The sequence below is a fragment of the Clostridium sp. AN503 genome, from assembly GCF_040719375.1.
Classification (GTDB): Bacteria; Bacillota; Clostridia; order Lachnospirales; family Lachnospiraceae; genus Brotaphodocola.
On the sequence record NZ_JBFDTP010000002.1, the window covers coordinates 2,248,551 to 2,306,221 of the forward strand.

General features: G+C 46.2%; 59 protein-coding genes and 1 pseudogene (2 of these 60 cut by a window edge). 4 read left to right on the forward strand and 56 right to left on the reverse strand.

The features are described 5' to 3' along the window. Both AB1I67_RS17770 and AB1I67_RS17775 read left to right on the forward strand, forming a co-directional pair. On the forward strand, positions 1 to 2,907 hold the 3' portion of the coding sequence (locus tag AB1I67_RS17770) for a diguanylate cyclase (protein ID WP_367032641.1). The gene continues 2,091 nt to the left of window position 1, outside the view; 2,907 of the gene's 4,998 nt are visible here — the last part of the coding sequence; its start codon lies off the left edge, out of view; it ends in the stop codon at positions 2,905 to 2,907. Positions 2,908 to 3,156: 249 nt separating this feature from the next. Next, entirely contained in the window at positions 3,157 to 3,435 is a 279-nt protein-coding gene (locus AB1I67_RS17775) for a hypothetical protein (RefSeq protein ID WP_367031349.1), read from the forward strand. Positions 3,436 to 3,969: 534 nt separating this feature from the next. Here the strand turns inward: AB1I67_RS17775 and rhuM are convergent. The 16 genes and pseudogenes from rhuM to AB1I67_RS17855 all read right to left on the reverse strand — a co-directional run bounded on the left by rhuM (position 3,970) and on the right by AB1I67_RS17855 (position 24,354). Next, positions 3,970 to 4,872: pseudogene (gene rhuM / locus AB1I67_RS17780) on the reverse strand (RhuM family protein). Between the two features lie 177 nt (positions 4,873 to 5,049). Continuing rightward, positions 5,050 to 7,269 carry a KAP family NTPase gene (locus AB1I67_RS17785; RefSeq protein ID WP_367031350.1) on the reverse strand — a complete coding sequence of 740 codons (2,220 nt, stop codon included), beginning with the start codon at positions 7,267 to 7,269 and terminating at the stop codon, positions 5,050 to 5,052. A 494-nt stretch (positions 7,270 to 7,763) separates the two neighbouring features. Further along, positions 7,764 to 8,672 carry a retron St85 family RNA-directed DNA polymerase gene (locus AB1I67_RS17790; protein ID WP_367031351.1) on the reverse strand — a complete coding sequence of 303 codons (909 nt, stop codon included), beginning with the start codon at positions 8,670 to 8,672 and terminating at the stop codon, positions 7,764 to 7,766. Next, positions 8,669 to 9,640, reverse strand: a complete 972-nt coding sequence (locus AB1I67_RS17795) for a retron St85 family effector protein (RefSeq protein WP_367031353.1) — start codon at positions 9,638 to 9,640, stop codon at positions 8,669 to 8,671. Before AB1I67_RS17795 ends, AB1I67_RS17790 begins: the two co-directional genes overlap by 4 nt. Before the next feature lie 670 nt (positions 9,641 to 10,310). Further along, positions 10,311 to 12,164, reverse strand: a complete 1,854-nt coding sequence (locus tag AB1I67_RS17800; RefSeq protein WP_367031355.1) for an ATP-dependent helicase — start codon at positions 12,162 to 12,164, stop codon at positions 10,311 to 10,313. After that, the gene (locus AB1I67_RS17805) at positions 12,164 to 14,230 is read right to left on the reverse strand and encodes an AAA family ATPase (RefSeq protein ID WP_367031356.1); all 2,067 of its coding nucleotides are present in this window, start codon (positions 14,228 to 14,230) and stop codon (positions 12,164 to 12,166) included. Before AB1I67_RS17805 ends, AB1I67_RS17800 begins: the two co-directional genes overlap by 1 nt. A gap of 296 nt (positions 14,231 to 14,526) precedes the next feature. Then, positions 14,527 to 15,837: a hypothetical protein gene (locus AB1I67_RS17810; RefSeq protein WP_367031357.1), complete on the reverse strand. Its 1,311-nt coding sequence runs from the start codon at positions 15,835 to 15,837 to the stop codon at positions 14,527 to 14,529. Positions 15,838 to 15,909: 72 nt separating this feature from the next. Further along, complete coding sequence (locus AB1I67_RS17815) at positions 15,910 to 16,245, reverse strand: hypothetical protein (protein WP_367031359.1); 336 nt, start codon at positions 16,243 to 16,245, stop codon at positions 15,910 to 15,912. A 145-nt stretch (positions 16,246 to 16,390) separates the two neighbouring features. Then, complete coding sequence (locus AB1I67_RS17820) at positions 16,391 to 17,485, reverse strand: BsuBI/PstI family type II restriction endonuclease (protein ID WP_367031361.1); 1,095 nt, start codon at positions 17,483 to 17,485, stop codon at positions 16,391 to 16,393. Positions 17,486 to 17,490: 5 nt separating this feature from the next. Next, entirely contained in the window at positions 17,491 to 19,284 is a 1,794-nt protein-coding gene (locus tag AB1I67_RS17825) for an N-6 DNA methylase (RefSeq protein ID WP_367031362.1), read from the reverse strand. A 267-nt stretch (positions 19,285 to 19,551) separates the two neighbouring features. Beyond that, positions 19,552 to 20,442, reverse strand: coding sequence for a phosphoadenosine phosphosulfate reductase family protein (locus AB1I67_RS17830; protein WP_367031363.1), 891 nt, complete (start codon positions 20,440 to 20,442; stop codon positions 19,552 to 19,554). Between the two features lie 182 nt (positions 20,443 to 20,624). Further along, entirely contained in the window at positions 20,625 to 21,047 is a 423-nt protein-coding gene (locus tag AB1I67_RS17835; RefSeq protein WP_367031364.1) for a hypothetical protein, read from the reverse strand. A 52-nt stretch (positions 21,048 to 21,099) separates the two neighbouring features. After that, the gene (gene ltrA, locus AB1I67_RS17840) at positions 21,100 to 22,122 is read right to left on the reverse strand and encodes a group II intron reverse transcriptase/maturase (protein ID WP_367031366.1); all 1,023 of its coding nucleotides are present in this window, start codon (positions 22,120 to 22,122) and stop codon (positions 21,100 to 21,102) included. A gap of 934 nt (positions 22,123 to 23,056) precedes the next feature. Then, the gene (locus AB1I67_RS17845) at positions 23,057 to 23,278 is read right to left on the reverse strand and encodes a hypothetical protein (protein ID WP_367031368.1); all 222 of its coding nucleotides are present in this window, start codon (positions 23,276 to 23,278) and stop codon (positions 23,057 to 23,059) included. Then, positions 23,275 to 24,096, reverse strand: coding sequence for an ORF6N domain-containing protein (locus AB1I67_RS17850; protein ID WP_367031370.1), 822 nt, complete (start codon positions 24,094 to 24,096; stop codon positions 23,275 to 23,277). The genes AB1I67_RS17845 and AB1I67_RS17850 overlap by 4 nt, the downstream gene beginning before the upstream one ends. Positions 24,097 to 24,210: 114 nt before the next feature. Then, positions 24,211 to 24,354, reverse strand: coding sequence for a hypothetical protein (locus AB1I67_RS17855; protein ID WP_367031371.1), 144 nt, complete (start codon positions 24,352 to 24,354; stop codon positions 24,211 to 24,213). Between the two features lie 138 nt (positions 24,355 to 24,492). On the opposite strand from AB1I67_RS17855, the gene AB1I67_RS17860 reads away from it, so the two are divergent. After that, entirely contained in the window at positions 24,493 to 25,047 is a 555-nt protein-coding gene (locus tag AB1I67_RS17860) for a helix-turn-helix transcriptional regulator (RefSeq protein WP_367031373.1), read from the forward strand. Positions 25,048 to 25,561: 514 nt separating this feature from the next. Here the strand turns inward: AB1I67_RS17860 and AB1I67_RS17865 are convergent. The 18 genes from AB1I67_RS17865 to AB1I67_RS17950 all read right to left on the reverse strand — a co-directional run bounded on the left by AB1I67_RS17865 (position 25,562) and on the right by AB1I67_RS17950 (position 40,976). Next, positions 25,562 to 26,290, reverse strand: coding sequence for a M15 family metallopeptidase (locus tag AB1I67_RS17865; RefSeq protein WP_367031375.1), 729 nt, complete (start codon positions 26,288 to 26,290; stop codon positions 25,562 to 25,564). A 128-nt stretch (positions 26,291 to 26,418) separates the two neighbouring features. Then, entirely contained in the window at positions 26,419 to 26,883 is a 465-nt protein-coding gene (locus tag AB1I67_RS17870; RefSeq protein WP_367028318.1) for a phage holin family protein, read from the reverse strand. Between the two features lie 18 nt (positions 26,884 to 26,901). Further along, positions 26,902 to 27,105, reverse strand: coding sequence for a hypothetical protein (locus tag AB1I67_RS17875; protein WP_367028319.1), 204 nt, complete (start codon positions 27,103 to 27,105; stop codon positions 26,902 to 26,904). Positions 27,106 to 27,184: 79 nt separating this feature from the next. Beyond that, on the reverse strand, positions 27,185 to 28,141 hold the full coding sequence (locus AB1I67_RS17880; RefSeq protein ID WP_367031377.1) for a hypothetical protein: 957 nt from the start codon (positions 28,139 to 28,141) through the stop codon (positions 27,185 to 27,187). Between the two features lie 159 nt (positions 28,142 to 28,300). Beyond that, positions 28,301 to 29,692 carry a hypothetical protein gene (locus AB1I67_RS17885; protein WP_367031379.1) on the reverse strand — a complete coding sequence of 464 codons (1,392 nt, stop codon included), beginning with the start codon at positions 29,690 to 29,692 and terminating at the stop codon, positions 28,301 to 28,303. A 145-nt stretch (positions 29,693 to 29,837) separates the two neighbouring features. After that, a complete protein-coding gene (locus AB1I67_RS17890; protein WP_367031380.1) occupies positions 29,838 to 29,987 on the reverse strand; it encodes a hypothetical protein in 150 nt (49 codons plus the stop codon). After that, entirely contained in the window at positions 29,980 to 30,303 is a 324-nt protein-coding gene (locus tag AB1I67_RS17895) for a hypothetical protein (protein ID WP_367028323.1), read from the reverse strand. Before AB1I67_RS17895 ends, AB1I67_RS17890 begins: the two co-directional genes overlap by 8 nt. A gap of 14 nt (positions 30,304 to 30,317) precedes the next feature. After that, on the reverse strand, positions 30,318 to 31,733 hold the full coding sequence (locus AB1I67_RS17900; protein ID WP_367031382.1) for a glycine-rich domain-containing protein: 1,416 nt from the start codon (positions 31,731 to 31,733) through the stop codon (positions 30,318 to 30,320). A gap of 3 nt (positions 31,734 to 31,736) precedes the next feature. Beyond that, the gene (locus tag AB1I67_RS17905; protein ID WP_367031384.1) at positions 31,737 to 32,138 is read right to left on the reverse strand and encodes a hypothetical protein; all 402 of its coding nucleotides are present in this window, start codon (positions 32,136 to 32,138) and stop codon (positions 31,737 to 31,739) included. A 1-nt stretch (position 32,139) separates the two neighbouring features. Continuing rightward, on the reverse strand, positions 32,140 to 32,757 hold the full coding sequence (locus AB1I67_RS17910) for a YmfQ family protein (RefSeq protein ID WP_367031385.1): 618 nt from the start codon (positions 32,755 to 32,757) through the stop codon (positions 32,140 to 32,142). A gap of 2 nt (positions 32,758 to 32,759) precedes the next feature. Continuing rightward, positions 32,760 to 34,220 carry a hypothetical protein gene (locus AB1I67_RS17915; protein WP_367031386.1) on the reverse strand — a complete coding sequence of 487 codons (1,461 nt, stop codon included), beginning with the start codon at positions 34,218 to 34,220 and terminating at the stop codon, positions 32,760 to 32,762. Then, entirely contained in the window at positions 34,159 to 35,001 is an 843-nt protein-coding gene (locus tag AB1I67_RS17920) for a hypothetical protein (protein ID WP_367031387.1), read from the reverse strand. The genes AB1I67_RS17915 and AB1I67_RS17920 overlap by 62 nt, the downstream gene beginning before the upstream one ends. Continuing rightward, the gene (locus tag AB1I67_RS17925) at positions 35,002 to 36,024 is read right to left on the reverse strand and encodes a baseplate J/gp47 family protein (protein ID WP_367031389.1); all 1,023 of its coding nucleotides are present in this window, start codon (positions 36,022 to 36,024) and stop codon (positions 35,002 to 35,004) included. It lies immediately after the preceding gene. Beyond that, positions 36,024 to 36,428, reverse strand: a complete 405-nt coding sequence (locus AB1I67_RS17930) for a DUF2634 domain-containing protein (RefSeq protein ID WP_367031391.1) — start codon at positions 36,426 to 36,428, stop codon at positions 36,024 to 36,026. Before AB1I67_RS17930 ends, AB1I67_RS17925 begins: the two co-directional genes overlap by 1 nt. Position 36,429: 1 nt before the next feature. After that, the gene (locus tag AB1I67_RS17935; protein WP_367031393.1) at positions 36,430 to 36,741 is read right to left on the reverse strand and encodes a DUF2577 domain-containing protein; all 312 of its coding nucleotides are present in this window, start codon (positions 36,739 to 36,741) and stop codon (positions 36,430 to 36,432) included. Continuing rightward, positions 36,734 to 37,690, reverse strand: a complete 957-nt coding sequence (locus AB1I67_RS17940) for a hydrolase (RefSeq protein WP_367031394.1) — start codon at positions 37,688 to 37,690, stop codon at positions 36,734 to 36,736. Before AB1I67_RS17940 ends, AB1I67_RS17935 begins: the two co-directional genes overlap by 8 nt. Before the next feature lie 13 nt (positions 37,691 to 37,703). Further along, positions 37,704 to 38,378 carry a LysM peptidoglycan-binding domain-containing protein gene (locus AB1I67_RS17945; RefSeq protein WP_367031396.1) on the reverse strand — a complete coding sequence of 225 codons (675 nt, stop codon included), beginning with the start codon at positions 38,376 to 38,378 and terminating at the stop codon, positions 37,704 to 37,706. Continuing rightward, positions 38,379 to 40,976, reverse strand: coding sequence for a tape measure protein (locus AB1I67_RS17950; RefSeq protein ID WP_367031398.1), 2,598 nt, complete (start codon positions 40,974 to 40,976; stop codon positions 38,379 to 38,381). 90 nt (positions 40,977 to 41,066) lie between these two features. Between AB1I67_RS17950 and AB1I67_RS17955 the strand changes: the two genes are divergently transcribed. Continuing rightward, positions 41,067 to 41,762 carry a hypothetical protein gene (locus AB1I67_RS17955; protein WP_367031400.1) on the forward strand — a complete coding sequence of 232 codons (696 nt, stop codon included), beginning with the start codon at positions 41,067 to 41,069 and terminating at the stop codon, positions 41,760 to 41,762. A gap of 71 nt (positions 41,763 to 41,833) precedes the next feature. Here the strand turns inward: AB1I67_RS17955 and AB1I67_RS17960 are convergent, their stop codons facing one another. The 22 genes from AB1I67_RS17960 to AB1I67_RS18065 form a co-directional block, all read right to left on the reverse strand. Beyond that, positions 41,834 to 42,241 carry a hypothetical protein gene (locus AB1I67_RS17960; protein ID WP_367031401.1) on the reverse strand — a complete coding sequence of 136 codons (408 nt, stop codon included), beginning with the start codon at positions 42,239 to 42,241 and terminating at the stop codon, positions 41,834 to 41,836. Positions 42,242 to 42,297: 56 nt separating this feature from the next. Continuing rightward, on the reverse strand, positions 42,298 to 42,465 hold the full coding sequence (locus AB1I67_RS17965; RefSeq protein WP_367031403.1) for a hypothetical protein: 168 nt from the start codon (positions 42,463 to 42,465) through the stop codon (positions 42,298 to 42,300). A 14-nt stretch (positions 42,466 to 42,479) separates the two neighbouring features. Continuing rightward, positions 42,480 to 42,890, reverse strand: coding sequence for a hypothetical protein (locus tag AB1I67_RS17970; RefSeq protein WP_367031404.1), 411 nt, complete (start codon positions 42,888 to 42,890; stop codon positions 42,480 to 42,482). A gap of 43 nt (positions 42,891 to 42,933) precedes the next feature. Next, on the reverse strand, positions 42,934 to 43,401 hold the full coding sequence (locus AB1I67_RS17975; protein WP_367031405.1) for a phage tail tube protein: 468 nt from the start codon (positions 43,399 to 43,401) through the stop codon (positions 42,934 to 42,936). A 16-nt stretch (positions 43,402 to 43,417) separates the two neighbouring features. After that, positions 43,418 to 44,650 carry a phage tail sheath family protein gene (locus AB1I67_RS17980; protein ID WP_367031406.1) on the reverse strand — a complete coding sequence of 411 codons (1,233 nt, stop codon included), beginning with the start codon at positions 44,648 to 44,650 and terminating at the stop codon, positions 43,418 to 43,420. A 63-nt stretch (positions 44,651 to 44,713) separates the two neighbouring features. Further along, positions 44,714 to 44,938 (reverse strand): hypothetical protein, encoded by a 225-nt coding sequence (locus AB1I67_RS17985; RefSeq protein WP_367032642.1) that lies wholly within the window; start codon positions 44,936 to 44,938, stop codon positions 44,714 to 44,716. After that, a complete protein-coding gene (locus AB1I67_RS17990) occupies positions 44,922 to 45,374 on the reverse strand; it encodes a DUF6838 family protein (RefSeq protein WP_367031407.1) in 453 nt (150 codons plus the stop codon). The genes AB1I67_RS17985 and AB1I67_RS17990 overlap by 17 nt, the downstream gene beginning before the upstream one ends. Further along, entirely contained in the window at positions 45,364 to 45,927 is a 564-nt protein-coding gene (locus AB1I67_RS17995) for an HK97 gp10 family phage protein (protein WP_367031409.1), read from the reverse strand. The genes AB1I67_RS17990 and AB1I67_RS17995 overlap by 11 nt, the downstream gene beginning before the upstream one ends. Beyond that, positions 45,927 to 46,313, reverse strand: coding sequence for a hypothetical protein (locus AB1I67_RS18000; protein ID WP_367031411.1), 387 nt, complete (start codon positions 46,311 to 46,313; stop codon positions 45,927 to 45,929). Before AB1I67_RS18000 ends, AB1I67_RS17995 begins: the two co-directional genes overlap by 1 nt. Before the next feature lies 1 nt (position 46,314). After that, positions 46,315 to 46,668, reverse strand: coding sequence for a phage head-tail connector protein (locus AB1I67_RS18005; protein WP_367031412.1), 354 nt, complete (start codon positions 46,666 to 46,668; stop codon positions 46,315 to 46,317). Positions 46,669 to 46,683: 15 nt separating this feature from the next. Further along, positions 46,684 to 47,805: a phage coat protein gene (locus AB1I67_RS18010; protein ID WP_367031413.1), complete on the reverse strand. Its 1,122-nt coding sequence runs from the start codon at positions 47,803 to 47,805 to the stop codon at positions 46,684 to 46,686. A 21-nt stretch (positions 47,806 to 47,826) separates the two neighbouring features. After that, the gene (locus tag AB1I67_RS18015) at positions 47,827 to 48,423 is read right to left on the reverse strand and encodes a phage scaffolding protein (protein ID WP_367031414.1); all 597 of its coding nucleotides are present in this window, start codon (positions 48,421 to 48,423) and stop codon (positions 47,827 to 47,829) included. 194 nt (positions 48,424 to 48,617) lie between these two features. Further along, positions 48,618 to 48,758 carry a hypothetical protein gene (locus AB1I67_RS18020; protein WP_367031415.1) on the reverse strand — a complete coding sequence of 47 codons (141 nt, stop codon included), beginning with the start codon at positions 48,756 to 48,758 and terminating at the stop codon, positions 48,618 to 48,620. Then, positions 48,755 to 50,488 carry a minor capsid protein gene (locus tag AB1I67_RS18025; RefSeq protein WP_367031416.1) on the reverse strand — a complete coding sequence of 578 codons (1,734 nt, stop codon included), beginning with the start codon at positions 50,486 to 50,488 and terminating at the stop codon, positions 48,755 to 48,757. The genes AB1I67_RS18020 and AB1I67_RS18025 overlap by 4 nt, the downstream gene beginning before the upstream one ends. After that, on the reverse strand, positions 50,469 to 52,001 hold the full coding sequence (locus AB1I67_RS18030; RefSeq protein WP_367032644.1) for a phage portal protein: 1,533 nt from the start codon (positions 51,999 to 52,001) through the stop codon (positions 50,469 to 50,471). The genes AB1I67_RS18025 and AB1I67_RS18030 overlap by 20 nt, the downstream gene beginning before the upstream one ends. A gap of 19 nt (positions 52,002 to 52,020) precedes the next feature. Then, on the reverse strand, positions 52,021 to 53,415 hold the full coding sequence (terL, locus tag AB1I67_RS18035; RefSeq protein ID WP_367032645.1) for a phage terminase large subunit: 1,395 nt from the start codon (positions 53,413 to 53,415) through the stop codon (positions 52,021 to 52,023). Next, a complete protein-coding gene (locus AB1I67_RS18040; protein WP_367031418.1) occupies positions 53,408 to 53,986 on the reverse strand; it encodes a transposase in 579 nt (192 codons plus the stop codon). Before AB1I67_RS18040 ends, terL begins: the two co-directional genes overlap by 8 nt. 100 nt (positions 53,987 to 54,086) lie before the next feature. Then, positions 54,087 to 54,944, reverse strand: a complete 858-nt coding sequence (locus tag AB1I67_RS18045) for a hypothetical protein (protein ID WP_367031420.1) — start codon at positions 54,942 to 54,944, stop codon at positions 54,087 to 54,089. A 179-nt stretch (positions 54,945 to 55,123) separates the two neighbouring features. Continuing rightward, positions 55,124 to 55,564, reverse strand: coding sequence for a hypothetical protein (locus AB1I67_RS18050; RefSeq protein WP_367031421.1), 441 nt, complete (start codon positions 55,562 to 55,564; stop codon positions 55,124 to 55,126). 12 nt (positions 55,565 to 55,576) lie between these two features. After that, complete coding sequence (locus AB1I67_RS18055) at positions 55,577 to 55,780, reverse strand: hypothetical protein (RefSeq protein WP_367031423.1); 204 nt, start codon at positions 55,778 to 55,780, stop codon at positions 55,577 to 55,579. 10 nt (positions 55,781 to 55,790) lie between these two features. Next, a complete protein-coding gene (locus AB1I67_RS18060) occupies positions 55,791 to 56,210 on the reverse strand; it encodes a hypothetical protein (protein ID WP_367031424.1) in 420 nt (139 codons plus the stop codon). An 11-nt stretch (positions 56,211 to 56,221) separates the two neighbouring features. Continuing rightward, positions 56,222 to 57,671, reverse strand: the 3' portion of a protein-coding gene (locus tag AB1I67_RS18065) for a DnaB-like helicase C-terminal domain-containing protein (RefSeq protein WP_367031425.1). The gene runs 596 nt beyond the window's last position; 1,450 of the gene's 2,046 nt are visible here — the last part of the coding sequence; its start codon lies beyond the right edge, outside the window; the stop codon is at positions 56,222 to 56,224.

The window sequence follows — 57,671 nt, forward strand, 5'->3', positions numbered from 1 at the left end:
ACCGCAGGCGTTCTGGACGAACGGGCGTTTGAGATCGCGGACCACTACGCAATGGGGCTTGGGGAGGCGGAGGATCCGGAAGAACGGCGCCGGATTCAGGATTTCCTGCTGGGTACGGCGCACCGGTGCGGGCTGGTATCCGCCTTCGACACGGCGGAACGGTACCTTAACCTCCTGCTCTCCCAGCCGGAGCTGAAGCGACCGGAAAACCGTCCCTTCCTCACCAAAGTCTACAGGGAATATCATACGGCCCTATGCAATCTGGTTAAAGAGGAAGAATGCGACCGGATCTACAGGATGCTCTGCGATCTGGTGACGGAGCCTACTGAGCTGGTAGATAACTGCCGCCTACAGATATCGAGTTTCTCCAACCGGGGCCGGTATGAGGAGGCCTTTGAGATTGGGCGCACCCTGCTTGGACAGCTGGGAGTCACCTTCCCCGGCGAAAATATGCAGCTGACCCTGGAACAGGAGATCGCATCCTTTTATCAGGAGCGGGAGGCCCTTGGATCGGAAGATATCCTGAATCTCAAAGAAGCTGAAGACCCGGTGGAGGCCGGGATCAGCAAATTGCTCTGCCGACTGTGCGGCCCGACCTTTTTCTTCCGGCCCGATTATTCCTACTGGACGGTATTTACGGCTGTGCGGCGCATGTTCCGGCATGGCTATACTCCTCATGCCCTGCAGATGTATTCCAATCTGATGATGCCTCTGGGGGAACTGCGCAGGGATTACCGGACGTCCTACGCGGCTGGCAGGTCTGCTATGCGCCTGGCCGAAAAGCACCAGTACAGGGAAGTAATCCACTCCATCTACTGTATGTTTGCGCTCCATTCCGGCCATTGGTTCGAAGACGTGGTCAATGAGATTCCCTATGCAAAGGAATCCATCAAGGGCAACGCCCAGATGGGCGACTTTGAGTACGCCTGCTATGGATATTATGGGCTCATGATGGCGGTCATGGAAAGCGCGGCCCATGTGGAGGAACTGTGGAACGAGGTGCAGGCCGGAGTAAAGTTTGCGGAGAAGACCGGCAGCGACCATGCTTTGGGCAGCTTTTTGAGCTTTCAGCAGCTGTGCAGGAGTATCCGCGGGGAGCTCTCCCTCACCGGAAGTTTTGATGGGGACGGATTTTCCGAACAGGTCCATCTGGAGCAATTTTCCCATAACCTGCAGGCAATCAGCTATTACCATGTCATTCGGGCCCTGTCGGCTGTGATCTACCGGGATTATTCCACGGCCTGCCGGCTGTGCAGGGACGCTGTGCCCCTGCTCCCGTATGTCTCCAGCTTTTACAACGTGGCGCTCCACAATTTCCTGTATTCCCTGTCCATTTGCCAGGTACTGGAGACGGGGGACTGTGAGCCGGAGGCAAGGCCGGAGCTTCTGCGTGTCCTGGAGGAAAACCAGGGTTGGCTGAAGGAACGCAGCCGCGACGCATTCTGCAATTATGGACATCTTTATCTTGTAATCGAGGCTGAGCGGAAAGCGGCGGAAGGCTGTACGGAAAAGGCCCTGCGGCTTTACGAAGAGGCTCTAAAGGCCGCGAAAAAGCACGACCGCAGCCTTCATCATGCCATCCTCTGCGATGTGGCCGCACTGCGCTATGAGAGGCTGGGGATCAAGTCGGCGGCCAGGCATTTCCTGACGGATACCTACCAGTTGTATGGCCATTGGGGAGCGGAGGGAAAGTGCGCCCGCATGCGGCAGGACTACCCGGAACTGGCGGGCCTGTGGAAGAACGATAACCGGCAGAACACCCTGTCTGAAGATTCCATCCGAACCACCGCATCACTGGATATGCGATCTGTGCTGAAAGCGTCCCAGGCCATTTCGGAGGAACTTGAACTGGAAGGCATCCTGGAAAAGCTGATCCACAGTCTCCTGGAATGTGCGGGAGCACAGCATATCTACTATCTGAGCCAGACGGATTCCGGGTATGAGATCCAGGCGGAGGGCCATTCCGGGGCCAAGGATGTATGCATCGTATCAAAGCGGCCGGCTGAGGACCGGGATATTCCGCTGAGCATCGTATCGTATGTGGAAAGAACACTGGAAGCCGTGATCCTGGAAGACGGTGAGAACTCCAGAGTCTTCGGGAAGGACATCCATATCAAAGAGAACCACTGCAAGTCGGTCCTGTGCATGCCCATCCTCAGTAAGGGAGAGCTAAAGGGTATCCTCTACCTGGAAAACAACCTGGCCGCGGGTGTCTTTGACCAGCGGAGAAAAGAAAACCTCATGCCCATTGCAGCACAGCTGGCCATATCTCTTGAAAACGCCTATTTATATGAGCATCTGCGCTTTCTGGTAGACGAGCGGACGAAGGCACTTCTGGAGGAGATCAAGGTGCGCAAGCGGGCGGAGGAAAAGTTGGCCCATATGGCTAACTACGACGCACTCACCGGACTTCCCAACCGCAGGCTGTTTCACAAGATCCTGTCCCGGCTGCTCCTGGAGGCGGAAGCCAGCGGTCAGCTGCTTGCTGTCCTCTACATGGATCTGGATGGATTCAAAGAGGTCAACGACACCTATGGCCATGAAAAGGGTGACCTGGTATTGGAGGAGACAGCCAGACGGCTGATCCGTGCCGTGCGCGGCAGTGATATCGTATCCCGTATGGGCGGCGACGAGTTTGTTCTGCTGCTGAGCCGGATCATGGCGGATGAAGATATCCGGCACGTCTGCGAGCGGATTCTCTCTGAGATCAGGCAGCCTTTCTGGCTCTCAGAGGATCTGTTTGTTGAAATGACCGCAAGTATCGGAGTCAGTGTCTATCCAAGGGATGGTCTGAACGAGAAGGAACTTCTCTCCTGCGCCGACCAGGCCATGTACAAGATCAAAAAAAGTGACAAAAACTTTTACTCGTTTACAGAGCCTCTTTCTGAAACGCAGGAAAAGTCTTAAGAGATTACCTGATCCGGTGGTAAACGTCCTGGCGGCTGCGCACCCTGTGGTTTTCCGAGCCCAGCAGCAGCCAACGGGGCGAAGAGAATTGTCCCCGCACCCTGGTGATGGAGCATGTCGCCAGACAGAGGCCGGAGCTGCTCAACGACTCCTTGCCCGGCGTATCCGTGTTATCGTGGGACCAGATGTCACCATTATGATTATAACGGCCTATGACTGGGTTTCCATCGAGTACAATACCACATTGACATGCGTCAATCTGCTGATGAGCAAGCCCTGTTCAAGTCCTCTCTGATCTCCGCCTTCTCCAGGGCACTGGGTGAAAAAGAGGAAATCAGCGCAGGGAACAAACCTGCGGGCTTTGATTTTACCGGACGCCGGACCCTTCTGGCCAAGGATAACGCCATCAACACGGTAGCGGCTGGGCCCTACTTGAATATCCGCCACATGAGCAACGCCGACGCCAAAACCATTCCCATCATCGCCATGACCGCCAACGCATTGATGGAAGCGGTGATTCGGATATGAAAAAGCATAGTTTGTCCTTGGTGTAAAATTATGACATTTTACTGCTTAATACAATTCATAATCAGTACTGGTTGTATAGATATCCGGTGCACGCTTTCTTTTTTTCTCACAAAACCTGTATTTCCCCTTATCATATCCAGAAACTGCTTCTATAATCTGCGCATGAACCAAAGCTTTCAGCAGATCAGAGGCTCTGCTGGCGCCAAGCTCTGTTACTTTCTGCATATCTGATCTGCCAAATACAACATTTACTCCAAAGGAATTATACATACTTTGAATATGGACCACTGTTTTTGATGTAAACGCCTCCAGCGATTCTCCATATATTTCCCATATATCAATGTCCGGTTTTTTAGTTTCAATATCCGGTTTTTGGGTTTCAATATCCAGTTTTTTTAAGAATTTTATATTCGCTTTTTAATCATTTTTTAATTTTTCCGACGCAATTCCACGCAGACTTCGCAGTTTGTTGAGTGGATGATAATGATGGAGGGAAAGCGCACTTCTCCCCAAGCGGAAACGGTATATTTATCTTTACACGTCACTTTGATCCGCTTGATGTTCTAATTCTATTAAATATTTATCATAGTCTGACATAAATAATCGATCCTGAACAATACGATATTTTTCAAACTCAGTCTCTGCATGAAGCTTAGCCTGTTCTGCACTGACTTTTCCCGGTCCCATCAGCAGTTCGTTCCCGTTAAACTCCAAAAAACCATCAAGTCGCTTTGCCCAGTCCTCCATACTCATCGGTATTCTTCGTTCCGCCTGTAACTCCGCATAGTCTAGATACAGTGAAACGATTCTCTGTAAATAGGACATTTCCTTTTCGCTCAGATAATTCTTAGCAACGGTAACATCTGCTTTGACAATTTTCCCATCAGGCGCTGATTCCCATGTTGTCAGACCCATATGTTCTTTTTCAGCATTTGCACGTTCTACAATCAATTCTGCTGCTGTATGCCGATGTACGGCCCAATGCATCTTGTTCTGTACCATTTAAAAAACTGCCGGGTAGTCTTGGCATCTTTATCGTAATCAAACGCTGTAGCATAGAAATCCGTAACCTTTTTGATAAAACTTGCGCTCAGATAGTCGCATCTCACGAATATTTTCCAACTGACGTTCAAAATATTCATCAGTGAACATATGGCCTTTTTTCAGGCGCTCTTTGTCCATCGTCCAGCCCTGAATTGTATAATCCTTGACAATCTGACCAGTCCATTTGCGGAATCTTACGGCACGGTCGTTGTTCACCTTGAATTCAACTGCAATTATCATTTGCAGGTTATAGTGAATCACTTCCCGGTTCACCTGCCGCAAACCTTCTGTTTGAACTATCCGGAATTTCCGGATAGTTGACTCCCGCGTCAGTTCATCATCTGCATATATTTTTTTTAATATGTTCATTGATTGTGCGCACATCCACATCATATAAAGTTGCAAGCATTTTTTGCATCAGCCAGATTTTTTATCCTCATAGCGCATTTCAAAACTATCACTGCTACTTCCTACTGATGCTACATAAGTTAAATACTCAGCGGCAGAGCTGTGTATCGGTATCTCAGATTTTCCTTTCCACTATAGGCTCCCCCTTCCCAATTATCAAAATTAATTTTGCCTATCCGTCTGTTTTTGACTTTCCAATTGATCTAACACTCTTATAACAGAATCCTCTGCTATACCATCCTTCAAAATAGATTCAGATCCAGTTCGCTCTATTATAAGTATAAATGCTATCGCGTTCATTTGATCGTCCTTAGGGAGCAGATAAAATTGACTGGTAGCAACAAATGCTTTAACACGTCGATAAGCCTCATCTACATCTATAAATTCTTCCACAGCGTTCCGATCTACATCACACATCTTTAAACCCGTTCTAGCTATCACAGTTCCCCGTGAAGTGCAATAGCTGATAATTTTTATGAGTGAAGCGTCATCTGTAATAATTGATTTCTTTTTGTTTGCAACAAGATCAGCATCTATTTGCCCCAACATCCATAGGAAATTCAAGCCCTGATATTGTCTTAGTGCGTCTCCGGAATCAAGTGCTTCTACCGCACGATTTTTAAAAATTCGTTCTAACTTCAAGACCTCTTCCAACGAAAACGTTGCATCATCTCCGCTTATAGTCTTATCTGTAAAACGACCATGTTGAGTTTCAAAATCATTCAATAACAATGCCAGTGTTGAAGGTTGAACATTTTTATCTTTAAAAACTGAATGAATACAAGAAAAACGTGTGGTAGAATCCATTACCTTCAATAATGGATTAACACAAAAAAGCAGCCTCCATGCAAACGGTACAGAGAAAAAGCCACTATCATCAACTTTAAAATTTCCCCAATTGCGAGCAAGATTTTTGATTATCAAGGATGCTCTTTCTACAGAAATAGTTGTTGAAGTTCCGCTACTGTTGACATACGCCTCTATTTCCTCAAGCAGACGTATGATCTTTCCATCTTGATAAAGCTGCATTATCCCTTCACTTAAATCTGTCTCATCCGATTCATAAATCAGCTGCTTAATCATGCCTGTAGAAATAGCATCAGTTTCAAGAACCAGCGCAAAATACCTGTCAAAGCATTCAGGAACTGCAATCTTATTGTTTATCAAATAATCTCTACGTGCATAATCTCTACCAATACCATATGATATACCAACAGCCGTTTTTATCCTTGGAAACAGAATGCCAAGTATATTATTTACAGCTTCCAAATTTGTAACAATCCCTTTATTGGAAAACAGTGAAGAAACTATTTTCTTTGTTTTTTCTTCCTCTTCCTTTTGTTGCTCGTATGAGTAGCTATAACTTGTCCCGCATAATATCTCTTTATAATTAGGTAATTTTGAATAGACGGATGGTTCAAATACTTGCAAACAAGTAAGTCCAAGCAAATCAACCGGGTCTGTCTCATCTTTCAAAAGCTCATACCTCAATAAGAAAACATTTGTAAAGCGAATCACATCTCTAATGGACTTAATATATTTTTTTAACCCAAATTGAAAGAGTTCTGCCCACGTTGTCTTATCCCATCGTTCTTCCCGAATATCTCCGAGAAGAGCATTAAGTTTAGAAAAGAGAGCATTATGGATATTTTCCATACTTGGAGCAGGAATTTCAAAAGGTACCTGAATAACTTTTTCCAGGTATTCTTTGCCATCTCCATGTTGTATTTTGCCAAGTGCCTGAACTACAACATCGTAGTCAAAAATCAAGATATAAACAGTATTAGGGAAATCTCCCAATGCTTTAACAAGCTGAAATACCGCAATGATTTCTTCTTCCGAAAGCCGATCAATATCATCTATGGAAACAATAATTTTTAAATTCTCTTCCATCATCTTGTCGATGATCTGGTCTTTGCTTTTTTGCAAATTTCCTGTTCGCTGTACAACTCGTTTTTCTGCCCTTTTAGCCAAAGTTTTACCAACCGCAGCAAGAATATTCCCTGCGCCAGGTACAAGATTTGCCATCTCAAATATATCTGCATATTGATCAATTAATTTCCAAGCCTGCTCTGCTGCTGGTTGCTTCAACTTTATTGCATTAGCCATTTGTTTAAAAAACTGACTTATGAGTTGTTGGGGGTCAGAACATAACCATGGGTTAAATCTGAGAATTATGACATTGTTATCAATATCTTCTATGTTCTCAAGTACCATATTCAGCAAGGAAGTTTTTCCACTTCCCCATGCTCCATATAGACCAATAGTAAGCGAAGATGAAAGAGAGTACTGAGATAATGTCTTCGCAAGACTTCTCGCAAATGAGCCTCTATTTAAGATATCTTCTGTAGATTTTGTAATCGGCAAATCTGGACTAATCATTTTACTGCCTCCAATCACAAGGAATCTTCTTGTAACTCATAAATTTTACTTATATCAATTCAATTTACTTTTTGTATTATTCCTTACACTTGTCATGTCATATCCTGTTTTTGGGGTTAATAATCACAAAGTTTTGACATTCCCCGAGTGCATAAAAAAGATTCATGGAAGACATGGCCGGGCCTTGGCGGAAAATATTTTGTGCCCTATTAAAATTTCATTCAACTTTATTGAAACAACTAATTTGCATTATCCAATTTTCACATAGTAGTCTTGGTCCCACTTCCATTTTTCTGAATACAGCCATTCTTAACCAAGCTTGTAAGCGTCATATCAACTGTTATTTTGCTGATATCCGGACAACACTCTATTATTCTTTTGAAATTTCCCCAATCTTTCAATCAAGCACCGCTTTTGTTCAATCTGACTTACTCATCTTTCGATATTTCAGATATTCAATTCTACTTTTAAATTCATCATCCAAGATTAATTTGTTATCTGTTAAAAAGCTCATTCTTCTTATCATATTTAATGTAGATTTTTTCCAATGCTTTATACCTATCAATATTTATATCTTTAAGATAAGACAGCATTCCTTTAATCTTACCTACACTTCCCTTATTTTTAACCAGATAATTATAGATATCCCGTTTTAATCTTGAATATTTCTTTGTGCCGATAGATAATGAATTGTTATTATTATCTATAACAATCCCTGTTATTTCCCTTTTTTTATGTTTACTCATAAAGTATGTTTTACCAGTATTTCTTTTGAAACCATACTCTTTTAATAAATAATCAATATCCTCTATAATAGAAACATCAATAAACTGATTGGATGAAATAACAATATCGTCAGCATACCTTGTATAATTCATCTTTTTGCTTTCTAACAATTTACTCATCTTAATATCAAACTCATACATAACACAATTTGAAATAATGGGCGATGCAACACTCCCTACTACTAAATTATTTCCTTTATACAAGACTAAATCCATAATTAAATCTATTTCTTCTGAAGATAATTGGAGTTCGTCTACAATAATTCTGTTTTTTTGAAAGAAACAGGTCATAGTTTCTCTAGTTATACTTTCAAAAAAGTGTACAATATCTGTATGTAACACATAGTTACATTCTTTATGATAATCAGCATTTTTTTTAACGGAACACCCTTTTTGGTAAGCAGTACTATATTTAGAAATCGGGAAAAATTTAAAAATATTTTTTCCGAGCCAATATTGTAAAACTTTTAACTCTTTTGAAGGTTGCAATATCTTTCTCAACTTACCATTCTTTTTGGGTATATAATACTGGGCATACAAATCATTTCTTTTTGAACAAAATTTAATATATTGAATATCTATTCCTAAATCACTATTCATCTGCTCCAATAAATTCATGTAGATACTCCAATTCTTTCAGGTTCACACTTATATATCCTGCATAGATATCTCATTCGGAAAGCATTAAGATATTTCCGGTTTATTGTAAACATCGTATTATAACAAGAAATATCTTTATTTATATGAAGATATCCATTGGAACTATTTATAATCTTCATTTTTTCCATCAAATGTATGACTCCCTTAATACTCGCTATTTTATATTTATCTTTTTTTAAAATTGTATAATTAGTAATCTCTCTTATTTTTTCATACAGTATCTGCAATTCATATGCAGTAATTGGTTCAAATAATTCTGTTAAATTAAGTAACTCATAAATCAAGCTTTTCAAGTGCAACTCCTGCGAGTTTAAATTAGGAGTATATTTCACCCCATTTGAAGATATCTTCAAAATCATATCATTTAATTCAAGTGAATTTTTTAAAGTTTTTTTTCCATTGTAAAGGATAACATTTTCTTCATGTTGTTTTTCAATTTTTCTAATTGGTCCTTTTGTTATAAATGAATTTTTATATTTAGGATTATCTTCATTGATGACTATTGTTTTTCCTGCAAATAAATCATTTAATGCAAAAGCTCCTAATTCACAATATGTGCCTGGACTTTCTGAAACAATTATTATACACTCACTTATTTCAGCCAAAATCTCCTCAAAAGTCAAAATATCTATCTCATTATCATCCGAATATAAATATTCAGAAACAATGCACTGTGCAGGACGACTTTCTTTTTCATATTCTCCGCAATGTTTATATTGAGAAAATTTCTTCATTATCAAGTAACGAATATTGTTTTGAGTATCTAATATAGTCTCATCTATTAAATTTCCATTATCATCTAAAATTTGTTCACCGCAGACAAAAATAAATCGAGGAATTGCCTTATCCTCGATGCTTCTTGTTCTCAATTCTTTTTTTATTTCATCTATTAGTTCCAATACACCTTTATCTTTCAATAATTCCATATTTTCCCCTCAACAATGAAGAGCGATTCTACATTAGACCGCCAGCAAAGTTTATTTGTATATGGGGCGTGTGCGCACCAGATGCAAATAAACTTTGCACGATTGTATAACAATTTCCCATCCTCTGAACTCAACTCAAAGAGACTATAAACACACCTTGCTTTATAGATTAATACTAGAACCGCTCTCATTTCCCATATTATATTACATTTATCCTATGATTTCAACAGACCAAAGCACTAAAATTCATAAATCAGCATTTTTTACCCTCTCCAGTCATTGCCTTTATCACTCCATTATTTTCGACACAATTCCACGCAGACTTCGCAGTTTGTTGAGTGGATAATAATGATGTTCACAGGGCAGAATTGGCCCTGGGTGGGCACTCTATCTTTCCTGCCATATCAGGCTATATACCTCTTATATATTACGCTTCCCCTGCAATCGAATTATATCATAGATTTAGAAATTTGAAGATGCCTTTCGTATCTTGAGATAAGAACTGCATTGTTGACTCACTTAATGCCAACAATAACTTCCTACATCAAGTTGGCTTAATAGTCTGTAGCCAAAGGATTATCATTACAAAACCCTTTGGCTATGTACATAGAATTTATTATATGTTGTTATAAAAAACAAATTTAAGATACCTAAACATTACGAGTATAGTTCATTCAATAATTGTAGCTATGCCAGGTGTTTTTAAAAGTTCAAAAAATTCATTAATCACAGTATGTGACTGTTTTGGGTATTTCGAGTTCAATCTATACCTGCAAAATGTAAACATTATTTCAACTTTAGCACGTGATAAAGCTACAAAAAATGCACATCTATCTTCTTCAGGTTGATATTTGAAGTTCCAAAATGCAGAGTCTTCCAGACCTACAAAATAAACTGTATTATATTCTAATCCCTTACTTTTATGAATTGTCATTATTGGGACTGAATGCAATCCTTCAAAATTTTCCAAAGCAAGTAGCCAATCAAATAATGTGGATTCCAGTTCCTCCCATATAAATTTCTGGAACTTATTTAACAACTCTATCAAATAAGATCCTTGATTGTATACTAGTAACATTGCCTTTATTCGTTGCAGACCCCAAAAATCAACAATTTGCTTGAGTAAATCATGAAACTTATCTTCTGTAATAACATTTTTCATCATACCATCAAGGAGTTCAATTTCTTTTATTAGATCACTTTGTATTTTATAATATGCTTCGTCTGTCTGCAAAGAGTTCACATTATATAGGTCTGCTGTCATTGTCAATATGAACTCCCAATCCTGTGGCCTTTTTCTATCAACGGCTAATCTCAATATCGCAATTAGCATTTGAACAATTGGTTCTTTAATCAAGTCTTGGTAATCATTCTCCACTCTAGCGCGAATTTTATATTTTTCAAGCTCCGAAATGATTTGAGAAGTATAGTTTTGAGGCAATTGTTTGCATAAAACGCATAATTCATTGGGAGGTATTCCCTTAGATATCTTCTCGGATACGTCTGATGCAATTATTTTTGCTTCATCTATTTCATTATCTGCAATAAGTAGAGACACTTTTCCATCATCTGGGTTCCACTTATTAGAAACGCTAATGGCACAATCACTTTCATTAAGCGAAGAGTACATCATTCTTTGTAGATCAACAAGCCTTGGAGCGGAACGATGGTTCATTAACAGTTTTCTATTAATTGCTCCAAAATCCGATTCAAAATCTGTAAACACTGTTTTTAATGCCCCTGCCCACAACATAATACGTTGCTTATTATCTCCAACAGCAGTCATCACAGAACGTGAATTCAAGAAACATTGTTTTACCAGTCTATACTGCAAATCCGTTGTATCCTGAAACTCATCTAAAAATACATGACTGTATGTAAGTTGGATACCCTTCTTAATTTTAGGATTGGTTCGAATAATATATTCAGCAAGAATACTTATCATTTTGAAAGACAACGTTGCATTGTACTCTTCAAACCCCTCCACTAACAATTTCCATACCTTTTCACCTAAGTCGTTTTTTGAATAGGGCAACGTAACTGAAGAAAGCACTTTATCATAATACGTCTTTAATTTACTTGGTGACATGCTATTGCGATTAATGAACCCCGCCCTTTTAAATGCAACCTCTATAATATTTTTATCTTCAATTAAATATGAAGCATTTGGCCTAACGCTCTCTGGTAAAGCAAGACGAAAGTGATCCAGAATACTTTTGGAAAACGCATCATATGTTAATGACACAAATCTATTTCCAACTTCGTTTCCACATCGTTTCATTACTCGCTTTTTCAAATTATCAGCCGAATCATTCTTGAAGCTTATTGCCAATATCTTCTGAGGATCTCGACATTTATTGGTCTGGAAAAGATAACTTGCTTTCTGCGCTAGCAATTCTGTTTTACCTGCCCCCGGCCCAGCAACAACCAACGTATTTATGTTTGACCGAACTGCCGCTTCAGCATTTGCTTCCAGCACAATTCCGTCACATGGTATCCACTTTTCACATGAAATTCTCCTCATTACATGTTCCCTCGTAATGCCTTTTCCGCAGCATTAATCATTCTTTTAAAAACATCAGGCATCGAAATCAACAAGCTTTCGTTACTAATTTTAGAAAGTGCCTCAATATGTGTGGAAGGCTTTCCTCTATTTAAGAAAAAGTAGGTATACCATACCATTAATTTCCGTTGCTCTATAGTATAGGTCTTTCCCTCACCACCACATCTCTTTAATGTATGCTGAACATCATCTGTAATACGTTTTTCATATTCTGGATATGTTTTCCCTGAGGCTTCGATAGATTTAATATACTCTTGATGTTTTTGTCCATTTTCTTCTATCATAAGCCTAGGACCTTCATTCAAATTAAGTAAATCTTTATAAATATGTCCATAAAACTCCAACATTAAGAAGTCAATGTCTAACGGTGCTGAGAAAAACACATTATAATGCTCTAAATAATTAATCCACGCCTGCAGACATTCCATACTCTCAACATCCCAATCAATCATTCCCTCAAATTCCTTAGTAGACATAACCCCATTTGCCGTTTTTAATAGTTTATTTCTGTCATATCCATTTTGAATAAGTTGATCTAAAACATATTTTATACGCCCCCAACAACCACCATCTCTTTCTTTATCTAGGTCGAGCAATGTAACATGTGGGATGTCTAGATCATTGAGAAGCCTCCAAAAATGGTTCACATGCCTTCCTCCTAAAGGAACAATTGATATACCACTTAAATCAACATTTCCATTCTTTGCATTCCAGAACTTAGGCAAAATAATTTCCTCACTATCACCTTCGCCTAAAATTACAAGTTTGGCAAAATACAACTCAGGATATGCCTTGACCGCCTCCTTGATAAATTTGTATTGATCCGCCGAATTCTCTTTGTCTGGCAAAGTAATAGAACGAACTCTCGTAACACAATTATCTATCTCAAGGCGAAAATATCTAAGGTTTTCTGGATCAATCCTTTTTATAATGGCCGTAGAATGGGATGTTAAAACAGTTTGGGCATTACTTTTTCTAGCAATATCCTCCAAATTTGAAATCAACTGTCCCATCAAGTGCGGAGCAATATGATTTTCTGGCTCCTCTAGCGCGATTATTGTCAAAATCGGTGGTTTATGGTTAAAAGAAACATGTTCAGGATCAGATTTAAGTTCTTCCTGTATTTTTGTCTCTACATCAAGTATACTATCAACCAATGAAATATAAAAAAGTGAACGCAATCCATCACTCATATCATCAATAGTACATTCTTTTCCCGTTACCGTTGGAAGAAAAACCACTTCCGATTTTTTAATAGAAGAATCTATATCCGTACTATTAAAACGGAGTTGAGCATTTGAATACCTGGTATCAGAATCATAAGTTCCCCATTGAGTATGAATAGAAGAACCCAATATCGAAACGCCCTTTTCTTCCAAAAACTGTGCATTTAACTCATTGATTTTCTCTTTAATATTTGCTTTGATAGTATTGCTCCAGTTTATACTATTCATAATCTGATACATCATTGTACCAGATGCATTTTTCAGTTGTCTTGAAGGATCACGAACAGCCGGCACATAAATAACCCTGATTCTGTCTAAATCTCGCCGATTTGCCGGAGTTTTATATTCAGTAATATCTTCGCCTTCCGGACATGTGATATAGTAAACCTTACTTTCAACGGCACCTTCTACATTACTACTTTTCTCCCACGTAGCTTCTAAACGGATACGAAGGTAGGGGGAGGCTCCAGGATTGTCAACAACCAAACTTTGAAAAAAAGGAGGAACAGAGCCTTCTCCATTTTCACCATCCGTCAATTCATCAAAAGTAAACACTGCCTCAATATATAAATCCTGGGTTTCTAGTTCTTCTGGGTTTACATCTTTGGGCAAGTGAAAATCACTTCGTTTTAAAATACGATCGCTACTATTATTAGAAAACAAATAGTTCAACGCAAACAATGCCGCAGTTTTTCCTGCGCTATTATTGCCAATAAATGCAGTAATATCATTAATGTCGATTACTTGCTCGCTATCACCAAAGCAACGGAAGTTATGAAGCTTAAATTTTGATAGTTTCATATGATATCCTCCAAGATATTTTTCTTTTGTATATTTATATTTTGCGGTTGAGGATGAGCTTCCTCTCTAGACATCAGTAGACTTTACCGCATTCTTACAATTATTACAATGTCTTTCGAGCATTATTTACTTTTTTAATCATAATCATGCTATGATTAAGGTACTTTATGTTTGCTATTGCACTGTTATTTAAGCATCACTAAGTCTTAATTACTGAAACACTACTTTCGAATTTTCATTGATTATCTCAAATTTGTACCTCGTTATTTTCTTATTCAATCTTAAAGTAAAATTATTTAATATCCATAGCGACTTTTATTAAATATATTTTTATCATCGTCCGCTTTATCATGTTCTCTTTTCCCGAAGAATTCGTCCTCACGTCTAACGATAGGATCAAACCAATCAGCTTTATCCGAAGCCCATTTAACCCACTTAATCATTTCTTCTGTAAGCGGCTGAAACTGTGTGACAGCACTTATGTATGCTCTAATCTTGCAGGCCATCTCATAATCGTTTGCTCGATTTAAAAGAATCCTAGTATTTCTTTTTTCATCTTCAAGTCTCTGCTTACGTTCCTCGGCTAGTCTTTGTTTCTCTACCCATAATTTATGTTCTTCTTCCCGCTTTACACGCTCCAAACGTAACTCTTCCGACAATTGATACATATAAATCAAAACTTCCCCTATTTGGCTCTCTAGTCTTGTCTTTGTACTGTCTTTAAAATATTTACCATCTGAAAAAACAATCCGAATTTTCCCATTATATACATTATCAGTTTTCGGTATTCTAGGCTCAGATGCCCATCGGTGCTGCTTTTGCGCATCTTTATAAATCAACAAATCCCTAGCCTCTTGTTTTGTCATTTGATGAGGAACTTTATCCATGGATTCCACTATTTTAAACCGCACCTTATCCTCTCGAATTTTAACAGTTAAATCTTCATAGATAACTCCCCCAAGCTGTTCGACTGCTTGAAAAAGGGCATTCATAAAATCATAAATTCTTCCCATCGAACTTTCCGAAACATCATTTACAAATAAGGGTATATCATCTCGACTAGAATGATATCTCCCTCTTCTGTCTGCCTCCTGTTTTTTCCAATCAGATATTTTCTTACGATAAGCAACCAATTTAGGATGTGGATGCGAATTGCTTTGTACCGTTAATGCTTTAGCTATTTCTATAACCTTTGTCCGTTCCTCATCATCTAAAAAATTCAACACATCTGGCAATACTTCCAATTCATATTCTTTTATTTCTTCAATGGCCTTAACCTTATCACTTTTATTGTTTTCTGATTTTTCGTCAGATTCTTTAACAATTTTCTCTGTAGGTTCCGGTTGACGTTTTTCTTTCCGTGATACTCCTTGCTTTAGCACTTCTATCTCATCTATATCAGATTGTGGCAAGGGTGCCTTACTTACCTCTTTTCCACAAGCTATTTTTGTCCAATACCCCGATGGTGGGATCGGGATTTCATAATCTTTACAGCTTTGTAGCAGTTTAGCATAATTTAATCCATATTGCTTTGCTACACCGGAGGCAGATATTTCCCATATTTCATCATACAATTTCTGTCTATTAATCTTTATCGTATTCTCCATCACTATCTACCTCCCCTTCTTTTGTACTATAGGCAAAAAGCGAAAACGCATATTCAAACAAATCAATGTCTCCTATTTTGCGTCTTCGCTTAATATAAAAACCAGATCATTCTTCATTTCCTGAAATTGTTCAATAATAGTTTGTAGATTCTTCTCTATACCTTGAACCTGAACCTCTGTAATTTTTCCGTATTTATATGCTATCAAACGTTCCCCAATAATATGGTAGCTCCAGCTTTCTGAGTATGATCGATCCCTCTCTTCATTATGAATCGCAAACCCTATTGGTAAAAGATTGTTTCTCATACCAATACTAACCGCCATCGAAAATATACCTAAATATTCTCCAGCCATCTTACATGTGATTTTTGATGCTTTGCGTATATCATCATCTGTATATTTAGCCATTTTTACACTCCCCCTTGAAAACCCTTTAACAATATAACCTTATATTATTAATTTTCGTACAGCAAGAGCGGTATGCTTAACACTTACACAAACCGCCCTTTATAACTCACTATTAGTAATGGACCTCAACCAGCATCTCTTTTTCTCACAGTTCTAAAAATCCACCAATAGAAACTGCTCTTTCTTCATTTCCCTCTCGCAAGTAAATAATATTGTCCGGCTCACTAGCATACCAAATAAAGGTTCCCCAAGAAATAGATGGAACCAACTTACGGCTTACGGAGTTAGAGCGGTCTCTAAATACAGTCACACAAACACAGTCCTTTTCTTTATATCCCGCTTTCGCCGCCAACTCTAACAATTCCAACTTCCTACGATCATTAATAGGGCCATCGCTTGCAACACATTCAATAAACACTATAATTGGCTGCTTTTCTCCTAATTCCGCTAAAATCAAATCTGGGAGCACAGTAGATACATCTACATCAAAACCAATTGCTTGGCACAAATCATCATCTTTTAGTAATAACTTTTTAGCCGACTCACTCATTAAGATAACTGCCGGATCTTTCATGAAATTTTTAGCAAACTGCTCAACAACTGCCTTTGCAAGTTCACTACTTGGGCCTGAAGCCATTTTTCTAGTTTCACCATTCGGAAGGTTCACTAATACCCCATCTGATGATGCCGAAACTAATCGTTTAGACAACGCGACTCTTGCCAGCGAAGTTGCTGACAAAAAGTCTTCCTGCCATTTTTGAATGGCTAAATCTAATTCCTCACCCTGTAATTTAGGATTAAAAAGATCTGCAAACTGAGCTTGCAAAGAATATCTGGGTAATGGGGAGGTTGTTGCTAATCCTGCTCTTTCTATAACTGCGTTCAACCGTACCATTTCTCTTATCGTCTCATCCCTTATAGGTTCTCTTGTATTGGGTTTATACCACCTTCCTGGTATATCTCTAGGAGCATCTTTGCTTTGGCTTAAAGCGAGCCATTCTTTTCTTTCTTCCGGCGTTTGCATAACGGCTTGTTCATCCGTCATACAAGTAATAGTTGCTGGCCTGATCCACTCCTCTTCATCAACACAAAAACTATATAGCATTGTGAATACTGTTTTTGCACCCATTTCACGGATTATATAACCATTTACATCTATTTCTCTTGGAAAAATAGCTTTTAATCTTTCCTGTATCTCTTCAATCTCCGGCAATTCTCCAGATAACCACTCAGAAATCATGTCTTTTAATCCTCCAGCCCGTATGCTTTTAAAATTATATTTTCTATCTTTTCCTGCATTTCTTTATCAGTATTCGCCTTATGTATAACTGCTGCTATTTCTTCCAATTCCTTTAAATTATCAACTGGTGGTAGAGGTATTGCCTGCAGTTCTGTAGCCGATACTGCTACACTTCCAGACAGACATCTAAATATTCGATCTACTGTCTGTGAATTTAAAATCAGTGTTAATGCCTTTTGGGACACTTTGGGGACGTCCGATATCGAATGTACAATATTTACATGATTTTCAACCACAACTCCGTCCCATTTATCAATGAATTCCTGTGGCAATATACACGTCTGCAATCTTCGGTTTTGTTCCTTTGCAGTAGTCCTCTGAACCAGTACTACTGCTTGTCTACATACTAAGAATTCTTGCCTTTCTGAGATTTTTATATATTTCATTTTACGTCTATATTGATAATTAAACTTAAACTGTCCATCTGCCGAAATTGCCTCTGCCCAAATAATAGGTCTTACTCCACACTCTGGTTCTTCATAAATCTGTGTTTTTAACCGATTCCATACCAGTTGCCCTGTTGAAACTTTATATCCATAGTCTTGTAATGTGGTATTCGTTCCTCTAACTTTTTTAACGATGTTAGCCTCTGCCGGTTCACGGGCAATTACCCATGGTTTTATTCCTTCCTCAATTTGAAAACTTCCAATTCGCTCAACACTATATATATTGTTTTCCACATTAATTTTATTCGCAGTTACACACCGCATTCTATTAGGTCCAAAAACAACCAGGCACGTTTCTTGAAGGACCTGATCAAATACACCGGACCGCATTGAAATAAAATCAATTGCTAAAGGAGGATTCTCCTCAACTAATAACTTTCTCAGATTTGAAAAATATTTCCCCCCTAAAAACGAAGTTGGCGTTACAAATCCGACCAAACCTCCTGACTGCAATATCCTTAATGATGCATCAATAAATAGCCCATACAAATTTGCATGCCCGTATAATGATCTTGAATATAGTTTTCTAGTTTCCTCATCCAGTTTTATTTTACCATATGGCGGGTTTCCAACTATTACATCAAAACGCCTTGTCTCTGTTTCAATACATTGAATTGTATCCTGAACTTTAACGATGGACTTTAGCCTTCTTCCCGCCGCTATCGTTTCCGAATACAACAGTATGTCAACCAAAGTCTGAGTAATCCATGCTGCAAATCTATCTATTTCTATACCTGATAGATGCTTTTCTATATGTTCGATTTTTTCGATTGCAGATAATTCCTTTATCCTATAATCCCCTAACATACGATTGGCAACTGTAACTAAGAATGCTCCTCCTCCGCAAGCCGGATCTAAGACTTTATCTTCTGCCCAATCTGCCCCCTCTGCTGCTAATAAATCAAGAAGACGTTCTGATATAGACGGTGGTGTATAGTAAACTCCATTATCTGAACGATAGCTGTCAGGTAAAAGCATTGTATACATAGCGCCCATTAAATACGCATATTCCATTATATTTAATGTAATAAAGTAATCTGCAATATCTTTTGCCAGTCTTATTGCATAAATATCCAACCTTGTAGAAACAATCTTTATTTGCCTACACTCCCACCTTTTTTTATAATTTACATTTCGCCACAGAAATTTCATGACAGAAAAGCTAAATGAGCGGGCAAATGCAATTTCTTCTTTCTCCGAATTGCAGTTATTTGACTTCTTCAGCGCTTCGATTTCATATTTATACTCTTCCCATGTCTTTTGTCGAGGGCATATATCCATCGCTATAGGCATTTCTCTCACCCATCTCTCTCTATTGTAATTTTCATTTTACCATCTATTATTCTATAAATCTATACATTTACATCATATTTCTATTATACCTTAGTATTGTGTATATCGCAACAGGTTTAGAGAACATTTGTTCTTTTGTGTTTCTGGAGTAATCTATATACAAGAATTCTGACTAGGTTTTCTAATCTATGTAAACATTGAAGTAGAGAATTCCTTTCCGCCAATCTCTACCCCAATGCTTAGCTCCCCCTTGATATCGCTTAGATTCTACAAAATATCCTTTTCTCCCAACCATTCAATTCGATCAAACAAACTTATCTGCCCCTCTATAGTCTCTTCCTCCATCCACCACGAAAAAACATCCTCCGCTGTCTTCCACTTCGTCTTGCCACCGCCAACATGGATTACATCCAGCATCTTTCCAAATGATCGTATATATGCCCTTTGGTAGGTCGGGAATAGACGAAACTCTGTCCAACGGTTCTTCCCTGCCATGGGGCATCCCAAACAGCCGACTCGGTAGAATCCCATATCATAAAGCGGATTAAGCTCCAGGCGCTCGCTGCGTATATATTCCCACACATCAGAGTCCCGCCAGTCTACAATCGGATTGCAGATTCTTTTCCCTTTTAATGTGCAACTCTCAAACAGCATGCGCTGTTCATCATTGTCATTATTCAGGATAATCTTTTTACTGGGATCCGAGACAAAATTTTCAAAAACGCCTCGATTATTTTTTCGCTTTACACTCTCCGCCCATCGCACACCGGTGGTAATGAACCGATCCCGGCAGGAGTTCTCTTTACAAATTTGACAGCAATATCTCTGCAGCCTTGTTGGCGGAAACTTTTTCATGGGAATCAGCGACCACATTGTAACTCTCTGGCCTTTGTATATCGGATAATTCACACAGCACGTAATCCCCTCCAGTTCTAACCTGCGAAAAATATCTCTCACATAGTAAATGGTCTGAGGTGCATCTGCTGTAGTCAGGTTGTGATGAATCTCAAATGGTATCCCGGCACGTCTGACAATTTCCCTACAGACTGCACTGTCTTTCCCTCCACTGTCTGTTACAACTAAGGGGCGTCCGTATAGTCTTAGGGACATCTCGGATGCCATCTTCACTCTTTCTATCGCTTTCTGCTCTAAATCCATTCAAAAAAGAGTCAGATATCTTTTCCCGGCCGGAACTCTGCCTCCTTCTTTTTAGCTCTCTTGCAAGAGAAAAAGACACTGATTTTCATCAGTCTCTCCCCATCATAACAATCTGCTCTTTTCTACTTACACAGTGAACACCATCACCTCCTTCACAACAAAGCCTCACCATATTCTGGAATTTACATATTCATTTGCGGCCCCTGAGTTATTTCCGCCTCCTGAAACAGTCCGACATATTGATTAATTTCATCTGCCAATATCTGGTAATCCTTCTGGTTCGGCTTATAGACATACCACTCCTTCTCTCTGTTTTCCCAAATATGCGGGATAATCCCTTCCTTGAAATTGGGATTGCTGACCGCCTTCTTGCCCCAAATATCCCGAAATTTCAACGCATTGGTATCAATCGTTCCCTCCTTTCGGTTAAGCATTGTCATAACAATTCCGTCATATGTTGTAGTAGTAGATCTGGAAAACTCCAGACGCATACGAACTTCCTCATTTACTCTCACATAACCACAGCTTCCGATATATGTTGCATCTTCGCTGTATCGGGTCATACCTAGCACCTTTTTTAACTCCATTCGCAAAAAATTCACCATTTATCCTCCTCTGTCCCTTTTTACAATTTAATCCGCGACCCCTGCAAGGTTTCTAGCTCTTGAACCAAGTCTGCCTATTTATCAACCACCTCAGCCATTTTTTCTTAACCGATTTTTTCGAACAAATAAAATAAAGACTATTTCCCCAGCTTCTGCAAGTGAGTTGCTTCATTCTTGCTTTGAATTTCGCTACTGATTTTGCGTGTGGTTTTGCCTTGTATTGGTGTGCCTTACTATCAAAGTAAAATCCAAATCCAAGGTATTTTAGGCCACTCGGTCTATCCACCTTACTCTTTGTCATATTTACTTTGAGTCCCAGTTTCTCTTCAATAAACTTCGTGAGATTTCTCATCACTCGCTTTGCTGACATCTCGCTTCCGACCATGATAATACAGTCATCTGCATATCTGACAAAGTTTAGTCCTCTCTGTTCCATTTCCTTATCAAGTTCATTCAGCATGACATTAGCAAGAAGTGGTGAAAGATTTCCACCTTGCGGTGTTCCTATCACGGTTTCCTTGTATTCATCATCTACCATGATTCCACTTACTAAGAACTTTCTGATGATTGAGATAACATCTCCATCTTTAATTGTTCTTCCTATGAGTGTCATCAACTTATCATGGTTTACTGTGTCAAAGAACTTCTCCAAGTCAATGTCAACTATCCAATCATTTCCATCATTCATCATATCTAATGCTGTTATGATTGCCTGCTGTGCACATCTATTCGGTCTAAATCCATAACTCTGGTCATGGAACTGCTCTTTATAGATTGGTGTTAGTACCTGTGCAACTGCCTGTTGTACAAAGCGGTCTGTTACTGTTGGTACTCCCAGCTTTCTGACGACACCATCTGACTTCGGTATCTCCACTCTGCGTACTGGCTGAGGCTTGTACTTTCTTCTCCTCAGCTGTTCCTTGATGATTTCGCCGTTCCTTTCAAGATGCTCTTTGAGTTGTGTGTACTTCATTCCGTCCACTCCCTCTGCACCTTTATTTCGCACGACTTGCAGATATGCGGTATTGAGATTCTCTTTACTTAGTATCTGCTCCATTAGACTACTTGTGTCCATGCGTTCTTTCCTTTCCGTCTCGCTAAATCTGACCACCCTTTTCCCGATTGGTTACGGCAGATGTTGTCATCTCTGCAATACGAGACCTACTAAAACTTATTGATTGTTCGCCCCTTCGCTCCATTTCCATTACAGAAACTTCTTCACTACTATGGGCTCGGCTGACTTCTCACAGTTCGTTGTTACTCGGCTAATGAAACCGCTGTGAGACCTCCACGCTTAAGGTGCACGCTCTTTCCCTCCATATATCCGCCGCATTTACTCTGCTTCTACAAATGTGGTAGTTATCAGACTTTGTTGCTTTAAGCCAACTTATCTCTCGAAGCCTAGCCTTATATGCGATTTCTGTCCGTCGGGCCAGAGGTTTGCCTACAGCTTCCTTAAGATTCCACCTCACGATGGACACCCTTGCTGTTCAGCTATACATTTCCCACTACCTGGGCATGTTGGGGACTTACACCCCTTAGAGCGCGCCCATGGCGCGCAAACTAAAAAAAGGCCAGCCATTTTTGATCTGGCTGACCTGAAATTTCACCCTATATCCTCTTTTCCCCGTCTCACATCTATGAAAAGGCCAAAAAATCGGGGTCAAAAACGGCCATTTTTTGCCCGATTTTTCCCTCGATTTTTCGCCAAAAACCACTATATCTTGTGGTTGAACCCATCTATTTTCCTTTCAAACCACAATTCCGCATCATTATTACCACCTCGACATTCGCCGTTTGCAGAAATCAAAAACTATTTTATTCTCTCTTGTATTATAGCGCAACTTACTGTCTTTTAAAATAAGGACTTTGGAGGAAACTGAAAAACTTATTATATTATACAGAAATCAAAGATAACCTAGACAAATTTATTCATGGTGGTCAAAACGTTGTCATCGACCACACAAAGAAGAACACCCTTCATCTGAGGGGTGTTCTAATTGTTGAGCCTATCCAATTTTTTTCCTTACGGCTCGCTCGGCACGCTTGCCATGAATATACCCCAACATGAAGATATCAGCTGCTGCATCCAGCGTGAAGGAATATGGTCTCCCTTCTGCTATCTCTCTCACTTCCTCGCGTACCTGCTCATTTCGCCAAAAAGCCTCTGCTGAGTGCTGATGTCCTATCAACTGCATTGTCCTGTTCTTCTCATATGGAGATGTCATCATGCTACCTCCTGATTCTTGTAAGTAACGTGGTAGGCTTTCATCTGACCATCTGTCTGATGATACTCAATGTCAGTCGGATAGTCATTGTCGGCAAGCCAGCAGATCACCCTCTCGATGACCTCATCCGAATACTTCCGAACGGTTCCCTGCCATTTGCCTTTGGACTCCCAGGTATCAGTATAATCTGCTTCCGTGATGCCAATCCGCCGGATAATCTCGTTGATGGCTTTGTCCGCAGGTTTACCGGATGATTTATAGCAGATGCCCGCCTGCCGCGCGATATGTACCGTATCCCAGTAACGTTTGTCCGATTCGATTTCTACCGGAAGAAATACCTGCGCTTTCTCGTAAAGCTGCTTTGCAGTGAGGAGCTGGATTTTGCTGTTACATCCGGCTTTCTCCAGAAGCGGGGTGAGAATCTTTACAGCGTTATTAACACTGGCCAAACGCTCAGACGAGGATTTCTCTTTCTGTGGAATCTCCCTCTTCTCCTGACTATCAAAATAGTGGTCTACCAATCTGTCATAAACATCCCATGCTACATCAGTATTTAAAGACTTGGCATGGAGGAAAGCACCTTTCTGCGTCCAGAGATATAAAGTATTGATATTTGGCAAAAGGTCAATCTGTCCGTTTGCTCGAAAATCTTTCAACTTCTGCCCCTTTAAACAAATATAATGCTTTCCCTCTACGTACCGTCCTTTGTTCCGATTAAAATTCTTCGTAATAGTATCTGTATTGCTCTCATACGCCTCTGCAAGTTGTTGAGTTGTCAAAACCCTGATATTCTTGTACTCTGTCACTGTTAATTCATTCATCTGATTTTCTCCTTCTTTAAATTTGACAATTCAGAGAAAATAGGGTATGATTTGCCTATAGGCATAGGGATACCCTATTTCCTAATCTCTGAGCAATCACGTTGGTCGGCAAACTTACCGTGACTGCTCTTTTTTTGTTGCTAAATCTTGCTTGATAAGGTCTATCACATACTGCATAAAGGATTTGTCCTGCATCACTGCTCTAATTTTGGCAGCTTTATGAGTGGCTTCATCAAGAATCACCGTTACACGTTTCATGTATCTTCTCCTTTCTTATACGGTTTTCGTGTACTTGTTTTAATGTAATATACTTTTTATGTATTGTCAATAGCAAAAACATTTTTAATGTACATTTAAGCTCACATGGTGTATAATATAAACATGGAGGTTGATTCTATGATTAATGAACGGCTTAAATCTTTGCGATTAGAAAATAATCTTACCCAAGCTGCTCTTGCTGATAAAATAGGTATTGCTAAAACCACCATAGCCTCTTACGAGCAAGGCATAAATGAACCAAATATTGGAACACTGATAAAAATATCTGATTATTTTCATGTTACAATAGATTATTTGGTTGGTAAAAGCAACTACAAAAACGTTCAGGAAGAAGTAGGCTTTAAAAACACTATTGTTCTTAGCGATGAGCAGGAATTATTAGTGCTTTTCAAAAAAATTACATCCTGTTATGAATTTTTAAATCACCTATATATTGATAACAATATTAGTCCGAGTTACACTTCCTTGTCCAAACAGTTAGTAAGACATTTAGAGATTGTTTTAGATGCATATCAACGGATTAATGAGTGCTCCCCGGAAACTATAGAAGATATTGGCTCAAATATTGGAGCATTCTTCATGTTTATTAATCTTAACTTTGATTGTATGAAACTTGGTTGCGAACTCACCCATGTCTATAAAAGTCTTATTGAGTTGCCCGTCGATGAATAGGGGCAACTCGTCTTTTACATACGTCCATTTTACCACCAGAAACACTACACTGCAAATTTTCAAAACCCGCGGATAAGCATTTTTGTACTTTTTCAGCTATACCATATTCTTTTCTCAATGTTCATTGATTGCTTTCATTCTACCTTAAAGGTAAATCCTCCATCTCCAGCAAATAAATATGTCCATTCACCTCTACCCGCTCACATCATATCATAACTCAGCGGGAAATAACGGGCAATCTTTTTAACTGTAAATGCATCATAACACACCTAAAAATTGATTGCAATACCCCATGAACCTACGGTTTTAAGGCGTTTAGTTCACCAAATAACGATTTTGTTGACAAAGAAATTTACAGCAAATCACCATAATAAACATAACGCAAAGCATAGTTATAATTTAATGTAATATTTCTTTATTATGAAAATATCAATTTGATTAACTAAACGCCCAGAAAATATTTTTCCACTTCGTCTCTTTGCACAAAATACTACTTATGGACTTGTGCATTTTTTCATTCCACATACCAGATCTCCTGCGCCCCATTCTCGCGGGAATGCCAGCAGGCTCCTTCCCGCGGCCCGTCCACGGTGTTGTCCAGGAAGTACCAGTCGCCGGTCCCATCTGCCGGGTCGCATACGCTGCCGTTCCAGCGGTGCCAGCCGGTGCACATGTAGCCATCCGGGTTGAACAGGTACCAGTGATGGTTGATCGTCAGCCATTTGTTTGCCGGGTAAGCGCCGTCCGCGTACCGGTACCACCAGCCGCGCGGGGTCTTGATCCAGCCGGTCCGGGTCTCCTCCGGCTCCCAGGTGCGCATGAACTCGGCCGGGTTGGAGTACAGCTTCTTGATGCCCGATGTGCTGCTGCCCCAGTCCGGGAGCTGGAAGTGGGGCTTGTCCACGATGGACTTCCAGTTGCCTCCCCATTCCAGGCCCAGGGCTGTGCCGATGGCTCCGGCCCGGCCGAAGAAGTTGCCGGATTCGTTGTAGGCACCGGCGCCGTTGTTGCGGTAGATGTCGAAAGCCGTGCCCCACTGGTGGTAGGAGCTGTAGCTGCTGCCGGGGGCATTGGTGACGATATTGCCGGGTTTGGTGCGGCCCTGGGCGTACAGGGCGTCCTGCTCTGCTACAGTGCGCAGGGTTTCGCCGATGGCGATCTTCAGGCCCTGGCGGCTGCATTCTGCCATGAATTCTGATGCCAGTGTCTGTAAGCGCGGGTGGCATAAGGTGATGTCTCTCATTTTGTTTTTCCTCTTTTCTATTATGATATGAGAAAGGCGGACAGGTTGTTACTGCCCGCCAGGGTTGTGATGTAGTTGTGATGTTATGGCTTGTTGCGATGGTCGCAACGTGTTGCGCCAGATCAGACTCACTTCGTCCGGTCTTCCGTCTGCACCTCCAGCAGCTTCTCTGTCACTGCCAGGCCTTTGATAAGGAATGCCGGTACGTTATAACCACACTCCACCAGATTCTCCAGCACACTCCGGATCTCATTGACCAGCAGACATGCCAGTGTGAACCAGCCAAACAGCATTAAAAAATCCAGATTGATGCCAAGGACATCCCTGCCCAGTCCAATGAGCAGATCAGGCATCAAAAAAGCTACCAGGATGATCACCCAGTAGCCGACCTTTTTTAAGATTCCCCGCAGCCCGATGTAGCTGGACTCCTCTTTCTTTTTTCTCGCCTTATACCAGCCGGTCCCCCAATCCAGGACATTCAGCAAAAGATATCCGGCAAACACATACCAGTATGCTCCCAACAGTGCCGTGGCGACTGCCACCAGACTTCCAACAATCGCATTGTACTTATCTACAAATCGCATTTTTTTCATCTACCTCACCTTTCTCTCTTATTCATGGTCACAGGCTGCATGACCAGGGCCGCCAGGGATATGCCCGGGCTGTACGATCCTGCTGGTGCCGGGGGTGGTGTCGCTGGTGTATTCGTGGCCCGTGCCTTTCTTCAGTGCCTCGTTCTTTGGCTCCGGGGTCGGGATGCCGGTGGCCGGGCCGTAGGGGGTGGTTGGGGTTTCTGATTTGTGTTTGATACTCATAGTCTTGTCCTCTCTTTCTTTTTGTGAAATAAATTAAGCCGCATGAAAAGCGGCGGGTTATTGTAATTTTTTAGTTGCGTTAATATAGCCAAACTCTGTAAAAATGCTGTATTGATGAACCACTGTATAAATCGAACCCCACACCAATTGTATCAACTACATTGTGATTTTCTGTAAAAGGTATGTATACTGTTACTTTGTTGCCACCATGCCCCAACTCAATTGGGGTACTCGAAGACGATGAACCGCCTTTCCTCCCCAATAGATTTCCTGCAGTAGATGAATTTGATCCTCTAAAAATTCTAATACCACCACGAGCAAAATCCGGATTAGCATTCACTGTTTCCACAGCGATACCCGTATATCCCGTTAAATTTATGCTTGATGTTGTATAAATATAATTTCTGTTAATACCAGCTCCCGAATTAACCTGACCAGGTAGCGTTATCGAGTTTGATTCCATCTTCCCGCTGTTAGTAGTGACTCCGTAATACGTAGCACCATTATTGTAAATGTCAGTCGGATTTGCCACATACCCTTCCCATGTCCCAGTCACCCCGCCTACAACCACCCCTTTCTTAATATTCGCTGCAATGAGGTTGCTCACCGCCTGCACTGTCACATTCCCGGTCATGTACTTCCCAGAGCAGGATACCACCTTCTGGCTATTTCCCGGTGTTACGGTCTGTGCTCCCATGGTGGCAATGCTCTGTGTTACCTTACCGGCTCCGTTGTGATACCCCTCCGGGATCTTATATGTACCATTGATACCCAAAGATGCGCTTACCGCGCCTCGGTTCGTGATGGCCTGATCCACATAGCCTGTACCATTATGGTACCCTGCCGGGATCACTGCCTTTCCATTTACGCCAATCCGGGAGGTCCATGCACCTTTGTTGGGCATTGTCCCTGCAACTGCCTCGTCGTCACTGTCGGATGTCACCGCTGTTTTTCCAGCGAGTACATTCCCTTTGGTTGCTGTGCATTCATCAGAGCCTGTACCGCTCCCGGCTTTCATTAAGATACATTCTGCCATTTCTTTACCTCCGATAATAAGAATTATAGGGAAGTTCCCATTGTGCTTTTTTAGTTTCTGATACATTTTGAGGGCGATATTTCTATTGTTTATGCCGAAAAAAGTTGATTTTACGCTGTTTTGCCTCCTGATAATTCTTATTATCAGAAGATCATGAAACTACCATGCAATAATGACGTTGCCAGAACCACCTGCACCACCCTCCTTTGCGCTGGATCCTGTGCCTCCATAACTACCACCGCCACCTCCAGAACCAGAACCTGCAGTCGCATTTGCACCAATCTGATTATAATTTGCGCCTTTTCCTCCTCCTCCAGCTCCTCCGGCTGCTCCATCTTTATGCACTGTTGATTCAGATCCGCTGTGGTATACATCTACGCCACCGCCACCTCCACCAGCTCCATAAAGTGTACCTGAACCAAATTCACGAGTTGTTGTTGCTTGCTGTTGGCCCCCACCATTAGAACCTCCTGGTTCAGGACCAATACCCCACCTTCCATTATAGCCGCCACCAGCCCCATCACCTCCATCAGAAGCTCCGTACCCTCCATAATATATCACTCCTGTTTGTGTCCAGTTGCGACCACCATGAGCGCCATCTGCTTTCACTAAAACACTTCCATTTAATGATGCGCTTGAAGCGCCTGTTTCTTCCCCATTACTTACATTCCAGGCCAGACCCGCTCCAACAATAAAAACGATATTCTGTCCAGGTGAAACAGAAATACCGTTTTTATACGACGTACATCCTCCGCCTCCCCCTCCGCCTGCATTCCCCCTATTAAGCGAGGCGTGAATTCCGGGTTTACCGGCTGAACCACCACCAGTACAATGGATATTAATGCTCCTCACCCCCGCCGGCACTGTCCACATCCCGCTTGAAGTGAATGCTGCCCGGCCATGAGCAGTCGGCGTGCAGGTTGCATGCAATGGTGACGATGTCATCCAGCCACCCGAACAGTCACACTCCGTCCAGATAGAGAGATAATACAACTGCCCAGCCTCCAGCCCACTGACAATGGCTGAATTCTGGGCATTTAATGCTGAATTTGATCCAGCACCTGACCAAACCTTATCACTGTCAGCTGCACTGGTCGGATATCGTCCCTTTTTAGCCCCTATTGTAAAATGTCCATATGGCCCCTTACCCGGGTTCTTCCAGGTTGCTATCACCTGTGAGGTAGAATAAGGGGCAACACTAAAAGATACGACACTGGATACTGTCATCGTACCAGTCCGCTTCACACCATCCTTCCAATAGGTCATACCACTCTTTACATACTGATCCGTAGCTGTTGCCCCTCCAGTCTGTGCTGCCAGGCTCTTTACAGTTACCTTCCCGCTGCCTCCATGCCTGCCCGCAGGGATCGTTACCGATGCCCCAGCTGCCAGCTCAGTAGAATTCCAGTTCCCTCGGTCAACCATGGTGCCGGTCACCGGTTCGCCATCCGGTCCGACGATCACTTTCGGTGCCACTACATCTGCAGCGGCTGCCGTCACAACATCCAGATCCGCTCCGACGCCTGATTTCATCAATACGCATTCTGCCATTTTGTCTCCTTCCCATAATGGTAATTATACGGAAACAGGAATGGCTTAAAATATAGCGTTTCAGGGTCTTGATGACAAAAGCATCTGGCGGGAAACGCATAAGATCAAGTAAAACATGATGGTATGGATTGGATAATTACCATTATCAGAAGCTCTGGATCTCTGCCAGGATCTCCGCCTTTTCCGCAGCAGTCAGCCGCGGGTAAGAACTCAGGATCTCCTCCAGTTCTTCACCGCGTTCCATACGGATTCTCGCTGCCTTGATAATAATGTTCTTCTGGATATTACTAAGCATCTAAGCCACCTCCGATCACTTCTGCCATTGCCAGGGTCAATTCCATATTCTCTGCTGTCAGTGCTGCTACCTGCTGTTCCTGTGTTGGCACATACGGGACCTGTTTCTCCTCTCCAGTTTCCGGATCCACATGCCAGAAGAACCCGTCGTGGTATTTATCTCCTGCGCTGCAACGGTACTGCAGGCAATCCACCGCGAAGGCCTCCGGGCCGTAGGTGCATTTGGTGAGATAATCCGCTGTTGGATAATTCTCACAGACCATTACATTTTTTACCTCGCCCTCGAATACCTGGGCAAACACTTCATGTACTATCATATCGTTCTCCTTCCTTACCATGTGATGATGACGTTGCCGGAACCGCCGTTTCCTGCATAACCATTAGTTTTTCCCGGAGAACATCCACCTCCGCCGCCGCCTGTTCCAGCGGAACCGTCACTGGCATTCCAATTGTTGCCGCGTGCTGCCCCATGCCCTCCGCCTCCGGCTCCTCCTGGTGCTTGTATGCTTGATCCGCCATTACCATTGTATCCTCCGCCTCCACCGCCAGAATACAGAGTTCCTGTCCCAAATTCACGCGTTGTTGTCTTTTGTCCACCTCCTGCCATAGAACCACCCGCAGTATGGTTCCCGGCGCTCGAAGGTGTTGTAACATAAAAGCTATCATATCCATGGCTTCCATCAGAGCCACCAGCACCAGCTGCCTCATATTGCTCTCGACCGCTGGAGTACCCGTCTCCAGGTGCGCCACCTCCTGATCCACCATATCTTTGAACATACATCCATTTTGGTGGATTGTAATTCGTATAGTATCTTGCATTTCCTCCATGAGCCTCTACTAACGTTATACTATTGCTATCTGCCTGGGAAGTCCCTCCAGAAAGTCCTGCATCACCTCCAGCTCCAACAACAACATCTATTTTCTGCCCCGGCATAACAGATATTCCGCTTTTGTAAGCTGTATAACCTCCCCCACCTCCGCTCAAAGCGCTGACGGTTGAGGTGTCACCACCGCCTCCGCCACCAGTACAATGGATATTAATAACTCTTACTCCTGCCGGTACCGTAAACGTCCCCGATGCAGTAAACGCCTGCCGCCCATGCGCAGTGACCTTGCACGTTGCCTGCAGATACCCGCTGTACTGATCCCCTGCACTGCATGTACAGTAAACCCAGATGCGGAAATAATAAGTCGTCCCCGCCGCCAGACCACCAATGATCTGCGAGCTGGTCCCGTTTACCGCGCTGTTGCTTCCAACGCCGGTATACACTCTTCCGTCATTGATATTCGCCGGATAGCCGCCTGTCTTCGCACAGATCGCAACACCGCTGTATGGGCCCCTGGACGGGTTCTTCCATGTGGCGAGCACCTGAGATGTGGAATAGGCGGCTACGCTAAAAGACGCTACGGATGCGACCGTCATGCCCCCGGTCCGCTTTACGCCGTCCTTCCAGTAGGTCTTGCCGTTTAACACATACTTATCTTCCGCGGTCGCGCCGCCGGTCTGACTGGCAAGGCTGTTGGCCGTGACAGTCCCACCCGGCGTATAACCTGCTGGGATTTTCTTGCTCTGTCCGCAATTGAGTGAAGCGTCCATACTTCCGTTGGACGCCATCGTCCCCGCCGCCGGCTCATCCCCGGAATCCTTCGTCACCGCTGTATACCCGGCAAGAACCTGTGCCTTCCCCGCCGTACACTCATCCGATGCAGCACCGCCTCCAGCCTTCTGGATGATACTCTCCGCCATCTCCTACACCCCCTTCACATTCACTGTAAAATCATTCCCCGGTTTCTTATTATAACAATAGAACGTGATCGTCCCTGCCCCGGTCACGGCCCGGTCCACGCAGGCCCAGGCTTTGTTCTGCAGCTTCACATTCGCTGCCGTGGTGCCCTCGGCGATCAGGATGCCGATCACCGGCGCATCCTCCGCCGTCACACCGGCTACACTGACTGTCTGCGTGTATGGGGCTGTGCCGCTCCAGCCGGATGCCGGGAGGGCAATCGCCTTGATCCCCTTCACCACATCCACCCGGTCATTCACTTTTTTCAGTTCCCGGTCCAGGATATCCGCATTGTCATTAAAATCATCAACATTGACCACGTCTGTCCCTTCCGGCTTTTTCAATTTATAAATCCCTGTTGTCTGCATCTCATACTCCTTCCATCACCCTGACATCCTCAAACGTCCGTCCGGACAATCCATCCCAGGTAAATCCAGACAGGTTATCCCAGACTGTGTATGTGTATTGAAACTCATAGGACAGATGCGCGGGCTTAATCTCTTCCAGCATCCCAATGAACGCCTGCATATTGCGGGGGATCCCTTTCACTCCCACAAACCTTATGATGAAATGGGAATGGGGGTTGTCCTCGATCACCTGCACCTCGCCTCCGGAAAATGCAGCCGCCGTTTCCTGGATCATCTTCCTTGTGGTGGTCCCCTGCCCCCTGAGCCTTGCCATAAGGATCTCCCTGCGCTGTTCATAAGATAACGCCAGGTTCGTGTCAACCCCATACATCTGCTCCCACAGCACCAGCCCCCAGGTCGCCGTAAAGATAAAGCACTGGTCCAGCAGGTCTTCCAGATCATGCTTTAGCTGCCCTGCCTCATACCCTTCCGTCCGGTAGATCTCCGCAAGCTCCCGGATCTGTGCCAGAAACGGAGGCACATATCGGGTCAGATCCACAAAATGATCATCTGCACTACTGCCTCCCGATGCGCTCTCCTGCGCATAGTTTAACAGCCCATAAGAAACCTTCCCGTACATGATCAGCCACCTCCCTTAAAGTCAGCCCAGGTCATGGCGCCTTTTTTCAGATAGGTACCGTCATGGTTGTGGCTCTTTGCTGCCGCATCCGTGATCCCGTATCCCGCCAGGGTCGTGGGGTTCGTCCCCGCTGTCACATGGCCCTGGGCATTGACTGTGACGCTCCGGTAAGTCCCCGCCGTCACGCCGCTGTTGGGATGGGTATAGGTCATGCCCTCCGGGGCTGCCCATGTGCCATCCCCTCTTAAGTACTTCGCCTGTGCCCCGGCCGCCGGTGCCGGGACAAGGCCGGCCCCACCGGCTGTAGCCGCAGTCGCTGCCTTGAACGTCGAATATGTCGTATTGTTATCCGCCGCCCACACGGCTGTGCCATCGGCGGACCATTTTAAGAACTGGCCGCTTGTGCCTCCTGCCGGGATGTGTTTATTTCCGGATGTGGTGGGGTGCACATATTTATTCGCGCCTTCTGCGATCCCAGCCAGTTTGTCCAGCATGGCCTGGGTCAGCTTATCCAGGACCGCTTTGTTGGCATGGGTATGGTTCTGGCTTGTATCCACATCCGCCTGGGTAATGTATCCCGGATCGTTTGTAAACTGCGACAGCTTTGTGGGCATGTCACTGATCTGGCTTTTGGTATGGGTGTGGGATGACGGAGCAAAGGCGGCTGGTTTCCCTGTGATCTCTGTCCAGCCATATGTCGGTTTGCTGGCCGCTTTCGCCCAGGCTGCTACATCCGATGCCGGCATCGATGTGGGAAAATCCGGGATCTGCACCTTACTGTGCGTGTGAGATGAGGGAGGGTATACCGATGGCCGGTTCTTGATAAACGCATCTGAAGCCTCATCTGTTACGCTCCAGTCCGCCTGCACATTGACCTCTGCCCCTGTTGCGATCCCGGACAGCTTATCCAACATGGCCTGGGTGACTTTATCGATCACCGTTTTATTCCCATGCTCATGCCGCTTATTATAAGCATCTGTCCAGCTTGTCCGTTCCGCAGCGGTGATATGCTTCACTGCATCACTGATATGGGTATAAGCTGCACTCCAGTTATCCAGTAATCCCTGTGTGATCTTATCAATCACGGATTTATTGCTGTGGGTATGCTTCTTTGCGTTCACATCCGCAACAACTGCCTTTTCACTGTCTGAATAGTCATTGGATGTCAGCTGCTTCCCTGAGACCTTGTCCACCTTCCCAGCCAGCTCATTCATGATCGTCGCAGCAAAGTTCGGATCATTCCCCAACGCGTCCGCGATCTCTTTGAAGGTATCCAGGGTATCCGGCGCTGAACCGATCAGGTCCCCGATCTTCTGCAGCACCTCCTGCTTTGTGAATACCTGGTCTTTCGTGTAACGGTTCCCCAGCTCCTGATTGACTGTCGCCGTGTCTGCTTTCTTTTCATCCAGTGCCGTGTCTGCCGCCTCTAATGCCTGCAGCTTCTCCAGCAACGGTCGAAACATGTGCATCAACATTTCCCTGTAATTCTGCTTCCTTAGCCAACGCCCTGGTACGCTCGGAAGCAATACTGTCTGCATTGGCCTTCTCCGCTGCCGTTGCCCGGGTAGTCTCTGCAGAAAGACTATCTGTCAGTATCTTCTCTGCCCCCTTTGACCGGGTGATCTCTGCCGCCAGGTTGCCAGTAAGCGCTTTTTCTGCGGTCTGGGCCCTGGCGGTCTCATTCCCCAGATCGTCTAAAAGCGCATGTTCAGCTGCTTTGGCTCTCGCTGCCTCTGAAGCCAGGCTGTCCGTAAGGACTTTCTCTGCGCCCTCCGCCCGGCTGGTCTCCGCAGCTATATCGCGGGCATTCGCTTCCTCCGCTGCTCTCGCCTGGGCCGCCTCCGCCGCCAGATCTTCCTCCAGCTGCTCCTCTGCTTCTTTTGCCCTCCCGGATTCTGCATTCACTTCCTCCTGCGTCCGGACGATATCCTCCTGCACCCGGTTGATATCCTCCGCCTCGACCGTATCCCCATCCGTCTCATAGCTGATAAATACCACCGGCACATCCGCATACACCCGGATCACCTTCTTCCAGGGCGTCAGGCTCGGCGTGGAGAGCGCATAGCTCTGTACCCGCTCCCCGGTCAGCTTCGGCCCCGTAAAAACCGCCAGCGTCGCCGGGTTGATATTGTCATGCTCCAGCGCCGCCTCATAGACGCCGTCCGTCAGGTGCGCCTCCTCCTCGATCACGTAGACATTCCCATCCACCTTATTGAGTTTCTCCACAAATCTGCCGATCTCCACCTACATCACCCCCAGACTCACCGTACCGGCCACCGCGATCTCCTCATCCGCAAGCGCTACATTGCCCGCCTGCCCATTTAACAGAAGCTCCGTAAAATCCTCCACCCCTGCCACGTTTAGCAGGAGGTTCCCCACCCTGGCAAGGCTCACATAGGCGATGTCAAATGCATGGTCCTGCAGAAACTCCGTGAGCGCTGCCGCAAATGCCGCCTGCACCGTCCCAAGGTTCACCCCGTTCTTAATCTTCACCTTTGCAGAGACGGCGATCCGTTTCTCTGCCGCTGATACCACCGACACATCCGCGCCGATGGGCCGCAGCTCCTCAATGGTATCTGCCACCAGACGGAGCAACTCCTCCCCCGCCGCAGAGCGGTTTGCATTGGCCACCACCACCTTCACCGTCCCCGGCCCATCCGCCAGCGGGAAGACCTTTGCCGCCCCCACGCCAGGGCACCCGACCGCCCAGTTGTAATAATCATACCGGTTCCCGCTGGTGGATGGCTTCTGCACCTTCAAAAGGAACCGCTCCAGCAGCGCCTCCGTGGGCTCCTCATCGCTGCCCTCCTCAAGCACCTCCGTAAGCTCCGCCCGGGTCAGCCCCTGGATAAAGCCGATCGGCACCAACTTTCCAAGCAGCTTGTTCCCTGCCGTGCCCGCCGTCTCGCATTCCATCCGGTAGACCCCTGCATCCAGCCGCTCCACCGCCGTGTAGTTCAGCGTCTCCAGTGAGAACCTAGCCCCCAGCTCAATGTCCATGTTAAAGACGCCCTTCAGCGCCGCTTTCGTTGCCGGGTGCGGGCTGATCCCCCACTCCGCGCAGCGCCGGATGAGCGACTCCCTCACGGCCGTCCCCGCAAACATCTGGTCCAGGGTCCAGCCAAGCCCGATATAGGCATTCTGGAGCTCCACCGCCGCCGGCGCCAGGGCGTCAAAGATCACCGATCCCTCCCGTTTATCCAGGTCCCCGGGGATCCGCTCCAGCATCCTCCCAAGGATCTTTTCGTATGTAATGTCCCCGTACATCAGACTGCCACCTCCTTATCCATCTGAAAATCCCCCAGGGTGGAATGGACTGTAAAAGAAACCTTCAAAAGCCCACGCTCCTGGCGGAACACAAACCCGCCCACGTCCCGGACCCGTTTATCCTGCAGGAGCGCCTCCCGGATCCTCCGCTTCACCTCACTCTTTACAAACGGCGCCGGGCGGCCATATAAATCCTTCAGCTCCACCCCGTAATTCCAGCTGAAGATCAGATGGTCATACCGTTCCGTGTTCAGGATACAGTACACCGCCTGCCGGACAGCCTCCAGGCTGTCCACAGACCCGCTGATCCGTCCTGTCTCCCGCACGATCCCGTAGGTCCGGGACGTCCGCTCCTTTTCCCTGAGTGAGACCGGCACCACGGTCCCTGTTGATTTTGGCAGCATCCTATCCCTCCTTTCCGATCACGATATACCTCTGCCCGCCGGATTTCCGCAAAAGCACCACCCGGTCCCCGGCCTTTAAGGCCCCGGGGATGACTGCTGTGCCGCTCTCCCCGCCTACCGTCACCGGCACGGTGCGGTCCGTCAGATAATCCGGCACCACCATCTGCATCCGCCCGACCGTCAGCTTCAGCTCCTCAATGCCCACCTCCAGCGGCTCCGGCGACTGGACCGTGCCAAAGCAGACGTCACAGGGCTGGCTGTTCTCATAAGCGTTCATGGCGATCCGGCGCATCCCGTCAACCCAGTCAGGCAATAAAATCACATCCTCTCAGTGTCAAGTCCATGGTGTGGAGCTCCCCGTCGAACTGGTGGGCAGCTTTCTCCACCATCATGTAATGGCTCAGCTTCGTGTCTCCCAGGTCCATCACCACCGGCATCAGGCAGCCGGGCCGGACCCGGACATCCCCCAGGGCATTCTTGATAGACAGCTTCTTTGTCTTGTGGTTATATTTTGCCAGCATCGTATCCGCCAGGGACTGGCCGTCATCCCCCTTCTCCCCCTTGTGGTAATACTGGAGGACGCCCCAGGCATTGATGTTTTCCGTATGCTTTGCCATATAGATATCCCGTTTCCCCGTCTCCTCATTGTCAATGCTCACCTTCACCTGGTTGTAGGTCTCCCCGTCAATGCTGGTACTGTAATCATAATCCTCCGCCGTCCTGTCGCAGATCAGAAGGTCCAGCTTCATGTCCCCCACATTTTTAAGGGTCAGCTTCCCATAACTGTCATACAGCACGTACATCTGCTTTGTGGCATTCATGGAGAGCGTCAGGGCGTTCAGGATGATGTCAAACAGCGTCTTGTCCGGATCCGACCGGCTCCCGATCACAAACCCGGTGTCCGCCAGTTCCCCTACGGACAGGTTAAAGTCCGCGGCGATCATGCGGATCACCTCCGTGGCCGTCTTATTTTCATAACGGTATGTGTCCTTGTTCTTTAAATACCGCAGCTGGTCATATGCGGTCACGCTGACCACCCGGTCCTTCCCGGTCTTCCTCTCGAAGATGAACCCGTAAAAGATCCCGGTCCCGTTGCAGTGCAGGCATACCCGGTCCCCTTCCGTAAACAGGGCCGTCCCATCCCACAGGACTGAAAACGTCAGCTTCCCGGGGCTTCCCTGCCGTTCCAGGCTCCAGGCTGCCGTCCCGCAGGCCACGGGGCGGAACAGCTTTCCCTCATGTTCGATCATGATCTCGATCATTTTTCCACCTCCATCATCCCGGCATCGTCAGGACCTGCCCCTCGCGGATCACGTTGGGGTTACTGACTTTATCCCGGTTCAGCTCATAGATCTCCGGCCAGCGGTTCCCATCCCCCAGACACCGTTTTGCAATGTTCCACAGGCAGTCCCCGTCCCGGACCGTGTAAGAAGACGGCTCCGGTGCGCTCGCAGCCTCCCGCTCCTCCTCCACGGACACGTCCGCCGTATCCGGTTCCTCTTCCTTTACCTGAACCGTCACCTGCTGTACGCCGTAATGGACGTACTGCTTTAAGCTGACTGACACCGTCACATCCATGCCCTCTTTGGCGTCCTCCGTGACCGTGTAGTCCTCCAGGGAGACCGCCATGTTGGTATCAAAAAAGGAATCCCCCGCGGGGGACTCCCTGATCACGATGAACCGGACCGGACGCTTCCCAAGCTTCATCTGCTCCAGCTCCTCCAGGTAATAGTCCGGCATCTCAAAGCCGTCCTCATAATCCGCAAACGGATACCGGGAGGCCGGAAGGAGGAGGTCAAGATCGATCTCCGTCAGCCCGGCCGGGTTCAGGATGTTGATCTCCTGCCCGCTGATTAAGTCCATCGTCTTATTTTTCCCGTTGATCTTCATCTTCAGCTTGGAGGGCGCCACCGGGAACAGCACGTCTCCAAGGTATAATTGGTATGCCATCTAATACACCCCCTCGGCGGCTGTCTCCAGCACTTCAAAGATAGAGGTCTCCAGGTAGCTATTGATGCCGTCTAAATCCATCTGGCTGTTCACCTGGTTGGTGATGCCGCCCATGTTGACGGTCAGCTCCGCCGTGGTGAAGCGGTTGATGACCTCCGCCTCCGCCATGTCGCGCATGGACTGTAAGTCCTCCTCGGCCATGTCCATAGAGTCGGCCATGCGGGCGGTGTTGCCGGCGGTGTTGCCGGTGTTACCCACTAAATCGTCATAAGCCGTGACTGCCGGGTTATAGGAATCTGCTGCCGCCACATCCGCTGCACTACTCTTTCCTTCCTTTTGGAGTTGCCGAACTTCCCAATCCATCTGGTCCTTCGCTGCATCTGCCTGAAGCTTCTGCCAAATATATTCCTGCTTCCTTGCCTTTTGCGCTGCTGAGTTTTCTTCTTTCATTGCTGCAAGATCCGATGCGCGTTGCTGCATCTTAGCCTGTTCCTCCACGGCAGCGCCGGCAGCCAGTTCCACATGCCCGATTGCCTCAATTGATACCCCTGGTATATTATTTACAAACTCGATCAGCTTATTGATACGGTCGATCACCCCGTTCAGGAATGCCTCGACTATCATCAGACCTCCTACCTTCATCAAGCTTAAGGCATTTAAAATGCCCACCTTCACGGCGGTAAAGGCATACTCCATGTTAGCTAGAGTATTTTGAACCATCATACCTACAAACATGATTCCAAGTTTCAACCTATTTCCGGCATTAAGGACAGCATTTACACAGATTTGCCATGCAATGCGCAGACCGCCGACATGATTTACCCATATGGCAATTGCCGCCACCACTGCCATAATTACCACGACAATCCAGGTCAAAGGGCAAGCTAAAAGCGCCATGTTAAATCCAACCTGAGCTCCAGTCGCAGTTTTCGTAGCTGCCGCTTCCATTAAAGTTGCTCCTGCTTTTATGGCTGAACTAGCTGCTGATATTGCTTGTAGTCCATTGCTTATGCCCTGAACGATATTACATGCTATAACAGCTCCCTTATATGCAACTATTGCCGCAACTACTCCTGAAATTACAGGAACAAGCCACCACCAGTTCTCTTGCACCCAAGCCGCTGCCTGTGCCATTATATCAAGTCCAGCCACTGCAACCTGCGCCATCATCTGAATCCCATTCGTAATACTATTTACCATGCTCTGGAATTCCGTTGTCTGTGCTACTGCGCTTAGCTGTTGTAGTGCCGGCTGAAACGCCATCAATGCCTGGTTGCGGATATTATCAGCCACTTGGCTGAATGTCACTGGCATCTGGCTGAATTTATCATTTGTCTCATCAGCCGCCGCAAACATTGCATTTTTTATGACCTCTGCTGTAATAGCTCCATCTGAAGCAAGTTTTTTAATTTTGCCTACTGGAACATCCATATAATCTGCTATATGCTGTACAATTGGCTGCGCGTTATCTAACACTGCATTCAGCTCCTCGCCCTGAAGTTTTCCTGAAGCCATAGACTGGGTAAGCTGAAGCATGACTGAATCCACACCTTGTGCACTGGTTCCCGCAATAACAAAATTTTTGTTTAACTGTTCTGCAAATGCAATTACCTCATCTGTATTTGAAAACGCACCTCTTGCCTGCATTCCCAATTTTGATACCGCATCCGCAGTAGTCTGATATGCTCCACGTGAACGCTGGGCTGATTCATAAATTCTCTGTTGAAGATTTCCTGTCTCCTGAAAGCTTTGATTCATCAACTCAAGCCTTGCCGTTGTCTGTGTAACCTGGTCCGCCACATCAATAATTTTTCCTGCAGTTGCCACACTCAAAACGGCTGCTGCTACACGTTTGACCATTTGTTCCAATCCCGTAGCCGCCGCGTGTCCCCGTGTCAATGACTGGTTGAACTGATCCTGAGCTGAAATGTTATCACGAATCCCCCGCTCTGCGCTGTCTATAACAGAATTCAACTGCTGATATGCCACATTCGCCGCCCTGATATCCATCCTGCCCATTGCCTGATTAAGCTCCTCCTGAATATCAAGTGCCTGCGAAAGCTTCGCCCTCATACCCTCCAGTTCCCCGTTTGTCTTGTCCGTCTGCAAATTCACAGGAATCTTATTCAGACTTTCAATTCGCACGCTCAAGCTCTGTATACGGTTTTCTACAGCCGCCACATCATTTAACATCCCCGGAGGAGTAATGTTCATATTCCTAGCCTGTGCAGAAATCTGCTGCTGCGTACGAAACAAGCATTCTGCCATCTGATTTGCTGACTGCATTTCCGCAGAAAACCGCTCTATACCGGCATTCATAAACACTTGGGGAGTAGATGCCGATGTCCACGTCGGCTCCGGCACCTTAACCGGTACATTGTTGACCCTCTCCAACTCCTCCTGATACCGAGCCAGTTCAGCCGAAGCGCTTGCCATCTCCTGCTGTGCTGCTACCATAGAAGCTGTATCGAACGCTGCACTTGTTGCATTTTGTGCAGAATAAAAACTGCTCACCATGAGATTCATCGAGTTAATAATCGACTTCAGCACAGGTGTCATCTGGTCATTTATCTGAATAGAGGTTGATATACCTGCCATATTTTCTCCTTTCTACTACGATTTTAAAATTACTATTCTTGAATGTTTACCTGAAATGTAATACAATTAAAGAATAGAGAGGGGAATATTATGAAGAAAATATTTATTAAAATCATTTTAGGGACAACACTTTTTGCAATTTCTCCCACAATTACGTCACTGGCCGGTTCATGGCAAACCGTCAATAATGATTGGAAATACCAAAATGATGACGGCTCATATGTAATGGATGCATGGCTATCCGATAACAACTCGAATTATTATTTTGATTCCAGTGGAATTATGCTGAAAAACACGCTTAGTCCTGACGGCTTTCCTTTAGGCCGTGACGGAAAAAGATTATCCGCTGATGAAGCCCTTCCCCTTGTTTTTCCCGGAACGGAAGCTGATTACGATGCCTACACTAATGCCATGACCGATTACTTCTACGGATACCATAAACAATTCACTGATGAATATGCCAGTATTCATGTAATCGTGTTAGACGTTTACAGCAATCAGAACTATCAAAACGCGCGAAATGCAATCAACAGCTTGGACACTTTTAACTTTGCCCCATACATGCTTTCAGATTTCATTGGAATCAGAAAAATAACAACACTTGATGAAATCTTTAGAATCGAATCAAAATATTATATGTCTGAACTCGTTCAGGCTTCCGAACAACAGGATTCTGCTTATAGGCAAGAAATTCTTAATAAAATGGACCTTTCCGCCGATAAATACTTTAGTGGCATTAATTCTTTAATTGATCGTTCCATCTTATGGGGTGAGGATTTCAACTAAAATGACACCCTCGTAAAATCAAAACTTTTAGGTATAACAAAAGGCACCTGGATTTCTCCTGGTGCCTTTCATCATATTTCACAACTTGTTGGTTTTTGATCTGCAATCAACCGTTGTTGCAGCTTCATTATCTTAATGCTTTCCATAGACGTTCCCCAAAAGTCTACATGTTGATTAGTTCCATTTTTTGTAACATAATGAATCACGAAAAAGCTTCTGGGCGCTTCGCCTTTTCCATAAACCCGACCAGAAGCCCCTTTATACTTAAGCATATAATCAACTTCTGGCAATTGCTCAATTGATTGAACTCTGCTACGCTCCAATCTAACCTCAACTTTGGGGACTGACTGTGCTAAAATCAAATCCGTTTCCTGTAATATGATCCTGCAGGCGTGGTCTGCTATAAAATTAGGTAATTCCCCATCATAATACATAGCTCTAACATCTATATCTTTATACTTCTTTCCAAATAACCCCATTAAGTATCCCCCCTTAAACTTGATAGGGTTATTATATCATTTTATCATTCCGACATCTACCTTTTCCTCGGCTTTTTCATCTTCTTCCCTTCTTTTCTCTCCTGCTCCATCTTCATCTGCACCGCTGCCACCACATAAGCCTGTTCCTGAACCTCCAGATCTAGGAATTCATGCGGCCATCTGTGGAGCTTATGGAGGCAATAGTAGGCAATGTTTGCCTCCATATCACCCCCATTGATCAGTTTTTTGCTTCATCCACCTTGTCCTGGAACGCCTGATCGAACCCATGATACGCCTGGATCTTGCTTATAAACTCATTATATTCTCCCGGATCATCAATCATCTCAACCAAAAGCTGGTCCGCCCCCATGACGCCATAAGAATCCTGCAATTCCCTATCATTTAAATTCGGATACACAATACAGGCCGCAGCCATTTTAGCCAGGTATCGGTTCGTATTTAGTTTCGGTCTGTATAGCCCCGGCTTCCCGGTCACCTGTACATCCATCGTGGATTCATCGCGAATCGTATTGTCCTCCTTTGTGGTGAGCGGTCTTACCTCCCACAGGAGCGGAGCTCCCGCCTCATCCGTCAGGCTCCTGGTCGCCACGACCTTCAGATTCTCCTTGATCACCTTATTCTTTTTCAAAAACCTGCTCAAGTCTCCCATATATCCTTATCCTCTCTTTCTCTTACAGCATTCCCTGCAGTGCCTTAAATGTTTCCGGGATCTCCCAGTCCTCAAAAGTAAAGTCCAGGTCCTCATCCAGATACTCTGCATCTGCATCAAACTTCGCCAGGATCCCTCCATCTACATTACAGTCTTTCAGGATTATCGTCTGACGCCCCACACTGGAGGTCGGGTCCTCATTAGTCACCTGGATATCAAAATACACATCCTCCCCAGTCTCCTTATACCGGTACAGAAGCTGCCGGAAAATGCTGGTATTGTAGTGAAAGGTCGCTGATCCGCTCCCTTTCCATCCCGTAGTCTTGTTCCCCTTCCCAGTCTTCCCAAGGATCGGGACCTCTGACTTCGTCTTTTCCATACTGGCCTCCAGGTTGATGGCCTGCATAAAATTATACCGGTTGCCATCGATCGTCACAAAGCATTCCGCCAGGGAGGCGCTCACCGCGTCTTTCGCATTCATTGTCTGCATATCTCGTCTCTCCTTCCTATTCAATCACAACGGTCATGTAAAGCTGGTCCATGCAGCTGATCGGCTGCACCGGGGCGCTCACCACAACAGAGCGACGGCTCTCACCCGCCGCCACCGTGATCCGCTCCGAATCTACCGCCTCGATCGCCCGCTGCGCCGCCAGGGATTTATAAAAGGTCACCATCTCATTCCATAAGCTGACCCGCCCGGAAGCGTCGTTTGGTACCTGTCCCATAAAACGCTCCGCAAACAGGGATGCGATCCCATTCCCGATCGTATCCAGCACACGGATGGTCTGGTTGTCCGCGAAGTCCGCGTTCTTTTCCTCAGTGAACGTGACCAGGGTATTGATGTCCCGCAGCACACGCACCTCATCCCCCACCTGGTGGAGCAGGAATTTCCCCGCCTTGATCCCATCTGAAAGCTGGGTCTGGGTATATGCGACGCTGACTGTATACTCACCGTCATAAACCTTGTTCGTGTTCGACTTATTCACTGCACAGGCCGCCGAGGCCCCGGCTACCCAGTAAACCAGTCCCGGCTCCAGCTGGGCAGCACGGTTTTCTACAGAAATAACGCCCTCATAGTCCGCATTAGATGCCCGGTATGCGACCACCTGGATCTTAATCCCCAGTTCATCACGGAGCCGCTTTGCATACGCAACAAACAGGTTCACCGTTGATTCATCCTTGACCGGACAGCCAATGACATTTACGGTCTTCTGTTCTGCCGCATCCAGGAAGTTCTGATACGCCTCCCCTGCCACGGTCCCATCTTCGCCTCCGGCAAGCGGTGTCCCTGCAGTCTCTGTAAGCGCGGCCTCCTTCTTGAACACAACAAAACCATTATCCTTCAACTCCGATGACGCAGTTACAGTCTGAGTGTCTACGACCATTGTCTCCATCATGGTCTTCACATCAAACAGGTTCTCATCCTCCACATTTTTCTGAATGACCAGCCTGACCGCATTCCCACGCGCTCCGCTGTACCTTGCCTCAGCATAATCATTGGATGCCTTAGAGCCTCCGCTGTTAACACGGTACACATATACGGTACTCGCATTCCGGAACATCTCCCGGAAAGGAAGCATTTTTGCCGCTGTCCTGGGATATCCCAGGGTCAGAAGGCTGTCTTTCTCAAACTCTTCCCTTGTGATCTTCACGACCTCCTGTTCCAGTCCCCAGTCCAATTCCATCGGCATTGCCACAGCGCCCTTTACGGCACCCTCTGCCGCCATTGCCGTGCTCATGAAATTAATATAAGCCCCCGGCAACCCCTTGTTCTGATCAATAAAAGTTCCGCCACCTAACATCTACATCACCCTTCCTTTCAAATATACTTCTAACAGGCCGTCCACTTCCTCCAGGGAATACTCTTTCCCTTCCTTGAGCAGCGCATTGATTAGGTCCCTCTTCCCGCGGTAACGACTGGAATTAAGGATCTGCTCCTTTCCATACCGCGCACCGGCTCTGTCCGTAGCTGCCCCGGCCCCTGCGGCTGTCTTCACTGTCTTCACTTCCCTACTGCTTCTTTTCACTGCCAACGCCTGCACCTCCTTTCCATTTCAGCTCCCCCATGGCGTCCACTGCCTCCGCAGGAGCCATCAGGTACATGTTATAACTGACAAAAAAATTCAGGATCCCGTCCTCGATCCGGAAGCTCCTCCCTGTTCCCCGCAGCATATCCCCGTTTGCCAGGATGATGTACTCCATCCCGTCAAACAAAGTATCCGTCACCTGGTTAAGCTCACGGCTTTTATCCGCTTTGCTCTCCTCCGGGATGTACTGGATGCAGAAGTTGGTCTCCTGATAAGATCTCCGTCCCAGCATCGGTTTCCGGGATGGCTCCAGGACAGAGACAAAAAAACAGGGTTCCACAAGCCCCTGCTCCACCCGATCCGTATAAATGGCCGCTTCATCACCAAACAGCACACCTAAGCGCCTTGTGACCGCGTCCATGATCTCATTCACCATCCAGGCACCTCCTTAAATACTCCTCCAGCTTTTTCTCCAGGAGCTTTGGCGTGGCCTTCTCTATCTCCTTTTCCGAGATGGTCATCATAAGCTTTCCGGGAACCCATCCCTTCTTGAGCCGCCTTCCAAGTGCCGGGACATATCTGCCAGGTTCCTGACGATGGCCATATTCCACATAGGAAGCGTACTCGGTCGGATTGAAAATCTCAACCTGATAGCCGTCCCCTGTCTTCTGAATATCGCCTACAGTCCAACTCCGCTTCAAGGTCCCGCCAACATATCCGGACCAGTATTTTTGCAGGATTGCGCCCTCCCTTGAAAGGAAAGCACTTGATTTTCCACCACTTCCTTTTGCCTTCACAATTTTGGGTGCCTTAGTTAGATAATCCGGTTTTTCACCTGTCGGTGTTCGCTTCACTATCTTCTGTAACAGCCGCGCCGCCAATTCCCTAGCGCACTCCCTGCAGAATGCATCCTTTCCCTTCTCGATCGCCTCGATCTGCTTCTGCAGCTTCCTTACCTCCCGGAAATCAAAACTGCCGCCCTTTGCCATCACGCATACCCCTTCCATAAATCCAGCACGATCTCCTGGTGAGAAGAATACACCGCCGCCTTCCCGCTCTGGGCATAGCTCTCACTCCGTCCATGCTGGGTGACCTCGATCCGGCTTCCCGGAGGGATCAATAATTCCGGCGCCAGGAACAGCTTGATGGTCTGTGCCACCTGCGTAACCGTCCCCGTACCGGCTGCCGGAGCCGCGCTGGAAAAGGACAGATGGCAGGGGATCCCTTCCTGTACCAGGGCCTCCTCCTGCCGCGTCACCATCGTCTCCGGGTCCTTTACCGCCTTCATCCCGTAGATCCTGCATGTACCGTCGCAAGTGGCCTCCAGGGCCTTTCTGTGCAGCCTCTGCGCCTGCCTAATCGCATCCATCATCATCCTACCACACCAGCCTTCTATACCGGTTGAGCTGCCCCTGATAGTCCTTCAGGATGCCGCCGCCCAACGCCTCCGCTGCATTCACAAACCCGGTGGACGTGTCCCCTTCCGAGATGGAGGCCACCATGACAGGCGCCCCCTCCCCTCCCGGCCGGTCATACCGGTATAAGTCCACTGCCATCCGGTATGCTGTGTTGATGAGTCCCTCCGGCACGGCATCCAGGTTGCAGTAATTCTTCACTGTTTCTTCCACATCATCCAGGATAAACCGCAGGGGGACGTCCTGGGAGGCGTCTTCCTCCGGGATCCCCAGCAGCCCTTTCAGTTTCCCCAGCTCCAACTTCCCATGCTCCATGCCGGCCACCTGCCTTTACCCCCTGGAAATGATCCGCGCGATCGGGATGGCCTTATGGTCGATCACCTTGAGCCCCGCCCCGGTTCCGCCATTGTTCACCAGCGTCCAGTTCTCACCGTTTGCCAGCTCTTCATTGGTCGGGGAAAGGGATGCCTGGCGCTTCTTCGTATAGGAGATCCCATACGGTGCATAACAGGCGCGGTCCCTGGTATACAGGGTCGTCTCCCCGCCGTTGGTCTTCGGGTCGCGCTGCATCTCATTGGGTACCTCCGCACCGATCTTCTCAAAATCGATGGCGCCGTCTCCCAGCACGTAGGTGGTGAACTTATCATAGGCCGCAGCCGCAGGCACATAGCCTTCCGTCCCTGCAGTGCCGCTCTCCTCCACCGCATCCACATGCTCCACCGGCATGGAATCATCCACGATCACCGCCCGGCCATTCCAGGTGCCGATCGCAAGGTCGCGCTGGATCCCGTCTGCATCCGTATACTTCATATAGGACAGCAGCCGCAGGTTCTCCAGGTTAGTCGCCGTGGTGGAATGCATGATCGCAATGGTGAACTTCGATTTATTGTCGCCGGACGCCTTCTGGATCGCGGTGTTCAGGGTAGTCGGCCCTACGCAGCTTAGCGGGTTCCCGTCCTTGTCCTCACCGGCCACTGCCGTGATGTCATAAGTGTGCCCGTTTACAAACTCCAGGTTCTTTGCCCCGGTCATTGCAAAGATGCCTTTCAGAACCGACAGGAGCACATCCTGGTACACGTCATCCCACCAGCCGGACACCTGCGCCGCCACGTTGTCCATGAAATCTGTACCGCCGGTGATGTCCGTGGAGAAATCATCCTCTGTCCAGGCCTTCGATCTGCCCCACACCACCACGCTGCGCTCAAAGGTGGTCGTCCTCTCGGAGGTGATATCCGTCTTGCCGTCATAGTTGAGCGGCGCACCCTCCAGAAGCCCCTTCATCGGCAGGGTCGCATACGCCGTGCCGGTCTGGGAGCTGAACGCCTGCCGGATCTGTTCATTGCCCTTTAAGGCCCTGGACTTGATCAGCTCATTCCGCTTTGTCTTCGGGATCCGGTCCACATATCTGCCGAACGCCTCCGGGTTAAATGTCTTTTCATTAAATTTTGCCATGTCTTATCTCATCCTTTCTCTTTACTCAATCGCTGCGCCCGGATTTGCCTCCAGGTATTTGCACATCTCACTGTAGGTCATTTCAGACGGTTTCTTATCCTCCGGCGGGGTCCCCTTCCCCTCTGCCGGCTTCCCGCCTTTGATCTGGGTCTGCTGTGTTTTCTCCTCCTTGAACAGGAATGCTTTTTCTTTCTTAAGGGTTTTCAGCTGCTCCTCCAGGCCGGTGACCTTCCCGTCCTCCGACAGGATCAGCTTGCTCTTGTCAAACAGCCCCATTACCAGGTCCGCATCCTGTGCCGTGTCTCCCAAAGCCAGCTTGATCGCCGTGGAGAGCTTCAGCTCCTTCATATCCGCCTCGTACTGCTGCTTTGCCGCAAGGTTATCCGCCTGCAGGTCCGCGATCTGCTTCATCAGCGCTTCATTGTCACCGGCTGACTTCTTGAGGTTCTCAAGCTGTCCGTCCCGCTCTGTTACCTGCCCTGCCAGGGTGTCCCGCTCCTGTTTAAGTGCATCGTAGTCTGTCTTGGCTTTGCCGATATCCGCGGAGTTCTCATCCAGGATCTTGTCGATCGCCTCTTTCTCCAGGCCCAGGTTCTCTAAAAACTTTCTCTGCATCATTCTGCCATCCTTTCCTCATCGCTTTTTCTCGTGGTCGCTCCACCTGATTCCTTGATGTCTGCCCAGTTTCGCGTCATGTGGCAGGACATAAAAATAACACCCAGAGGGAACTCTGCGTGCTAAGTTTCGTGGGTTGCGATATCGCAACAAAAATGGGGATAAAAATACCACCGGCCATTTACTGACTGGTGGTATCACTTATCACTCACTTGTTCCAAATACCTTTTATAGCTTTCCTGCGCCTCTTTAGGTGCATCCTTTTTTATAACTGGGATATGATTTTTAAACTCCCACCACTCCTTGTTACTTCTCCAATACAAATCAACATTTTTCACTTGACTTCCCCCTTCAATAATCTCAGAAATTCTCTCGTAAAATCAGTATCATCGGCACTATTTTTAGCTAAAACCTCTGGTATAATTTCTTTAAACCGTTTGGCATTAAACCGGTACTCCTGATCTTCTCGTGAGCCATGATACGTTATTGAATATTGAGATACATTTTCAGATAAATATAGCAATGTTTCATCTATCGTTACTTCTTCTTTGTATATATTATAATATGCTTTTCTTGCTAATTCAAGCCCCCTCTCTCCTTTTACAGAAGCGATAAGATGTCCTGATTCATGAATTGCAATATCCCTTGTGTTCTTTGAAGCAAATATTCCTGAGTTTTGCATATTCCTCTCGGTGACCATACGATCTCTTAATGCCTTGGTATTAAATGTTATCGTTCCTCCCCTGGTATCTGCAAAATCATCATCGTTCATTTTATCAGAAAATGACACTGTCAACTTTTTAGGCATATATTCTGGAAAATCAGTTTTCATTTTATCCAAAGAGTCTATCTGTTCTTTTAAAATATCCGGGTCTCCATCAAACTGCTTTAAATTAAAGACTTTTATGTCATGCTCTGATGCATATTCTAGTAATTCCTTTTTTTCTGCTTCTGATAAAAATCTTGGCTTTGTATCATTCCAATTTAGACCGGATATCGATGCCATCTTACCTGAATCATTATTCATGCCTACAAACTTCTTTTCCCACTCCCGATACTTCATATTCGCCGGCACATAATAAGTCTCACCAGTTTCCTCATTCCTGGCCGCCCGTTCCTCCCCATCCGTGAACTCATCATCAAAATACGGCACCGTGGTTGATCGGCAGTTAGGATGAAATGGCGGCGCCGTCACTCCGACCTCATAGTCCTTCATATCAAAGACCTTCCCGTCCATCTCCCGGCAGATCTCCGAGGTCTTCCCATCCAGTGTGGCCAGGATCTCATACTGCTCCATCCCCAGCTCCTTTAAGGTGTCCTTCTGGGCCGCTGAAGCGATCGCTGCCGATTCCGTCATGATCAACCTCCCCGCCTGCGCACGGCTGACATCCATGGTCCTTGCCAGGCTGTCAATAGCCTTCTGCGGCGATTCCCCTCGGATGATGTTCTGCGTCAGCTCCGTGTGGAGGCTGTTCACCAGCTTCTGCCTGTTGGTCCAGATCCGGTCCGAGAAACTGGCCCCGTCCTGCGCCCATGGCCTCTTGATGACCGCATCGATGCGCTTATCATCCAGACGCGCCAGGTTTGTGCCAACGCCAGTCCCCTTTGCTATCTCGTATGCCGTATGGTAAAAGCCATCCGCATAAGACTTGTGCAGGAAATCCGTCATGCCGCCCTCAAACTCTGCGGACAGAAGCTCCGCGTGCTGCTGGGCCTGGAGCTTCATGGCTTCCAGGTATGAGATATGATGCCTGGCGGACGCATTCTCAAGCTCCTTCATCCAGCGCCGGTCAATGGCATTTTCCTCCCCGGCTTTTATGTACTGCTGGACGTCCCATTTAAACTCCTCCAGTTCGCCCTTCTTCAGCAGCCGCTTGGCTGCCGCATAGCTGATATCGTTGTTTTCCGCCAGCCGCATGTACCACCGCTCAATATCCAGCTGGATACTGTTTGAGGCCCGCCGGAACTGCTCCTGGACATCTTTATAATACCCTGCCCCCTTCCGGTACTGGTCATCCTCCAGGGCTGCCATCCGCCCTTTCCAGTAATCAGGATTCTTCTTTGCCATCTATCCCATCACCGCCCTGCTCCCCGGCTTCCTTCCCCTGCCCCGCAAATGCCTGCTGGTACGGGTCCATCTGCTCCATCTGCTTCTGTTTTTCCTCCTCCAGCATCCTCAGGGCTTCGTCTGCATCCTCCACCCACGGGTGCTTCTGTAGGATCAGCTTCGTCGGAAGGAGTCCTACCGATTTCACACAGTTGTCGATCAGTTCACTCTCATTGACCAGGAAATTCCGGTTGAAGGTAATGTCCACTTCCTCCTGCTCAAAATCCCCCTGCCCGGTGCTGGCCAGATACTGGTCCACGAACCACAGAAGGTCCTCAAACGCCGCCTGGTATTCCGTCTCCATGTCCTGGGCATCCAGCTCGATGTCCTGGTAAATGGTCTGGATATGCATCTGGTTGGCATCCCCGGAAAGCCTTGCGTCCCTGGCATCATAGGTCTTGCAGTTCTCGATCAGTGCCTGCTTGAAGATCTCCAGGATCGCCCTGTAGTTCTCTGCATCCACCTCCACCGTAAGGGTCCGCACGTCCCCACCTGCTCCACTGCCGTCATTGCGCACTTTCACTGCGCCATACTGGGACAGGTTCTTGCGGAACTCGCCCAGGTTTGTCCCATCGTAGTTTACGACCACCAGGATCGTGTTCCTGGCATCCTCACACATGTTGTTCTCAAAGGTACTGACCATCAGGTTGATGCCGTCCTGCAGGCCCTTACAGCATTTGATCAGCGGGATCTCATGGGCATTGCGCTTGAATGCAATGAGCGGCACCCGGTCCCAGTTGTATGGCACCTCTTTATGCTGCCCATCCGGGTCATGCTGCTCCACCAGGTAGTGGGCGCCGGAAGGATGCATAACATCCGGGATCAGATGGCTCCCATCAAGCTGGTACCGGTCCACGCCGCTTCTGGAGTACAGCTCAAAAAATTCATAGGTCTTTTCTGTCTCTCCTTCGTACCCATCCAGCTGGTAGAGCCTCCCGAAACAGTCCAGCTCCGTGTGCTCCTCGTCCGCCCAGAACGGGATCACCTCGTAGTTGCTGAACCGCTTAAACTGCAGCACCCCCTGGTCATTGTAGTAAGGGTACAGATACCCGATCCCTCCGCTTATGGAATCCCCGGCGATCCGCTTTAAACTACGAAGGAACCGCTTATCCAGGACCACTTTGATCGCCTCGGCGTACTCCTCATTTTTACTGGTGACCGTGAATGGCTTGGACAGGAGGTAATTCTTCTTCTGGTCCACAGCCTTCTGGTACTGGTTATCCACGATCCGGTTATCCGGCAGGTTCTTTGCCGGCTCCAACTCACCCTTCTCATTGATGACGGTCCGCGGCGTATGCTGGATGTCGTGGTCTCCCTGGTAGTACCGTTCCGCCAGGATCATATCCCGACGCACCGGCGACTGCTTCCATTTCTCGATCTCTTTTTCCAGGAACCGGATGTCCGTCATCCTGGTCCTTACCCCTGCGTTGACGACCGCGTTGATCCGCCGCGTCTCGCTGCCGTATTCTATCATCCTTATCACCTTCCTCCTGTTATTCAAAACTGAACACGTCTCCCGCACCGATCTTTTCCGCGATCCCCGTGGTTGCATCAGGGGCGTCGTCGTGCCGGTTCTTTCCTTCCCTCTGGTACTTTATCATGGCGTCATGGTATTCCGGCCAGCGGTTCCGCCAGTCCTCCGGGAAATAGATATGCTGCATCACCCAGGCGGAATTGGAATAGATCCGCGCCTGCTTGTTCTTCGTCTGGCTGAACCAGCGGATGACCGTATGGTTGCTCCCCAGCTCCTGATGGAGGATCCGCTCCACGTTCCGGGCGAAGCCGCGGCCGCCATTGTTGGACTCGATGTCGGAGACATTTACCGCATCCTTATGGAGCAGCCTGGCTGTGGCCGGCTCCGTGGTTTCCATCGGCTCCTTGGTATACAGGACATCCAGGACATAGGCCTCATTTGTAAACGTTACACCATAGTTGATGCTGCAGAGATAATCCTCTCCGGTATCCGCCGTATCGGTATAGTTGCGGATCTCTTTAAACTGCGGCAGCTCCCCGGCGTAGGTTTTCAGGCTGGTGTACAGCCTGCCCTTAAGGTCGATCGGCTCCTGCTGGTAGTTGGCAGATGCAATGTCTGCACCCATGGCCTTTATCTTTGCCTGATAGGACTTATAGGACAGGACCTCGGGACAGAGCATCTCATGCATCTCTGGATCCAGCAGCGCTTTCATGGAGATGTGGCGGAGCTTTGCCCCGGATTCTTTGAAATGCTCCAGTGCACGGCCCGCCAGGTCATCTGAGGCCCAGCGGGTCATGATGATGATGATCTTGCCGCCTTCCTCCAGACGGGACAGCATCGTATCCGTGAACCAGGTCCAGTGCTTTTCCTTGGTCAGCTCATTGTTGGCCTCCTCTGCGTTCTTGATAAGGTCGTCGATGATCAGAAGGGAAGCGCCGAAACCTGTCGCTGTACCGGTGGGGGATGTTGCTAAATAGTTGTTGTACCCACCTTCCAGGCTCCAGAGGTTCATGGCACCGTCACCCTGCTTGATCCGGACGCCAGGGAAGATGTCAGAGAAGACGATCCGGTCCTGGTCGGCTTTCTCCTCCTGGATGTCGTTGCGGACGTTCTTGGAGAACATGGTGGACAGCGTCTCATTGTACGAGCCAGTCATGATCTTCTGGGTCTGGTCATTTCCCAGTACCCATTCGACCAGCAGGCCGGCCGTGCGGCTTTTTCCGTGGCGCGGCGGTTCATTTACAATCATCACCTCATCATCGGACTGGATAAAATCCTGGAATGCGTTGCAGAGGTCGATCAGGTACTGCCTGTCCTCCTTGTAGAAGTCCGGTGCCTTTAAATGGCAATAAAAAAAGAACTCGCGCCGTGCAAGCTCTATCTTTGCTCCTCTTATAAGCATGTCTCTATCCACCATGGATCAACTTCTTTAGTTCTTCGGTTGTGAGGCCGGCATAGGGGTTGGTGGACTTCACTTCGCCAGACAACTCCATGTCCTGTTTATCCCGCCATTTGTCGGGACGGCGGTTCTTCAGCCAGAAGATCTGGGCGGTGGTGTCAGGTACGACCTCCTTGGTCTTCCGCTCTGCCAATATCATTTTGGTTTTAGGGAACTGTTCCTTAATCAGCATCAATTCCGAATCGGTAGCTTCCGGATGCTCGAATCGATAGAGCTTCATATACTGGGTCAGTTTCTCATCGTATTCTGCCAGTTCCATCGGAACACTGATATATTTGTCTTCGTTGTAGGCATAACCAAGGGCGCGTTTCAGCAACGCATTCTCCACCTGGATGTCTACAACCTCCTTGCCCTTTTTTAGGGACTCCGAAATCTCCGAATACCGCTTTTTCCATTCGTATAATGTCGATGGTGTGATATTCATTCGTTCAGCCAATTGCTCATCTGTCAGACCGTCGCGTGCCCATGACTCAAGTTTCAGTAAGCCATCAGGCGTTAGCCAATATTCGTATTTTCCTTTTGCCATTGGGCTCACCTCACCTTCCTATCTGGCAATATAAAAGAGGCAGCGCGGGGCTACCTCTCAAATGAGCTGTTTTTATCTATATTCCGTACTTAAAAATTTTTCAATTGTTAATTCTCATTTGCTTACCACTTAAATCCAATGACGAAAAAACTCTATTAGTTTCTTTGATTTTATCTATGCTAAAACAATATTGTTGGCAGTAAGAATTTCTAAAAATGTCTTCATAATATACTTCCAACATATATTTACCATGGTTTATGTTTTCATTATTATTATTTTGCGAAAAGATATGCACGTATACTTTTTCTCCAACTTTCAAGCTAGAGGGCACTATATATCTAGCATTTTTATTCACTTCTCTATTTAGACCTATTCTAAAAGATAATGCTGCTCCATTACCTACATTTTCAAACTCAAACGGTACTGAAATTACACCTTTATCAACTACAGTAATCCCATTTGTATGCTGTATCTCTGCCAATCCACCGTTTTTAATTAATAATTCTTCCTCATTTGACAAATGTTTACTGTATTTAATTTTCCCATCCTCAATGATAATAAAGACTTTATCTAAGCGGTACTCCTGATATTGCCCTATATCTTTCTGCACTTCATTTCTTTCTAGTTCACTGTTATCGTCACGCCACAAATTAAATAAATTTGTTGTTCTATCACACTGTAATGTAGTAAGCGCGATATAAGGCAGTGATCTATTTCTAACATCTTCTTCATAATTTTTTTGTGTATATTGAATAGTCCAATATACACCTACCACCGTACAGACCCCACCTATTATAGCGCCTATGTATCCCCCCCAAAAGCCAGCCCAATCATTATTATCTCCCGAAGGAAACAACGGTAAAACTGACAGAAAATATACTAAAACAGGCACTATAATAATTATGATTATCAATGCTATAATTAGGTGAGCTTTTATCCACGCTAAAATTTTATCCATTTTTATCAATCTCCACTTTTTCTATTATCATACATCAAAAAATGACAAAAGAAAAGCTCCCATATAAGCCACTGGGATAAAGGAGGACCGGCGCCCTAAGTTCCAGACGCCGGAATTTATGCAAGAAAAAGCTCCCGGTTTCCCGGAAGCCCAATTCGTTTTTTACAGTATACCACATGTCATGTATCGCTTTCTATCGCCTCTTTTGGAATTTTGAAATGTGCAAGCGCCCTGGCATGGATTTTATGTACCCACTGTAAGCAATAACCAGTCTTCCTCGCTATATCATCCCAGTCATATTCCCGAAGATATCGATATGTTAAAATGGCCTTTTCTTTCTCGCTGTCCATATCTTCGATTGCCTTTCTGACGGATATGAACCGCTGTACACTTTGATATCTCTCGCTGATAATTTCACGCTCAATCTCATCTTTTTTTGATGCATACCCGGAGAGATCCGATTTCTCATTCCCATGGGGCATTCCATTTCCTGACACTTTTATTGATAATTTATTTTCCTTCAGTTCCTCAAGTTGCTCATCTAATCGAGTTACTTTACACTTAGAATCCCGATATGACCATAGAAATTTCTTTTTGTAGTCGTTCTCAGTCTTTTCCAATCCGATCCCTCCTTACATCTCCTTGACCAACTGGTTCAGCTCTGACCTTGCCTGGATGATCCGCCTTTTTATAGATTCCCTTGTATGGTATTGGTCCGTCACTCCATATGCAGGGCCATATCCATGCTCACGTTCAAATTCCTCGTTTTCCTTTATGCTCTCGGCCAATGTTCCAACAATTCCTTGTATCATCATAATTCTGCTCACTTTATCCATGCTTTCCTCCTCAATATTTCAACATGATCTCCATATCCACAAGCCTATGCGCCACACACTTTATGACCTCCGGATCAAATCTTTGCGGATCCTTTTCATACTCCTGCATGACTGCGATCAGCTCCACCAGCTTATATCCCCGAACCAACTCCATCTGCTTATCAAGCGAAGTCTCTGACTCCTTTGTCAGTACACGGATCGGTCCGTCATAATCAAAAATATCCTTCAGATTCCGCTCCTCCAGTTCTGCCAAAAGTCCCAAGATCACCTTCCTGCATAAACTACAGCTATGCTTTTTTAAGATATCCTGAATTTCCCCGACAACAGCATCCCACTTCTCTGAATCCTTCGGCAGCTTCTCATCCTTCCATTTGTTCCAGAAGTTGTTATAGCACTTCCAGAAAATCTGTTTTACCTGGTCATTGTCCATTCTGCTCCTCCTCAATCAAACGGCAGTTCTTCTCCCGGCGGGATGGCCTCGAACTCCCCGCCCTTATACTCTGCCTTCTTCTCCTCCCAGCCATATATCTTACACTCTCCCGGGCTGTTCCTGAGCCGCTTTGTGTTTGGCTCAAAAAACAATGGGATAAACTCATCCTGCACTCCGCCGTCCCGGTCCTTGCATATCTCGATCACATTGGTGGCAAGATACAGCGGGTTATTCTCTTTCCACTTGAACATCTCTTTCGACAGCCGCTTAAAGTCGCTGTTTACTCGGTGCAGGATAAATGCATTGTCCACCCGGTTTACGATGTCATTACTGCCGGACACATCGTCCAGACGAAGGAAGCCCACGGACTTCCTGGGATGCGCCACGAACAGGATATGGATGTTCGCCTGCTTTGCAAAATCCTCCAGGCACTCCACGAAGTGGCTCTGCTGCTGGTATTTATCAGATCCCATCTCCATCAGGTTGAGCGCCATCATGTTATCGAGTATGACCAGATCAACCTTATGCTCTGCCACACATTTCCTGATCTGGCCCATGATGGAATTAAAATTATTGCCGTAGTAATTATTATATACATAGACCTTCTCATCCAGCCATTTCGAGATAACTGCATCATAGGGGGCAGGAACAACATAATAGTTGTCGTATTGGGTATCTTTTACATACGCTTTTCCAGCTGCCTGGAGCAGAAGCCATTTTAGCAGGTTCTTGGGCTTTAACTCCCCACTGAACAGGGCCGTCCTATACTCCTGCTGTACCGCCTCCACCGTGATCTGGGAGATGATGCTGCTCTTTCCCGCCGCCCTGAGACCGCTGAGGCAGGTGACAAATCCCTTTTTAAGCCCCCGCATCTTCTGGTCGATCACATCCACCCCGGTCTTTATGAACTCCTCCGGAGGTTCCTTTAAGAGCCGGATCTGCTCCGTCGTAAAGAAGACCGGCTGCCCATCGATCACTCTGACTTCTTCTTTTTTCTCGACCACATAGTTGGGATTCTGGTAATTTGGACTCCGCTCCTCTTTTACATACTGGCGGTCATAGGCATCCGGCTCATACAGGCGACGCACATCCTGCCAGGTTCTTCCAGAACAGGAGTTATGAAAACAGTGGAACCCGATCGCTCCATTTGCCATCTTAAAAATACAGGCATCCTTTCCTGAATGATTTTCATCAAACGGGCAGCGCTCCAGGATATATTTCATCCCGCTGCCATATGCGGCTTTGGTGTACCGGATCCCATGTTCATCCAGCCACTGGTCCAGGTCAAATCCCATCGGATTATAACGGTTATAGCTCTGCGGCTTCTCCGGCACGGGCAGATATCCGGCCAGCTTCTGGAGCAGTGCCTTATCGTTCTGCCTGGGCGTTTCCGGCGTCTGGACGATATAGCTCATCCTGTGGGGGCGTTCCGGGGTGTCGGCACCCTTCTGCGCCATAGTC

Bases quoted from the DNA above. Each gene is read 5' to 3' on its own strand.
- AB1I67_RS17775 (WP_367031349.1), top strand. From the start codon at position 3,157: ATGCGTCAATCTGCTGATGAGCAAGCCCTGTTCAAGTCCTCTCTGATC.
- AB1I67_RS17785 (WP_367031350.1), bottom strand. From the start codon at position 7,269: ATGATTAGTCCAGATTTGCCGATTACAAAATCTACAGAAGATATCTTA.
- AB1I67_RS17790 (WP_367031351.1), bottom strand. From the start codon at position 8,672: ATGAATTTATTGGAGCAGATGAATAGTGATTTAGGAATAGATATTCAA.
- AB1I67_RS17795 (WP_367031353.1), bottom strand. From the start codon at position 9,640: ATGGAATTATTGAAAGATAAAGGTGTATTGGAACTAATAGATGAAATA.
- AB1I67_RS17800 (WP_367031355.1), bottom strand. From the start codon at position 12,164: ATGAGGAGAATTTCATGTGAAAAGTGGATACCATGTGACGGAATTGTG.
- AB1I67_RS17805 (WP_367031356.1), bottom strand. From the start codon at position 14,230: ATGAAACTATCAAAATTTAAGCTTCATAACTTCCGTTGCTTTGGTGAT.
- AB1I67_RS17810 (WP_367031357.1), bottom strand. From the start codon at position 15,837: ATGGAGAATACGATAAAGATTAATAGACAGAAATTGTATGATGAAATA.
- AB1I67_RS17815 (WP_367031359.1), bottom strand. From the start codon at position 16,245: ATGGCTAAATATACAGATGATGATATACGCAAAGCATCAAAAATCACA.
- AB1I67_RS17820 (WP_367031361.1), bottom strand. From the start codon at position 17,485: ATGATTTCTGAGTGGTTATCTGGAGAATTGCCGGAGATTGAAGAGATA.
- AB1I67_RS17825 (WP_367031362.1), bottom strand. From the start codon at position 19,284: ATGCCTATAGCGATGGATATATGCCCTCGACAAAAGACATGGGAAGAG.
- AB1I67_RS17830 (WP_367031363.1), bottom strand. From the start codon at position 20,442: ATGGATTTAGAGCAGAAAGCGATAGAAAGAGTGAAGATGGCATCCGAG.
- AB1I67_RS17835 (WP_367031364.1), bottom strand. From the start codon at position 21,047: ATGGTGAATTTTTTGCGAATGGAGTTAAAAAAGGTGCTAGGTATGACC.
- ltrA (WP_367031366.1), bottom strand. From the start codon at position 22,122: ATGGACACAAGTAGTCTAATGGAGCAGATACTAAGTAAAGAGAATCTC.
- AB1I67_RS17845 (WP_367031368.1), bottom strand. From the start codon at position 23,278: ATGATGACATCTCCATATGAGAAGAACAGGACAATGCAGTTGATAGGA.
- AB1I67_RS17850 (WP_367031370.1), bottom strand. From the start codon at position 24,096: ATGAATGAATTAACAGTGACAGAGTACAAGAATATCAGGGTTTTGACA.
- AB1I67_RS17855 (WP_367031371.1), bottom strand. From the start codon at position 24,354: ATGAAACGTGTAACGGTGATTCTTGATGAAGCCACTCATAAAGCTGCC.
- AB1I67_RS17860 (WP_367031373.1), top strand. From the start codon at position 24,493: ATGATTAATGAACGGCTTAAATCTTTGCGATTAGAAAATAATCTTACC.
- AB1I67_RS17865 (WP_367031375.1), bottom strand. From the start codon at position 26,290: ATGAGAGACATCACCTTATGCCACCCGCGCTTACAGACACTGGCATCA.
- AB1I67_RS17870 (WP_367028318.1), bottom strand. From the start codon at position 26,883: ATGAAAAAAATGCGATTTGTAGATAAGTACAATGCGATTGTTGGAAGT.
- AB1I67_RS17875 (WP_367028319.1), bottom strand. From the start codon at position 27,105: ATGAGTATCAAACACAAATCAGAAACCCCAACCACCCCCTACGGCCCG.
- AB1I67_RS17880 (WP_367031377.1), bottom strand. From the start codon at position 28,141: ATGGCAGAATGTATCTTAATGAAAGCCGGGAGCGGTACAGGCTCTGAT.
- AB1I67_RS17885 (WP_367031379.1), bottom strand. From the start codon at position 29,692: ATGGCAGAATGCGTATTGATGAAATCAGGCGTCGGAGCGGATCTGGAT.
- AB1I67_RS17890 (WP_367031380.1), bottom strand. From the start codon at position 29,987: ATGCTTAGTAATATCCAGAAGAACATTATTATCAAGGCAGCGAGAATC.
- AB1I67_RS17895 (WP_367028323.1), bottom strand. From the start codon at position 30,303: ATGATAGTACATGAAGTGTTTGCCCAGGTATTCGAGGGCGAGGTAAAA.
- AB1I67_RS17900 (WP_367031382.1), bottom strand. From the start codon at position 31,733: ATGGCGGAGAGTATCATCCAGAAGGCTGGAGGCGGTGCTGCATCGGAT.
- AB1I67_RS17905 (WP_367031384.1), bottom strand. From the start codon at position 32,138: ATGCAGACAACAGGGATTTATAAATTGAAAAAGCCGGAAGGGACAGAC.
- AB1I67_RS17910 (WP_367031385.1), bottom strand. From the start codon at position 32,757: ATGTACGGGAAGGTTTCTTATGGGCTGTTAAACTATGCGCAGGAGAGC.
- AB1I67_RS17915 (WP_367031386.1), bottom strand. From the start codon at position 34,220: ATGTTTCGACCGTTGCTGGAGAAGCTGCAGGCATTAGAGGCGGCAGAC.
- AB1I67_RS17925 (WP_367031389.1), bottom strand. From the start codon at position 36,024: ATGTACGGGGACATTACATACGAAAAGATCCTTGGGAGGATGCTGGAG.
- AB1I67_RS17930 (WP_367031391.1), bottom strand. From the start codon at position 36,428: ATGCTGCCAAAATCAACAGGGACCGTGGTGCCGGTCTCACTCAGGGAA.
- AB1I67_RS17940 (WP_367031394.1), bottom strand. From the start codon at position 37,690: ATGATCGAGATCATGATCGAACATGAGGGAAAGCTGTTCCGCCCCGTG.
- AB1I67_RS17945 (WP_367031396.1), bottom strand. From the start codon at position 38,378: ATGGCATACCAATTATACCTTGGAGACGTGCTGTTCCCGGTGGCGCCC.
- AB1I67_RS17950 (WP_367031398.1), bottom strand. From the start codon at position 40,976: ATGGCAGGTATATCAACCTCTATTCAGATAAATGACCAGATGACACCT.
- AB1I67_RS17955 (WP_367031400.1), top strand. From the start codon at position 41,067: ATGAAGAAAATATTTATTAAAATCATTTTAGGGACAACACTTTTTGCA.
- AB1I67_RS17960 (WP_367031401.1), bottom strand. From the start codon at position 42,241: ATGGGGTTATTTGGAAAGAAGTATAAAGATATAGATGTTAGAGCTATG.
- AB1I67_RS17965 (WP_367031403.1), bottom strand. From the start codon at position 42,465: ATGGAGGCAAACATTGCCTACTATTGCCTCCATAAGCTCCACAGATGG.
- AB1I67_RS17975 (WP_367031405.1), bottom strand. From the start codon at position 43,401: ATGCAGACAATGAATGCGAAAGACGCGGTGAGCGCCTCCCTGGCGGAA.
- AB1I67_RS17980 (WP_367031406.1), bottom strand. From the start codon at position 44,650: ATGAGCACGGCAATGGCGGCAGAGGGTGCCGTAAAGGGCGCTGTGGCA.
- AB1I67_RS17990 (WP_367031407.1), bottom strand. From the start codon at position 45,374: ATGGTGAATGAGATCATGGACGCGGTCACAAGGCGCTTAGGTGTGCTG.
- AB1I67_RS17995 (WP_367031409.1), bottom strand. From the start codon at position 45,927: ATGGCAAAGGGCGGCAGTTTTGATTTCCGGGAGGTAAGGAAGCTGCAG.
- AB1I67_RS18000 (WP_367031411.1), bottom strand. From the start codon at position 46,313: ATGATGATGGATGCGATTAGGCAGGCGCAGAGGCTGCACAGAAAGGCC.
- AB1I67_RS18005 (WP_367031412.1), bottom strand. From the start codon at position 46,668: ATGGAGCATGGGAAGTTGGAGCTGGGGAAACTGAAAGGGCTGCTGGGG.
- AB1I67_RS18010 (WP_367031413.1), bottom strand. From the start codon at position 47,805: ATGGCAAAATTTAATGAAAAGACATTTAACCCGGAGGCGTTCGGCAGA.
- AB1I67_RS18015 (WP_367031414.1), bottom strand. From the start codon at position 48,423: ATGATGCAGAGAAAGTTTTTAGAGAACCTGGGCCTGGAGAAAGAGGCG.
- AB1I67_RS18025 (WP_367031416.1), bottom strand. From the start codon at position 50,488: ATGGCAAAGAAGAATCCTGATTACTGGAAAGGGCGGATGGCAGCCCTG.
- AB1I67_RS18030 (WP_367032644.1), bottom strand. From the start codon at position 52,001: ATGATAGAATACGGCAGCGAGACGCGGCGGATCAACGCGGTCGTCAAC.
- AB1I67_RS18040 (WP_367031418.1), bottom strand. From the start codon at position 53,986: ATGGCAAAAGGAAAATACGAATATTGGCTAACGCCTGATGGCTTACTG.
- AB1I67_RS18045 (WP_367031420.1), bottom strand. From the start codon at position 54,944: ATGGATAAAATTTTAGCGTGGATAAAAGCTCACCTAATTATAGCATTG.
- AB1I67_RS18055 (WP_367031423.1), bottom strand. From the start codon at position 55,780: ATGGATAAAGTGAGCAGAATTATGATGATACAAGGAATTGTTGGAACA.
- AB1I67_RS18060 (WP_367031424.1), bottom strand. From the start codon at position 56,210: ATGGACAATGACCAGGTAAAACAGATTTTCTGGAAGTGCTATAACAAC.